Below are 55,797 nucleotides of genomic sequence, written 5' to 3' on the forward strand. Positions count from 1 at the left end.
CGTGCACGATGATGGCGTTGTGCTCGTTGCGCTGGACCATGCCGATGTCGAAGAATCCGGCATATTCGCCGTTCATGATGTAGTGCATCAGCGACAGGTCGCCGTCGCGATGCTCCTGCGGCGCCTGCACCAGGCCGACGCGCGGATCGGCGAAGGCCGGCACCAGGTCCTTCAGCCAGTCCGGATGCACGACATAGTCGGCGTCGATGATGCCGATGATCTCGGCGTCGGCCGCGGTGCGTTCCATGGCGATGCGCAGCGCGCCGGCCTTGAAACCCTTCACCTTCTCGGCGTTGATGAACTTGAAGCGTTCGCCGAGCGTGCGGCAGTGATCCTGGATCGGCCGCCAGAATTCCGGGTCGGGTGTGTTGTTGATGATGCAGACGCACTCGAAATTCGGATAGTCGAGCCGCGATACCGCATCCAGCGTCTGCTTCAGCATCTCGACCGGTTCGAAGTACGCCGGAATGTGGATCGAGACCTTCGGGAAAGCGATGTTCTCGCCGATCGTCGCAGGAGCCAGTGCCGCGCTCTTGGCGATCAGCCGGCGCGGGCCGCGGCCGAAGGCGATCGCCGCGATCTCGTCGATCCGCGCCATCGCGATCAGGATCAGCGGAACCAGCAGGATCAGGCCGAGCGTCAGCGCAAACGCCGAGCCGAACACGAAATAATGTCCCATCCAGTAGGCGAACACGGTGGCGGTCCAGGCGCCGACGCCGTTGGCCGCCGCTGACAATACCAGCGCCTGCATGATGGTCGGACGTTCGATCCGCAGGATCGGCAGCGACATCAGGATGCCGACCAGCAGCGCGATCGCGGCCAGCTTCCAGTAGTTCTCGTTCACGATCGGGCCGGTCCAGGCGAATTTCGGCTCGCGGTCGGCGTTCAGAATGCCCCAGTAGGGGCCGACGCCGCCTTCGAAGAATTTCCAGGGCTGATCGATGGCCTCGACGATGTTGTATTCCATGCCGATGGCTTCGGCGCGGGTGACGAAATTGCGCAGCACCGAGGCCTGCTCGAACGTGCCGGGCTCGGCGTTCCGCAGATTGTAGCCGGCGCTGGGCCAGCCGAATTCGGCGATGACGATGCGCTTGCCGGGGAATTTTTCGCGCAGCAGGCCGTAGAGATAGACCGCCTGGTCGACCGCCTGCTTGTCGGTGAAGTTTTCCCAGTAGGGCAGCACGTGGGCGGCGATGAAATCGACTGACGATGCGAGCTCCGGATTGTCGCGCCAGATGTTCCAGATTTCGCCTGTCGTGACGGGAACGTTGACCGACTTCTTCACCCGCTTGATCAGCTCGATCAGGTCTTCGACCTTCTGCTCGCCGCGGTAGATGGTTTCGTTGCCGACGACGATGCCGTTGACGTTGCTGTTGCGCTTGGCGAGCGTGATCGCCGCGTCGATTTCGCGTTCGTTGCGGTCGGAGTTCTTGTCGATCCAGGCGCCGACGGTGACCTTGAGGCCGAACTCGGCGGCGATCGGCGGCACCAGTTCGACGCCGCCCGTCGATGAATAGAGACGAATCGCGCGCGTGATCGTCGACAGCTTCTTCAGGTCGGCGCGGATCTTCTCGATCTGCGGAACATTGTCGACGTCGGGATGGGCGCTGCCTTCGAACGGCGCATAGGAGACGCTCGGCAGGATGCCGCGGAAGTCGGGGGCCGGCTGCTTGTCCTGTAACAGGCCCCACAGCCCGGCGTGAGCTGCGGTCACAAACAGCAGAACGGCTACGATGGCACGCATCGGAGACTAAACCATACGGGGCTGCGATTTATGGGAAGCGAACCTGTCCCCTAGGCTCGACCGGCACGGCGGCGTAATCAAGGATAGTCCTGCCCTGCGTTTTCACAACTGGTATCACGCCGTGACTTTTTTAAGGACGGCGTTGCAAGGACGGCGTTGCAAGGCGCGGTCGATCCAAACGCAGGGATCAATAGGATCGTTCCTGTGAACGTATCCTGAATGGCGGATGCGGCTATTTCGCCGGCGGCGCGGGTGCGGCGCTGGGGGCCGGCGCGGGCGAAGCTGACGGAGCCGGCGTCGCGTTGCCGGCGGTCGCGGGTGCGGCCGGCGCCGGGTTGGCTGCCGCGGCGGCCTGGGGCTGGGCGCCCGGATTGATCCAGCAGGCGTGGATGCGGCTGGAGAGGGTCTCCGCCACCTTGGGGTCGATCTGGCCGCCGAATCGGGTCAGGCAGCGGAAGGCGGCCTGGACATGGCCGCCGGGGCAGCCGAACCGGTCATAGAGGTCGAGATGCCGGAACGCGGTATCGAGGTCGTCCCGCCACATCAGGCTGACCACGCGGCGGCCGAGCCAGACGCATTCGGGGTTGCCGGCGGGGCCGTTGACGGCCTGCTGCGCCTCGACGAACTCGTCGGCCTTGCGCTGGTTGTCCTTGTTGACGTCACCGGGACTGGCGGCCGGCGCCTTGCCTTGCTGATCCTGCGGGGCGGGGGTGCCGCTCTGGGCCAACGCGCCAGCCGATCCGATCAGGAGGACGAGGCCTATAGCGGCAAAATGCCTCAAAATCGCAACTTTAGGATCAAGCACGGCTCGACGCATACATTCCTCGATCAAAGTTTCCGGCCGTTCCAGCGGCCGGGTGGTGGTTCGGCTTGTTGCCGCCCAATTTGGTCCCCATTGCGGCGGAGACTTCAGCCGATTCAAATGCCGGGTATTTCGGATTTTGTCCAGCAAAGTCACAACTTTATCGATGCGTTGGTAAAACTGCCGCGGGAGATGGGGCGGGATAGGGCGGTCCCGCACCTTGGCAGAACGCCAATGAAAAGGTAATCGACGGGCTCCGCCCGGAGGATGGAACCGATTTCTCTTCGTACGCCGCTGGCGCTTCTCCTGTCATCGTTAGCCATGATCGCCGCCCTGTGGTGGTGGCTTGCCACGCCGATCACGCTCGCGCGCGCGCCGATCGACCCGGCCGCGAAGCTGCAATGCGTTTCCTACGCCCCGTTCCGCGGCGCCCAGTCGCCGCTGGTCCCGTCCACGCAGATCTCGCCGGAACAGATCGAGCAGGACCTGGCGCAGCTCGCGAAGATCACCGAGTGCGTGCGGACCTATTCGATCGAGAACGGGCTCGACCAGGTTCCGGCGCTGGCCGGCAAGGTCGGGCTGAAGGTGCTGCAGGGTATCTGGCTGTCGAGCAACCGCACCAAGAACCTCGCCCAGATCGCGGTCGCGATCGAGCTCGTCAAGGAAAACCCCGATGTCATCACCGCGCTCGTGGTCGGCAACGAGGTGCTGCTGCGCGGCGAAATGACGACGTCGGATCTCGCCGCCCATATCCGCTCGGTGAAGTCGCGCGTCACCGTGCCCGTGACCTATGCCGATGTCTGGGAATTCTGGCTGCGCAACCGCGAGATCTATGACGCCGTCGACTTCGTCACGATCCACATCCTGCCCTACTGGGAAGACATGCCGGTGCGTGCGAAAAATGCCGCCGGCCATGTCGACGATATCCGCAGGCGGATGGCGGTCGCGTTTCCGAACAAGGAAATCCTGATCGGCGAAACCGGCTGGCCGAGCGCGGGCCGGATGCGCGAAGGCGCGCTGCCCTCGCGCGCCAACCAGGCGCGCGTCGTCTCCGAAATCCTCGACCTGGCCACGCGCGAGAAATTCCGCGTCAACCTGATCGAGGCCTACGACCAGCCGTGGAAGCGCCAGCTCGAAGGCACCGTCGGCGGCTATTGGGGCATGATCGACGACGCGCATCGGCGGGTGAAATATCCGCCGGGAGAGCCGATCAGCAATTATCCGTTCTGGAAGATCCAGATGGCATGCGGCATGGCGCTCAGCGCCTTCGTGTTCCTGGCGGGCTGGCTGACGCTGCGGCGGCGGCCGTGGAAGCCGGGGGTCGCGGCATGGATCGCGGTCGGCACGTCGGCGACGACAGCCGGCATGCTGCTCGGCATCGCCGCCGACAAAATGTATTACGAGAGCTACGGCTTTGGCGGCTGGCTGCAATGGGGCGCGCTGCTCGCGGCCGCCATCGCCTCGCCGATGCTGTGCGCGAATGCGGCGATGTCGGGACGGTCGCTGCCGACCTTCCTCGAACTGATCGGGCCGCGCGACTTCCGCGCCAAGGGGGTGCTGGGCGCGCTGCTCGGCCTCGTGGTGGTCGTCACCACGCTGGTCGCGGCGGCAACCGCGCTGGGCTTTGCCTTCGATCCGCGCTACCGCGATTTTCCGTTCGCGTCGCTGACGATGGCGGTGGTGCCGTTCACGGCGCTGATGCTGCTCAACCGGCCGAAGGACGGCGTGCGCCCGATCGCCGAATCCGCCTTTGCCGGCCTGCTGCTCGCTTGCGCGCTGTTCATGGGCTTCAACGAGGGCAGCCAGAACTGGCAGTCGATGTGGACCTGCGCGGTCTATCTGTTGCTGGCGTTCACGCTGTGGCGGGCGCGGGCCTTGCAAACCCGAGGATGAGCAGCCCGATCGCAATTCCCGACAGCTGGATATTGTAGAGCACGATCCCCAATCCCGCGGCGATCAGCCCGCCGGTCAGCAGCACGATCGAGGGACGCATGACGTGAAGCACCGCGATCACCAGCGCAGCGATGCCGAACACCGAATTCTTGAACAGATAGGTGGCGAGCGACCGCGACTTGCAGAGCATCGATTGCAGGCCGGCATCGCAGGCGAGCGCGACGGTCGACAGCTCGACCGCGAGATAGCGCAGATAGAGCGCGTAGCCGACGGTGACGAAGCCGACCACCAGCAGGAATTGCACTTGATACGGCGTCAGCCGGAACGGGGCCTTTTTCATGCGCGCAATATGTTCTGGATTGGCTGCAAGTACAACTGCAAGAACAGCCGTTAATGGGCGCTGGAATGCAGGTCAGGACTGCCCCGTAACGCCATACAGGCAAAGGCTTATTGCTGGTTCTTCCGGCTGAAGATCGACGACAGGGTCGACTGCGGCGCCGCGGGCGGAGCGTCAGGCTTGGTCTGGGCCTCCTCGACGACCACAGCCGTTGTCGCTCGCTTGGTGAGGCTGCGCCGGCGCTGCGTCGGCTTGGCTGCCGCCGGCGGGTCGTCCGATTGCACCGACAGCCGCTGGCCGTCGAAAACCGTGGTGTCGCAGTGCCGGTTGTTCTCGGTCAGCACGGCGCAGATTTTGGCGGCGGCGCCGGCGTCATTGATCGGGCCGGCGACCAGGCGAAGCTGCATGCCGAGCCCGTTGGTGCCTTCCTTGATCACGATGATCGGACGCAGCGACGCCAGCGGCGCATTCGATCGCGATTTGAGCAGTCCTCGCCACAGCGCGCGCAGCCCGTTGACCGAATTGGCGGTGCCGAGATCGACCCCGAATTCGGTCCGCTGCAGCGAGACCTTCGGCGCGGCGTCGTCCGTATCAGGCTCGCTCGACGTCGATGCGACGACATCGGGAATCGGGCTCGCGATGACGGCGCCCAGCGCCTTGCTAGGCTCGACCAGCCTGCCCGCGGCCGGATCGGGCGGCGCCATCATCGAGCGGGAAGCCATCAGCGGCGTGGCCGGCGAAGGCTTCGCTGCCTTCGGCTTGGCAAGGTCGCCCTTGGCCGCCGCTTCCGGCTCGGCGTTTTCGGCTTTTGCTGTTTCGGACTTCACAGCCTCCTTTGCGGCGGCGGCGACGGTCGCCGGGTTGGGCTCGCCGGTGGGGGCGCCGCTCGTGGATTTGTCGGCGACGGGGGCAGCGGGCGCGGCCGGGGCGGTCGCGACCGGCGCAACCGGTGGCGCGCTTGGGGCTGTCTGCGGCTCCGCGCGGGGAACAGGCGGTGAGCTTGCGCCGGAACCCTGCTTGGCGATGGCGCCGGTCACGGAATCGAGCCCCTGTTCCAGGCTGGTGACGCGGGAATACAGCCGGTCGCGGTCCATATTGAGCGTTTCGATCGCCGCCGCCAGCCGGCGCGCCTCGTTGTGGGTGTCCTTGGCGACGGTCTGGATCTGCTGTGCCTGCCGCGTCAGGTCGGCGGCGGCGATCTGGTCGCGCCGCACGCCGAGCGAGGACTGGTTGGCCATGACAGCCAGGACGACGGCGCCGGTCGCGCCGACGCCCCAGGACGCCAGCCGCCATAGCGCGCGGCGGTCGAGTTCATTCTCCTCGGCCAGCAAACCGTTCAGCACCCCGCCGGCGTCGTCAGCCTCGAGGTCTGGAAGATGGTTGGATTTCTTGGCCAAGCGCCCCTGGCCCTCCTCACGGCCTGCCGAATCACAACCGAAACATTAACAGGAAAAGCGACCGCCACTTGAATACCGACGTTTTCAGGGCAGCGAATCGGTTTGATCTCCGGGGGAAAACAATTAAGACGGCTGGCACCCCGTTCGCCGAACCAGACAAGGACCAGAATGAGCGTTCGATCCAGCCTGACTGTCGTGCTTGCCGCCGGTGAGGGCACGCGCATGCGGTCCGCGCAGCCCAAGGTGCTGCACAAGGTGGCTGGCCAGTCGCTGCTGGCGCATGTGCTGGACGCTGCCCCGCACGGAACAGGCGCGGCGCTCGCGGTCGTGATCGGGCCGAACCATCAGGCGGTCGCCGACGAGGCGCGGCGCGTGCGCGCCGATGCCGTTTCCTTCGTCCAGGCCGAGCGCCTCGGCACCGCGCATGCCGTGCTGGCCGCGCGCGAGGCGATCGCGCGCGGCGCCGATGATCTGCTGGTGGCGTTCGGCGACACGCCGCTGATCTCGGCGGAAACCTTTGCGCGGCTGCGCGCGCCGCTGGCCGAGGGCGCGGCGCTCGCCGTGCTCGGCTTTCGTGCCGCCGATCCGGCGGGTTACGGCCGGCTGCTGCTCGAGAACGGCCGCCTGATGGCGATCCGCGAACATGCCGACGCGACGGCAGAGGAGCGCAAGGTCACGCTGTGCAATGCCGGCGTGATGGCGCTTGACGGCCGCCGCGCGCTGGAAATCCTCGACCGCATCGGCAACGCCAACAGCAAGGGCGAATATTATCTGGTCGATGCCGTCGAGATCGTCAGGGACATGGGACTGGAGGCCGTCGTGATCGAAACCAGCGAGGACGAAGTGCGCGGCATCAACAACAAGGCGCAACTCGCCGAGGCGGAAGCGGTGATGCAGGCCCGCCTGCGCAAGGCAGCCCTCGATGCCGGCGTGACCTTGGTTGCCCCGGAGACGGTTTATCTCGCCGCCGACACCCAATTCGGCAGCGACGTCACCATCGAGCCGTTCGTGGTGATCGGCCCCGGCGTCACCATCGACGACGGCGCGGTGATCCAGTCGTTCTCGCATATCGTGCAGAGCGAGATCGGCAAGAAGGCCTCCGTCGGTCCCTTCTCGCGGATGCGCCCGGGCTCGTCGCTCGGCGAGGGCGCCAAGATCGGCAACTTCGTCGAGACCAAGGCCGCCACGCTGGAAGCCGGCGTCAAGGTCAATCACCTGGCCTATGTCGGCGACGCCCATGTCGGCGCCAAATCCAACCTCGGCGCCGGCACCATCGTCTGCAACTATGACGGCTTCTTCAAGCACAAGACCACGATCGGCGAGGGCGCCTTCGTCGGCACCAACTCCTCGCTGGTAGCCCCGCTGAAGATCGGCAAGGGCGCCTATATCGGCTCGGGCTCGGTCATTACCAAGGACGTGCCTGATGATGCAATGGCGGTGGAACGGGGCCAGCAGAGCAACCGCGAGGGTGGGGCGGCGAGGTATCGCGAGATGAAGCTGCAGGCGAAGGCGGAGAAGAAGGGGTGATGGCGAAAGGCAAGCCGCATCGTCATTGCGAGGAGTTCGCGCCAAAATTGCAAGGCAACTTTGTGCTGAAGCGACGAAGCAATCCATTCCTGGTTGTTTGGCGAAGTGGCATGCGTGCGGTTCTGATGCAGATTCGGAATGGTCGTGACCATGCGCTCAACTGCACTTCGCGAGCGGCAAGTTGAGCGCACGCCATCTCAATCACGTAATTCCAATTCTGTCCGTCATTCCGAATGACGCGTTTCAGGTTAGTGCAACTGCACGTCGAAGCTGCCGCGATCGAAAGCTGCACCGACATCATGAAACTCGCCCCGCCATATCACCGAGTTTCCGTTGTAGGTGCCGAGAGGCAACCCCGAGGGAACCTTGTAATTAAAACTGAAACTGTGGTCCGAGTTTGCGGAGAAGAATGTGCGATCCGATGAGAACTCCGGCCAACGTTTGTCTCGCCCGGCCCAGGCCAGGTCGGTGCCGAAGAAATTGCCGAGGCCGAAAAAGATTGTCGCATAGACCGGGAAATATCCACTGGGATCGGGATTCCGGACATACACCGTATAGTTGGCAGGACTCCCGGGGGTCGTGCCGCTTGTCCAGCTTTGAGCAAAAATGAAGGGAGAGTTCGAACTCTCGCCCTTCACCTTCTTCGTCAACTGGTCATCATCCAACGACGAGAAGGCTCGGCCCAACTCCCGGGCCCGCTCCTTCAGCACATCAATCTGCTGCTTGAGGTGCGCAACTTCCTGTTTGACCGCTTCGGCGCTCTTCTTGTCCTGAGCCATAACAAACCTCCCCGGTTCAGGGGTGGCCAGGGGGCCTCCCCTGCATTCGTCACAATATACCTGTGGGTTGCTTTTGTACACTATGAAACCTCAGGAGGCGCGCGCTCAAGGCAGATCGCGGAAATGATCTGCGTCAATTTCGAGGAGGGTCGGAACTCTTCCAATTGCACTGACCGTGCACCTTACCTTCGTCACGGAACTTGCTCGCGTCGCGCGTGCCCAACCTGCTGCATGATTTCATGCAACGACGACTCTCAGCACAGTGCCGATTTCGTGATGCCATCCCTGTCGGAGTGTAAGCCAACTCATACACTTCTGGTTGAATGAATCGCAATCTTCGTGGCCCAACCCTCAAACCCTTTGGAGGTCGAGATGGCTACGAATCAAACCCAGGCGAACGCTGACCGCCAATCCCATCCTCTCCTCGATCAGTTCCGCGAAATGCATGCTGCGGCCGCGGACCGCGGCTTGTTTACGTACAGCGTAAAGATCGTGTGCGGCAAACAGACCGGAGGAGACTGTTGTTGTGTTGCAGGTACCCGGCCGGGCCTGTACGCGACCGAGGTCAACATTCAGAATTTCAATCTGGTGCAGGCGCCGGTTCTGAAGTTCGTCCAAACGTTGATCCACGGTGTCGTTGTGGCGCGCGAGCCCGACGTCACGAACCCTGCTGCGCTTCCCAAACGCCAGGTCGAGACCATCGTGCTTCCCCCGCTGGCGGCGACGATGGACGATTGTTGCCGTATCGCGGATATGCTGCCGGCCCCGAGCGGCGAGACCCCGCTCACCATCGCCATCCTGTCGATCGCGAGCCCACAGGAGTTGTCCGTTTCAGCGGTCTACACGGCGAACCCGCTCAACGGAGACGGTGTCAGCATCGATGTCGAGTATATTCCGTCACGACGACTGGCGATCGGCGCCACGGGTTAGCTCTACTGCGGGGATAGCCGCCCATACCATCATCCCGCCCGTCCTTGCGAGCCAGCGGGGCGGCGCTTGCGCCGCACCGTTGGCTCGCAACGACGAGGAAAAAGCCAGCTTGACGCTTCCCCTCATCGCGGATGCAGCGCGCGTCCGGAATTCCCGGCTCCCTCTCTTCCAGGGAGATCCAAGGCTAAAACTCGGGCAGATCGTGCCGCGAGATCGCGCATTCGTGTTTCCGGCGCCTTCCAATGCAACAAGTTAATGACCAGGCGCTCTGTTAAGCTTTACCCTTAAGTCTGTCTCAATATGCAATAATTATTGAGTACCTGTTGGACTGTGAATTTCGTTAAGAGAGTCGCGGCTGCGACGTATTTCGTTGATTGGGGTTTGAACCGCATGTGCGGCATTGTCGGCATTCTTGGGAAAGCTCCGGTCGCGGAGCAACTGGTGGATTCACTCAAGCGGCTCGAATATCGCGGTTATGATTCCGCCGGTGTCGCCACGCTGGAAGGCGATCACCTCGAACGCCGCCGCGCCGAGGGCAAGCTGAAGAACCTCGAGAAGCGGCTCGGAGCCGAACCGCTCAAGGGACACATCGGTATCGGCCACACCCGCTGGGCGACCCACGGCAAGCCGACCGAGAACAACGCGCATCCGCATGCGACCGAGCGCGTCGCGGTGGTTCACAACGGCATCATCGAGAATTTCCGCGAGCTGCGCGAGATGCTCGAGAAGAAGGGCGCGATCTTCAGGACTGAAACCGACACCGAGATCGTGGTCCACCTCGTCGACAGTTTTCTGCAGAAGGGCGTCAAGCCGGTCGAGGCGGTGAGGGCGGCGCTCTCCGAACTGCGCGGCGCGTTCGCGCTCGGCTTCATCTTCGCCGGCAATGACGATCTGATGATCGGCGCGCGCAACGGCCCGCCGCTCGCGGTCGGCCATGGCGACGGCGAAATGTACCTGGGATCGGACGCCATCGCGCTCGGGCCGTTCACCGATACGATCAGCTATCTCGAAGACGGCGACTGGGTGGTGCTGACGCGCAAGGGCGCGACCGTCTACGACAAGAACAACGCGATCGTGCAGCGCGAGGCGGTCAAGCACAGCGCCTCAACCTCGCTGGTCGACAAGGCCAACTACCGCCACTTCATGGCCAAGGAGATCCACGAGCAGCCGGAAGTGGTCGGGCATACGCTTGCAAGATACGTCGACATGGCGAGCGAGCGGGTGATGCTGCCGGTCAAGCTGCCGTTCGACTTCAAGGATATCCAGCGCATCTCGATCACGGCCTGCGGCACCGCGAGCTATGCCGGCTACGTCGCCAAATACTGGTTCGAGCGGCTGGCGCGCGTGCCGGTCGAACTCGATGTCGCCTCCGAGTTCCGCTACCGCGAGGCGCCGCTGCGCAAGGGCGATCTGGCGATCTTCATCTCGCAGTCCGGCGAGACCGCCGACACGCTGGCCGCCCTGCGTTACGCCAAGGCGGAGGGCGCCCATACGCTGTCGGTCGTCAACGTGCCGACTTCGACCATTGCGCGCGAAAGCGAGACCGTGCTGCAGACGCTGGCCGGTCCCGAGATCGGCGTCGCCTCGACCAAGGCCTTCACCTGCCAGTTGATGGTGCTGGCCTCGCTCGCGGTCGCCGCCGGCAAGGCGCGCGGCGAATTGTCCGACGAGGACGAGACCAAGCTGGTGCACGGCCTCGTCGAGATTCCGCGCCTGATGACGGCGGCGCTGACCATCGAACCGCAGATCGAGAAGCTGGCGCGCGACATCTCGAAATCGAAGGACGTGCTCTATCTCGGCCGCGGCACCAGCTACCCGCTGGCGCTGGAGGGCGCGCTGAAGCTGAAGGAAATCTCCTACATTCACGCCGAGGGCTATGCCGCCGGCGAACTCAAGCACGGGCCGATCGCGCTGATCGACGAGAACATGCCTGTGGTGGTGATCGCGCCGCACGACCGGGTGTTCGAGAAGACCGTCTCCAACATGCAGGAAGTAGCCGCCCGCGGCGGCAACATTATCCTGATGACGGACGCCAGGGGCGCGGCGGAAGCCACCGTCGACAGCCTGGTCACCATCGTGCTGCCGGACATGGCGGCCGCCTTCACCCCGATGGTCTACGCCATCCCGGTGCAGTTGCTGGCCTATCATACCGCCGTGGTGATGGGCACCGACGTGGATCAGCCGAGAAATCTCGCCAAATCGGTGACCGTGGAATAGTCAAGCCAATTGGCTGTCACGCCGGCTCTTCAAAAACCTGCTAGGATGGCTTAGCTGGCATAGGCCGGCTGCTCCGACCTGGAACCACGATGAACCGCGACGAACTGCCCCCGACTTCGCCTCTGGAGGAATCCCCGCCGCCGCCAGACCATCCTCCCGGGCTGATGGCTCGCTTCCGGAACTATTTTCTGACCGGACTGATTGTCGCAGGGCCGGTGGCGATCACCCTCTATCTGACCTGGTGGTTCGTGAACTGGGTGGACAACCTGGTCCGCCCGTTCGTGCCGACGGTCTATCGGCCCGAAACCTACCTGCCGTACGTTGTGCCCGGCTGGGGGCTGATCGTTGCTGTAATCGCACTGACGCTGCTCGGCTTCCTCGCGGCAAACCTGATCGGACGGACCCTGGTGGATCTCGGCGAGCGGCTGCTCGGCCGCATGCCGGTGGTGCGCGCGATCTATCGCGGCCTCAAGCAGGTGTTCGAGACGCTGTTCTCCGGCAAGGGATCGAGCTTTCGCCGGGTCGGCCTGGTCGAGTTTCCCTCGCCCGGCATGTGGTCAATCGTCCTGATCTCGCAGGCGCCGAGCGCGAATGTCGCGAGCCAGCTTCCCGGCCAGGAAGAACATATCTCGGTGTTCCTGCCCTGCGCGCCGAACCCGACCACGGGGTTCTTCTTCTACGTTCCGAGAAGCAAGATCATCGAAGTCGACATGACGACCGAGGATGCCGCGACGCTGATCATGTCCGCCGGCGTGGTGCAGCCCGGCTCCGATCCGCAGAAGCGCAACGCCGCGCTATCAGGCATGGCGAACGCCGCGCGCGTCGCGAATTCCACAACCGCGCTGCAGCCGGCGCCTGCCAAGGTGAAGGTGGATTGATCGAGATCATCCCGCGCCGATCAGCGGCACGGCCTCGTCGCGCTCGTATAAATAAAGCAGGCAGCGCAGCGCCTCGCCGCGCTCGCCCTTGAGCTTGGGATTGTCCTTCATGATCCGCAGCGCCTCGTCGCGCGCCTGCGTGATCAACTGGGCGTGCACGTCGGAGCGCGCGATGCGGTAGCCGGGCAGGCCGCTCTGGCGGATGCCGAGCACGTCGCCCTCGCCACGCAGCTTGAGGTCCTCCTCGGCGATCCGAAAACCGTCGGTGGTCTCGCGAATCACCTTCAGCCGCGCCTTCGACATCTCGCCGAGCGGCTCCTTGTAGAGCAGGAGGCAGGTCGACGCCTCCGAGCCGCGCCCGATCCGGCCCCGCAACTGGTGCAATTGCGCGAGCCCGAACCGTTCGGCATTCTCGATCACCATGATGGTTGCGGCCGGCACGTCGACGCCAACCTCGACCACGGTTGTCGCCACCAGCAGTTGGATTTCGTGCGCGGCGAATTGCGCCATCACGCGGTCCTTGTCGGTGCCCTTCATCTGGCCGTGGACCAGACCAACCTTGTCGCCGAAGCGCTGCTTGAGCTTCTCGAACCGCTCCGTCGCGTTGGTGAGATGCCCGGTCCCTTCGGCTTCCGATTCCTCCACCAGCGGGCAGATCCAGTAGACCAGCTTGCCGGCCTTGAGCGCGCGGCCGACGGCGTCGACGACTTCGTCGAGCCGGCTGGCCGGAACCGTGCGGGTCTCGATCGGCTGGCGGCCGGCCGGCTTCTCGCGCAGCTCCGAGACATCCATGTCACCGAAATAAGTCAGCACCAGCGTGCGCGGGATCGGCGTTGCGCTCAGCACCAGCACGTCGACAGCTTCGCCCTTGTTGGTCAGCGCGAGCCGTTCGCGGACGCCAAAGCGATGCTGCTCGTCGACCATAGCCAGCGCCAGCGATTTGAAGATCACGTCGTCCTGGATCAAGGCGTGGGTGCCGACCAGGAAATCGATCTCGCCGGCTTCGAGCTGCGCCAGAATCTCGCGGCGCTCCTTGCCTTTTTCGCGGCCGGTCAAGATCGCAACGCGAAGCCCGGCGCGTTCGGCCAGTGGCGCGATGGTCTTGATATGCTGTCGGGCGAGGATTTCGGTCGGCGCCATCAACGCGGCCTGCTTGCCGGCCTCGGTGACAGCCGCAGCGGCGAGCAGCGCCACCACGGTCTTGCCGGAGCCGACATCGCCCTGCAGCAGCCGCAGCATGCGCACCGGCTGGCGCAGATCCTCGGTGATCGCGGCCACCGCCTCGCGCTGCGAGGCTGTCAGCGCGTAGGGAAGGGCGTCGATGATCCTGTGCCGCAGATGGCCGTCGCCGGCGTTGCGGTCGCCGGCCGGACGCCGCAGTTGCGCGCGCACCAGCGCCAGCGCCAGTTGACCGGCGAGCAGTTCGTCGAAGGCGAGCCTTGACCAGAACGGGCCATCGGGCAGGATGTCCGTGAGTTCGACCGGCATATGCACCCGGTTCAGCGCTTCCCGGATCGGCGGAAAGCCGCAGCGGCGCATCACGTCCGGGCTGATCCATTCGGGCAGATCGGGCAGCTTCAGCAGCGCCTGCGCGATCGCGCGCCGAAGCGATCCGAGCGCGAGGCCTTCGGTCAGCGGATACACCGGATCGATGCCGGAAAGCTTCGAGAACGCCGCCTCGTCCACGACGCGGTCGGGATGCACGATCTGCGGAATGCCATCGTACATCTGCAGTGTGCCTGAAACGTAGCGTTTCTCGCCGACCGGCAGCAGTTTCTCGACATAACCCGGCTTGGCGCGGAAGAACGTCAGCACCACGTCGCCGGTATCGTCGGACGCATAGACGAGGTAGGGCGCGCGGGAATTGCGCGGCGGGGGCGGCCGATGGCGGTCGACGGTGACTTCCAGCGTCACCACGGTTCCCTGCGCCGCCTCGCGGATCTTCGGCCTCGCGCGGCGATCGATCACGCTCGCCGGCAGATGCAGCAGCAGATCGACCAGTCGCGGGGTCTCATCGCGCGAGAGCAGATAGCGCAGCAGCCTGTCCTGCTTCGGCCCGACACCGGGAAGGCTCGTAACCGGCGCAAACAGGGGATTGAGCAGGGTGGGGCGCATGAGGAAACCTAAGACCGTTCCACCGCCACGAAGTCAAGACGCGCACTTATGCCGAGACAAGGGCTGACATCCTGCCGATCCGTCGCTATATCAACCCCCGCCCGGCACGTCCGGGCTTTTGGCGTTCGAATGGATGGGACAATGACGGGTACGACACGATCGAGTGGTGGCCTCGACGACCGCCGCAAGCGGCTTCTGTTTCGCTGCTGGCATCGCGGTACCCGCGAGATGGATCTCATCCTGGGCCGCTTTGCGGATGCTGAGATAGCCACCCTGCGCGATGACGAACTGGCCGAGCTCGAGCGCCTGATCGAGGTGCCCGATCCCGATCTCTATGCCGCGCTGACCGGCGACCGGCCGCTGGCGCCCGACTATGCCGGAGCGCTGTTCGACCGGATCAAGGCGTTTCGCGCCGTGGACCACGACGCATGAAGGCGCCGGTCAAATCACCCGCTGCGCTGCTGGCGCCCGGCCGCGCGCTGACCTTCGCCAATGTCGCCGAGGGCGCCGAGGGGCTCGTCATTTCGGACCTGGCGCGCGCGGTGGCGGCGAAGCCGAAACCGCCGGCCGTGAGCCTTGCAGTAGTTTGCCGCGATGGCCCGAGGATGCAGCAATTGGCACGGGCGCTGGAATTCTTCGCGCCCGACCTGCCGGTGATGCAGTTTCCGGCGTGGGACTGCCAACCCTATGACCGGGTGTCGCCGCATGGCGGCATCCTGGCCCAGCGCCTGACCACGCTGGCGCGGCTGTCGCGCCTTAAGGGCAGCGACAAGCCGCTGATCGTGCTCACCACCGTCAACGCCATCGTGCAGCGCGTGCCGGCGCGCGAAGTGGTGGCGGCGCAGGCGCTGTCGGTCGCGCCGGGCCACGTCGTGCCGATGGACTCCATCGTCGCCTGGCTTGAGCACAATGGCTACAACCGCTCCTCGACCGTGCGCGAGCCCGGCGAATACGCCGTGCGCGGCGGTATCCTCGACCTGTTTCCGGCCGGGCTGGAGCAGCCGGTGCGGTTCGACTTCTTCGGCGATAGCCTGGAATCGATCCGCACCTTCGATGCCGAGACCCAGCGCACGCTGCTCGACATGCGCGCGCTCGATCTGGTGCCGGTCTCCGAGTTCCAGCTCGTCACCGAGACCATCCGCCGCTTCCGCATGGGCTATGTCGCGGCCTTCGGCGCGCCGCAGCGCGACGATCCGCTCTATGAGGCCGTCAGCGAGGGCCGGCGCCATCCCGGCATGGAGCACTGGCTGCCGCTGTTCCAGGAGCGGATGGACACGCTGTTCGACTATCTCGACGGCGCGCCGGTCGCGATCGAGCCGCAGAGCGAGGATGCAGCGCGCGAGCGCTTCAAGCAGATCGCGGATTATTACGAGGCGCGGCGCGAGGCGCTGGAGCATCCGGGTTCCGGCGCGATCTACAAGCCGCTGCCCCCGGATCGCCTCTATCTGGCGGAAGCCGAGTGGACCACGCGGCTGGGCGAGGCCGCCGTGGCGCGGCTGACGCCGTTTGCGGTGCCCGATGGCGAGGCCGACGTCTTCGACGCCGGCGCGCGGCAGGGCCGCAACTTCACGCCCGAGCGTGCTGATACCTCGGTCAACGTGTTCGAAGCCGTGGTGGCCCATGTGCTGGCATCGCAAGCGAAGCGCAAGAAGGTCGTGATCACGCTGTGGAGCGAAGGCTCGCGCGACCGCATGGCGAGCATGCTGCGGGATCACAAGCTTGCCAACGTCACCAGCGTCAACACCTGGCGCACGGTGCAGGCGACGCCGCGCAACGAGGCCATGCTCGCGGTGGTCGGCATGGAGAGCGGGTTCGAGACCGACGAATTCGCCGTGATCACCGAGCAGGACGTTCTCGGCGACCGTCTGGTGCGGCCGCGCAAGGCAAGCCGCAAGCTCGACAACTTCATCTCGGAAGTGACGAGCCTTGCGACCGGCGATCTCGTCGTCCATGTCGAGCACGGCATCGGGCGCTTCGTCGGCCTGCAGACGATCGAGGTCGGCGGCGCGCCGCACGACTGTCTCGAACTGCATTATGCCGCCGAAACAAAGCTGTTTCTGCCTGTCGAGAACATCGAGCTGCTATCGCGCTACGGGTCCGAGGGCACCACTGTCGAGCTCGACCGTCTCGGCGGCAGCGGCTGGCAGGCGCGCAAGGCCAAGCTCAAGAACCGCATCCGCGAGATCGCCGGCGAACTGATCAAGATCGCGGCCGAGCGGCATCTGCACGAAGCGCCGAAGATGCCGGTGCAGCCGCATGTCTATGACGAGTTCTGCGCGCGCTTCCCCTATGAGGAAACCGAGGACCAGTTGGGGGCCATCACCTCGACATTGAAGGACCTCGAAAGCGGCCGTCCGATGGACCGGCTGATCTGCGGCGATGTCGGCTTCGGCAAGACCGAGGTGGCGCTGCGCGCGGCGTTCGCCGTCGCCCTCGAAGGCAAGCAGGTAGCGGTCGTGGTTCCGACGACGCTGCTGGCGCGGCAGCACAGCAAGAATTTTTCCGAACGGTTCCGCGGCTTCCCGGTCAATGTCGCGCAGGCCTCCCGCCTGATCCCGGCCAAGGAACTGACGCAGGTCAAGAAGGGGCTGACCGAGGGCAATGTCGATATCGTGGTCGGCACCCACGCGCTGCTCGGCAAGGCGATCAAGTTCAAGGATCTCGGTCTCCTGATCGTCGACGAAGAGCAGCACTTCGGCGTCAGCCACAAGGAGCGACTGAAGCAGTTGCGGGCGCAGGTGCACGTGCTGACGCTGAGCGCGACGCCAATTCCACGCACGCTGCAGCTTGCGCTGACCGGCGTGCGCGACCTCTCGATCATCGCTTCGCCCCCGGTCGACCGGCTGGCGGTGCGCACGTTCGTGGCGCCGCATGATCCGCTGATGATCCGCGAGGCGCTGCTCCGCGAACGCTACCGCGGCGGACAGTCGTTCTATGTGGTGCCGCGGATCGAGGACCTCGCCGGCGTCAAGGATTTTCTCGACAAGAACGTGCCGGAGATGAAGGTCGCGGTCGCGCACGGCCAGATGCCGCCGACCGTGATCGAGGACATCATGTCGGCGTTCTACGACGGCAAGTACGACATCCTGCTCTCGACCACCATCATCGAGTCCGGCCTCGACATCCCGAACGCCAATACGCTGATCGTGCACCGCGCCGACATGTTCGGCCTGGCGCAGCTCTATCAGTTGCGCGGACGGGTGGGCCGATCGAAGCTGCGGGCCTATGCGCTGTTCGCGCTGCCGGCGCAGCAGAAGATCACCGCGCAGGCCGAGCGGCGGCTCAAGGTGCTGCAGTCGCTGGAAACGCTGGGCGCGGGCTTCCAGCTTGCTTCCCACGACCTCGATATCCGCGGCGCCGGCAACCTGCTCGGCGAGGAGCAGTCCGGCCATATCAAGGAAGTCGGCTTCGAGCTCTATCAATCCATGCTGGAGGAGGCGATCCTCAACCTCAAGGCCGGCGTGGCGGAGCCCGTCGCCGACCGCTGGTCGCCGCAGATCACGATCGGCATGCCGGTTCTGATCCCGGAGGATTACGTCAACGACCTCGCGGTGCGGCTGTCGCTGTATAGGCGGCTCGCCGATCTCGAGACCGACGAGGAGATCGACAATTTCGCCGCCGAGATGCGCGACCGGTTCGGCGTGCTGCCCGACGAAGTCCGCTACCTCTTCAAGGTCGCGGCGATCAAGGCCTATTGCAGAAGGGCCAATGTCGAGAAGATCGATGCCGGCCCGAAGGGCGCCGTGATCTCGTTCCGCGACAACAGCTTCGCCCAGCCGGACCGCCTCGTCGCCTTCATCCGCCAGCACGGCCAGGCCGCCAAGGTGCGGCCCGACATGAAGGTGGTGTTCCTGCAGACCTGGAAGACGCCGGAAGAGCGGCTCTTGGGCACGACGGAGATCATGCGGCAGCTTGCCAACCTCGCGGAGAGCAAGAAGGCGGCGTAGTTGGTCTTGCGTCCCGGACGCGGCGCAGCGCGTAGCGCTGCTCCGCAGAGCCGGGACCCATTCGGACATAACCGATGGCCCCCGGATCAGCAGCGCACCGCTGCGCGCTGCGCAGCATCCGGGGAACGTCGCGGCTGGGCCGGGCTACGACGCCGCGCGCTGCGCGTCGTCCTGCAGGCGCGAGCGCAGCGACTTTGCTGAATCATTCGGCAGCAGCGTGGCGACCGAAATCGTCGGCTCCGACCGCGCATCGCGCTTGCCGTGGCTGGTATGGCGCATCACGCTCGATAGCCGCCGCGCGATGGTGTGGGCCGTCTTCAGGTCGGCTTCGGCAAACACCACGACGACCGAGCCGTCTTCCTCGGCCGCGCCGAAATCCATCCGCCGCATCAGGCGGCTGATGATCCGCGCGCCGTCGAACTGTGCGCGGGGATGTTCGGAATCGAACGCAAAACGGGCAACCGACAATCCGCCGCCGCGCTGCTGCGTCTGGTAGATGGCGCTGGCAAAGTCGCGCTCGAAGGCCGCCGGTGTGAGCAGGCCGGTGCGGGCGTCGACCAGGCCTTCGGCGTCGATCGCCTTCAAGGTGCGGCTCAGCTGCGCTTCGAAGGCGTGCTGGCGGAGCAGTGGCAGCACCGTCGCCACCACCAGGGCGGCGTCGCCGGACACCATCTCGAGGTTCGGCAGATCGTAGGCCGGCGCCAGGTCGCCCGCCGTCACCACGACGGGAAGATTGCGGAAGCGGGCATCCTCCGCCAGCACCGTGAGAAAGGCGTCGATCACGCGCGGGCTGAACCCTTCGCCGAGCACCATGCCATCGATGTCGCGGCTGTTGAGATGTTTGGCGGCCGCCTCGATCGACAGCGCGCCGACCAGGCCAGAACGTTCGCCGAGCGCGACCGAGAGTGTTGGATAGGCGCCACCACGGCCGACCAGCAGCACGGTCGCATCGCGTGCGGGATCGATATGCGACAGCGTCATCGGCGTTGCCGGCACCAGCCGGCGCATCACGGTCGCATGCAGCGAGCGTACGCGCAGCGCGGCGCGGAGGCGGGCCGCCAGCCGGTCGGCGCCGCTTGGCGTCTGCAAGATTTGACCCCGGAAGAACGGAATGACGTTGTCCGGAAGCGGAATCGTCGGATCGACCGCGATCACGGGCAGATAGGGCTGGCGCGCCGTGACCCGCGTTGCGAGTTCGGCCAGTCTGGATTGATCGTTTGCGGAAGTTGCTACCAGAACAGCAGCAGGCTGCACCTGCTCGACGGCGCGCGCGGCGTCCGCCCATTCGGTCTCGATTACCGGAAACAGTCTCGCAACGTCGAGCGTGGCGCCGAAGGATGGCCGGCGCGCGCTCGCTACGAGGAGGATCGGACCTTGCTGGGACATCTGCAACTCGGATCAGGCACGGATATGAAACCGCGATCCTAGTTTGCGGCGCTTAATGCGCCGTCAACATCGGTTACCGAAGACTCCTCAAGCGGCGCTGCTCTTGTCCCGAAAGGCTTCGATCATCAATGGGTTAAGGCCTAGTTCTGTCAGCGCGTCGCGGGCGCGCGCGTTGTCGAGCGCGCGGCCGGCGAGCCGATGGCCGCTGAGGCGGTCAGGCAACGCGGTCAACAGCGCCCCCTGGCCGAGCCGCCGCGCCCATTCCTGCAGGTCCTGGGCGAGGAAGCGGTAGCCGCCGACAGCCATGACGCCGGACGGCGGTGCGGTGATGTTGATCGCGCCGGTCACGCGGTCGAGCCGTGCCGCATAATCCGTATCGACGTAGTCGCGCGGCGGGGTCGCAATCATGGAGTCGCTCGGCGGTGGAGGCGGCGCATAGGCGACGACGGGCACCATCGGCCCGCGAAGGCCCAGCGTTCCGCGCGAGGTCAGCAGGATTTCGCCCGCGATCGACGACCCCGGCAGTTCGCGCGGCGCCCCGTGGGGACCGGGCTTGATCAGGGCCGGCGAGCCATCTTCCGCGATGCGCCGCGCGCCGAACAGGCCGGCCTCGCCGAACAGGTAGACGTCCGTCATCGACGCGCTCTTCGCCGACCAGCCCGCGCTGGAGCTGACCTGCTCCGGCGTGCGCCACAGGCCAATGACATTGCGCAGGCTCGGCATCCGCCCGACAAGGTCCATTTCGTCCAGCCGCAGCGCCAGTTGACCCGGCGCAATCAACGTGTCGCAGCCCTGTTCGTTGATCTGCTGTTCCAGCACGTCGTCGTCGAACGGATGGTGCAGGACAAGCGTGCCGCCCGACAGTAGCCAGACCGCCAGCGACGAGGCGAGGCCGGCAAACGACATCGGCGAGAAGGCCGACAGCACCTTCGCGCCCTGCGGAATGTCGCTTTCGAGCGACATGGCGAGCCCACCGGCGATCAGGCCGAGATGAGCGCGCGGTATTGGACGAAAGCCGTCAGCGGTGACGTCGAAGGAAATCAGCGCCGCCTTGCGGCCGTCCTGAATCACGGCGCGCGCGGTCGGGGATTCCCGGAAGATCGCGTTGTCGAGCGAGGCCATGCCCTCGGGCAAGTCGCTGCCGAAGCCGCAGACATGGCGGATCGAGAACGCCTCGGCGGCGGCGTTCATGGCGAGATCCGAGTAGATCACGCCGTCGACCTTGTTCATGGTCACGATCGCGCGTGCCGCGGTGCGGTTGAGCGCCATCGTCAGTTCCGACTGCCGCCAGAGCAGCGGCAGTACCGCAACGACGAGACCGGCGCGGAAGGCGGCAAGCACGGTGATCGCGAATTCGATGGTGTTCGGCAACTGGACCGCGATCACCGAATTGGATGGCAAGCCTGATTCGATGAAGTGCGCCGCGAGCGACGAGATCATCCGGTCGGCCTGCGCGAAGGTGAGACGCTTCGGCGGCTGTCCGGTCACGCGCAGCTTGTTGAGCGGATCGACCAGCGCCAGCGCGTCCGGCTGCCGAGCCAGGTTCCGTTGGAACAACGTATCGAGCGTTGGCGACGCGGTGGGCTGGGTCACGGGGTTACTTCAGCTCTATCACGAGGGTTGCACCACTTGGCGAATTCACTCGGTACATTCACTTCGCTTGCGGCTTCTGCCACCAGGTTTCCGGAAGGTAGCCCGTTAACGCGGTCGCTTCAGGAGTTTCTATCCGATTCCAGCGCGCAATCCATTGCTCCTGCACGTTAAACACAGGGATCGCGTAGAAACCGGATATCAGGACGCGATCGAGCGCCCGTACGGCGGAGACAAAGGACGGCCGCTCGCGCGCTTCCAGCAGCGCCGCGATCATCGCGTCGATGGCGGGGTCCTTTGCGCCCATGTAATTGCGGGTGCCGGGAATGTCGGCGGCCTGGCTGCCCCAGTAGAAGGATTGCTCATTGCCGGGGGACAGCGACTGATCCCAGCGGTTCTGCAGCATGTCGAACTCGTAGCCGAGCCGGCGCTGGTCGAACTGCACGGGATCGACCGCGCGAACGCTGGCCTCGATGCCGGCGCGCTTGAGATCGCGCTGATAGGCCAGCGCGATGCGCTCCTGGTCTCGCGTCGTCACCAGGATTTCGAAGCTCAGCGGTGTCCTTGTCGATCGCTGCCGCAGCACGGTGCCGTCGAGTTCGTACCCGGCCTCCGACAACAGGCCCAGCGCCTGCCTTAACGTCGTGCGATCGCGGCCTGACCCGTCGGTGACGGGCAGGCGATAGCTGCCGTCGAGAATGTCGGGCCGGATGCGGGCGGCAAACGGATTCAAGAGTTCGCGCTCGCGGTCGTCGGCAGGGCGGCCATAGGCGGAGAGTTCGGACCCTGCGAAGAAACCGGCCGCGCGCGCATAGAGGCCGAAGAAATAGTTGCGGTTGATCCACTCGAAATCGAACAGCAGCGTCAGCGCCTGCCGAACGCGGATATCCGAGAACATCGGACGCCGGGTGTTGAACACCAGAAATTCCGATGGCTGTGGCATTCCGGTCTTGATGGTGTCGCGGATCACCTCGCCGCTCCTGGCCGCCGGAAAATCATAGCCGTCGTGCCAGCGCAGCGGCTCGTTCTCGACGCGAAAATCGTAGAGACCGCGCTTGAACGCCTCGAACTGGCCGTTGGCCTCGCGATAGAAGTCGAGCCTGATCTCGTCAAAGTTCCACAGACCCTGATTGGCAGGTAGATCGCGGCCCCAATAGTCGGGATTGCGGGTCAGGGTGACACTGGCCCCCGGCTTGACCGCAGTAACGCGATAGGGGCCTGATCCCACCGGTCCGGTCATCGTGGTCTGTTCGAACGTTGCGGGATCAACCACATGCCGCGGCAGCACCGGCATCAGGCCGAGGATCAGCGGCAGTTCACGGTCGTTGGTCCCGCCGAAATCGAACCGCACCGTGAGCGGGTCCAGCGCCTCGGCCTTTGCGACTTTGGAATAATACTGCCGGTGATTGGGGCGGCCCTTGTCGCGCAGCAACGCCCAGGAGAACAGCACATCCTCGGCCGTAACGGGTTTGCCGTCGGCGAAGCGCGCCTTGGGGTCCAGGTGGAAAGAAACGAAGCTGCGCGCATCGTCGGTCTCGACGCTCCTGGCCAGCAGGCCATAGAGGGTGAAAGCCTCGTCATTGCCGCGGGCCATCAGGCTCTCGACCACGTAGCCCCTGACCTGCTGCACGGCGATGCCGCGGACGATGAAGGGATTGAGGCTGTCGAAGGTTCCAAGGACACCCCAGACCAGCCGGCCGCCCTTCGGCGCGTCGGGATTGGCGTAGGGCATATGCGTAAAATCGGCGGTAAGGGCGGGCTCGCCGTGCATCGCCAGCGCATGGCTTTCGGCCGCCATGGCGGGGTGCATGGGCTCGATCTGCATTGCACCCAGCGCGAGGGTAACCACAGTCAGCACACGCAAAAAGATATGCACCAAGGGGGGCAGAGGCGAGAGGTAACCTGATTCGAAAATGCGCACCGGAAAGCTTTACCATGGCTTGCGCCCCAACCTTCGAGGAACGCCAAAGACGCCTGTCGGCATTGATCTTTTCGCTCGCCGCTGTATTGAAGGCGGGCAATTGATCAGGGTGGGAACGCCGGTCACGTATCCGCCTCAATTGCCAACGAGATAGCCGCCTCAGCGCGGGTAGGGTGTCGGCGTCTGTAGCGGTTTCGGGCGCTCCGGTTCAGAAAGGGTTTTCCGCAATGAATTTCCGTATCTTGGCCGGGTCGATCCGGCCGCGTGGGCAGATTCTGGCCCTGTTGGCGGCCTCGGCGCTCTCGGCAACGTTGATCGCATCCACCGCGCAGGCCCAGGCGCCCGCGCCGGCTGCCCCGAAGGCGGCGCCGAAGGCGGCTCCCAAGGCTCCCGCGCCCGCCCCGCAGGCCCCTGCGGCGGGCGCCCCCGCGGCTGGCGCGCCCCAGCAGCAGCAGGAGCAGCAGGTCCAGCTGATCTACGCGCCCTGGACCAAGTTCTGCCTGAAGGGACAGGAGGCCGGCGCCAAGCAGGTCTGCTTTACCGGCAAGGACGGCCGCATCGAGTCCGGCCAGCCCGTCATCGCCGCCGTCATCATCGAGCCGGAAGGCGAGCCGAAGAAGCTGCTGCGCGTTACCCTTCCGCTCGGCATGCAGCTCGTGCACGGCACCCGGATCATCGTCGACAGCAACCCGCCGCAGCAGAGCCCCTACGTCATCTGCTTCCAGAACGGCTGCATGTCCGACTACGAAGCAACTCCCGAGCTGATCGCCAGCCTGAAGAAGGGCCAGAACCTCGTCGTCCAGGCGATCAATTCGAACGGCGCGCCGCTGACGCTGCCGCTGCCGCTGGCCGGCGAATTCGCCAAGGCCTATGACGGTCCGCCGACCGACCCGAAGCAGTTCGAGGAAAACCAGAAGAAGCTGCAGGAAGAGCTGCAGAAGCGTGCCGAAGAGCAGCGCAAGAAGCTCGAAGCCGCGCCTGCCAACCCGGCAACGAAGTAACCGCTCTCCGCAGTGTTCGACACAACACAAAAGGCGCCCGAGGGGGCGCCTTTTTCGTTGCAGCCGAAACTGGCTAATTAAGCGAAGGGTTGCGAGGGCGGTAGCCGCCCGATTTGTCTTTCACGAAGATCTCGGCGACCTGCGAATGCCGGATCGGCTCACCGGAATCGTCAGGCAGCAGGTTCTGCTCGGAGACATAGGCGACGTATTCCGATTCCGAATTTTCCGCGAGCAGATGATAGAACGGCTGATCCTTGTGAGGGCGAACTTCCTCGGGGATCGACAACCACCACTCCTCGGTATTGTTGAATTCCGGATCGATGTCGAAAATCACGCCCCGGAACGAGAACACCCGGTGGCGGACGATCTGCCCGATCTGAAATTTGGCGGTGCGCGCTTTGATCATATCTCGTCGAATAGACCATGATTGTGGCCGATGCTAGAGGCATCAGGACGAATTAACCTTTACCCGGGGTAACCAGTTCTGCCCGCATACCCCCGAAATTACTGACGAAAAGACGCTTTCGCGATGGCCGATATCCTCAACCTTGCGCTTCCCTATTTCGGCCTGATCTTCATCGGCTTCGCCTGCGGCAAGACAAGGGGGCTGCCGGAATCGGGCCTCGCCTGGATGAATTTCTTCCTGCTCTACGTCTCGCTGCCGGCCTTGCTGTTTCGCATCATGTCGGAGACGCCGTTCTCCGAGCTGAACAACCCGCCCTTCCTGATCGCAACCACGCTCGCCACCGTGAGCGCCTTTCTGGTTGCCATGGTGGCGGGGCGCATCCTCGGCGACCTGTCGCTGCGCAAGGCCACCATGGCGGGTCTGGCCGGCGCCTACGGCAATATCGGCTATATGGGGCCGGGGCTCGCACTGGCCGTGCTCGGCGCCAAGGCGGCGGCACCGACCGCGTTGATTTTCTGCTGCGACAGTATCTTTCTGTTCACCATCGTTCCGCTGCTGATGGCGCTGACCGATCGCGAGCATCCGTCCTTTCTGCATGCCGTCGGCGTGGCCGCGCGACAGATCGTGCTCAATCCACTGATCATGTCGGCCGTTCTCGGAGCTCTGGTCGCAGCGCTCCACATTCCGCTGCCGACCGCGCTCGATCGGACGCTGCTGTTCCTGCAAAACGCGGCGGCGCCGACCGCGCTGTTCGTGCTTGGTGTCACCGTGGCGCTGCGGCCGTTCGACCGCGTGCCCTGGGAAGTGCCGGGCGTGATCGCAACCAAGCTCCTGATCCACCCGCTCATCGTGTTCGGACTGATGCTGCTGTTCGGGCCGTTCGCGCAGCCCTGGGCGGCGACCGCGGTGCTGATGGCCGCGCTGCCGCCGGCGCTGAACGTGTTCGTGATGGCCCGGCAGAACAACACCTGGATCGAACCGGCGTCGGTCGCCGTGCTGATCGGGACCTTCGCCTCCGTGGTCACGCTGACCAGCGTGATGTGGTTCCTCCAGAGCGGACGGCTGGCGTTTCCATAGGCGCGATACGCCGACACAAAATCGCGAAAACAACCCCATGCAAAGTAGAGTTGGGCCGGTTCGCGGCGAGCTAAATCACGCGCTTCCAGGTCGGCGCCAGTCCCTCGCGCATGGCGAGCCGTCGCAGCGGGCCGAACGAGCCGAGCAGGTGCATGCCCGCCGCGCGCAGCGATTGCAGGCCCAGGAAATCGCTGAGCAGCGAACGGTTCGCGACATCGATGGCGATCAACCGGCTCGCAACGTCGGCGCGGCGGGCGCGGAAGATGCGCTTGGGGGGGGGACTGGTAGCGCGCCAGCACCGCCGATGATCCCGGATCTTCGCCGCGCGAAAGCGCATCGCCGGCGATGTCGGCGATGTCGGCCGCATCGCGCAGTCCCATGTTGAGCCCCTGCGCACCGATCGGCGGCACCACATGGGCTGACTCCCCGACCAGCGCGACGCGATGGCTGGCGAACTGCTCGGGACGCTCGATCGTCAGCGGAAACAGGTTGCGCCCGGCCTCCACCTGGATACGGCCGAGAATGGAATGCGATTGCCGTTCGGCGGCCTCCGACAATTCCTCGTCGCTGAGCGACATCAGCCGCTCGGCTTCCCGGGTAGTGGCAACCCACACCACGCTGCAGCGGTTGCCGGGCAGGGGAACGAAAACGCAGGGACCTTGCGCGGTGTGAAACTCGGTCGAGATGCCCTGATGCGGCCGCGAATGGCTGATGTTGAAGGTCAGCGCCGACTGATGCAGGTCGCGGCGGCTCACGCCGATTCCGGCTGCCTTGCGGGAGGGCGATTGCCGGCCGTCGGCACCGATCACCAGGCGTGCGGCAAGCGGCTCGCCCTTGCCGGTACTGACCGTGACAAGCTCATCCCGCGGATCGATCGCGGCGGCCTCGCCATCAAATCGGGTGAGGTTGGGGAGTTCGGCGGCGCGTTCTTCGAGGGCGACCATCAGCGAGCGATTGTCGATGTTGTAGCCGAACTGTTCGAGGCCGATCTCGTCGGAGGTGAAACGCACCTCGGGCGCGCGGATCAGCCGGCCGGTGTCGTCAACGAGGCGCATGGTACGCAGGGCCGCAGCCTTGTCGCGGCATCGGGGCCAGACGTCCAGGCGTTCGAGCAGGTCGGTCGAAGCGCCCAACAGCGCCGTCGTGCGGTTGTCGGCGTAGGGGACACGGCGCGCGAGCAGGGCGGTCTTCGCACCTGCGGCGGCCAACGCGATCGCCGCGGTCAATCCGGCCGGCCCGCCGCCGATCACGGCGGTGTCATAAACCTGCGATGCATCCTTCATATCAGGACAATTGACGGTTTGAGCCGACATTTTCAAGCCATCAACCGGCCGAATTGCTTCCACCCAATCGCGCGGCGGAACGCCGCAAGCGCCGATATGCAAATCGGGGCGATTCCTGATAGCACTGCCCGAGCTATGGACCAGAGCACAGAGCCAGATTCCCTCCCGGTGGGCGGCCGAATGCGGACCGCCGCCTTCTCGATCCATGTCCTGACGGCGTTGGGGGCGGGCATCGCGTTGCTTGCGATGCTGGAAGCGGTACGCGAGCATTGGGCCAACATGTTCGGCTGGCTCGGCGTCGCCCTGATCGTCGACGCGATCGACGGCCCATTGGCGCGAAGGCTGGATGTCGTGCGGCTGCAGCCGAACTGGTCGGGCGAGGTGCTCGATCTCGTGGTCGATTTCGTGACCTATGTGTTCGTTCCGGCCTATGCCATCACCGCGAGCGGGATGCTGCTGCCGCTCGCCGCGCCACTGCTCGGCATCGGCATCGTGGTGTCGAGTGCGCTCTATTTCGCCGACAGGCGCATGAAGGCCTCCGACAATCACTTCCGTGGCTTTCCGGCGCTGTGGAACGCGGCGGCATTTTATTTGTTCTTGCTGCACCTGCCGCCGGTCCTGTCCACGCTCGGAATCGCAATCCTGATTGCGTTGACCTTCGCCCCGTTTCACGTCCTGCATCCGCTCCGCGTGGTGCGCCTGCGCTGGTTGACGTTGTGGCTCGTCGCCGTCGGTGCCGCGCTTGCGATGTATACGATCGCCCGCGACTTCAACGTGGGCCCGCCGATCGTCTTCGGGCTTTGCGCCATTGCGCTCTACATTGTCGGGAGCGATGCGGTGATCCGGAAAATAAGGTCGTTCAGGGCATGATAGAATTACTGGCGAGCCCGGAAGCCTGGCTGGCGCTGGCGACCTTGACGGCGCTGGAAATCGTGCTCGGCATCGACAACGTCATCTTCATTTCGGTGATCGTCTCGCGCATCCCGCCGGCGCAGGCCAGGCGCGCGCGCCAGATCGGACTCCTGCTGGCGCTGGTGTTTCGCATCATCCTGCTCAGCCTGCTGGTGTGGCTGATCGGCCTCACCGAGCCCATCGTGACCGTGAGAAGCGTCGAATTGTCCTGGCGCGACGTCATCCTGATCGCCGGCGGCGCGTTCCTGATCGCGAAAGCAACCCATGAAATCCACGCCGAGGTCGAAGCAAGCCACGGCGAGTCCGACACCGAGCCGAAGGCCGGCGTGTTCTTGATGGCGATCATCCAGATCATCATCATCGACATCGTGTTCTCGCTGGACTCGATCATCACCGCGATCGGCATGGCGCAGGATATCGAGATCATGATCGCGGCCGTCGTGATCGCCTGTGCGGTGATGTACATCTCCTCCGGCCCGGTGGCGAAATTCGTGGCCGATCATCCGACCACCAAGATGCTGGCGCTGGCGTTCCTGGTGCTGATCGGCGTGGCGCTGGTGGCGGACGGTTTCAAATTCCACATCCCGCGCGGCTACATCTACTTTGCGATCACGTTCTCGGCCGCCGTCGAGATGTTCAACGTGCTGGCCAGGCGCAACCGCCGGAAGACCCCCAGGCACCCGGCGAGTTGACAAGGGACCGGCGATGGCCTTCGTTGCGCTCAGGTAGGGCGCTTGAGCCGATACCGAAGGAGAGACTGCAATGACCAAGGCCGTGCGCGTGCACAAGGTGGGGGGTCCGGAAGCCCTGGTGTACGAAGACGTCGAGGTATCGGCGCCTGGGCCGGGCGAGGTCCGCATCCGTCAGCACGCCGTCGGCCTGAACTTCATCGACGTCTATTACCGCACCGGCCTCTACAAGGCGCCGGGGCTGCCGTTCATCGCCGGCAACGAAGCCGCCGGCGAGGTGACTGCTGTCGGTCCCGGCGTTACCAATTTCCATCCCGGCGATCGTGTCGCCTATTATTTCAACCTTGGCGGCTATGCCAGCGAGCGGGTGATCCCGGCGGACAAGCTGGTCAAGCTGCCCGACCACATCACCTACGAACAGGGCGCCGTCCTGATGCTGAAGGGCCTGACGGTCTGGTATCTCCTGCACAAGACCTTCAAGGTCGAGCCCGGCCATCGCGTGCTGATCCACGCCGCCGCCGGCGGCATCGGCCTGCTGGCCTGCCAGTGGGCGAGGGCGCTCGGCGCGCATGTCATCGGCACCGTCGGCTCCAAGGCGAAGGCCGATCTCGCGCTGTCCAACGGTTGCGATCACGTCATCCTCTATAACGAGGAGGATTTCGTGGCGCGGGTCAAGCAGATCAGCCGCAACGAACTTTGCGACGTCGTCTATGACGGCGTCGGCAAGACCACGTTCCCGGGCTCGTTGTCATGCCTGCGCCCGCGCGGCCTGTTCGTCAGCTTCGGCAACGCCTCCGGCCCGGTGCCGCCGTTCGCGCTCGCCGAACTCAACAATCACGGCTCGCTGTTTGCGACGCGGCCGAAGCTCAACGACTATGTCTCCACCCGCAAGGAACTGCTCGAAGGCGCCGACACGCTGTTCGCCGCCGTGATCAACGGCAAGCTGCACGTGCCGATCAACCACGCCTACGCGCTGAAGGACGCCGCCAAGGCGCATATCGAACTGGAGAGCCGGGCGACGACGGGCGCTGCGATTTTCCGGCCGTAGCTTCACCGGAGCCAGCTGGTTTATACGCTGGATTGGCTGATGATTGCGGCGGGCTAGGCCCAAGGAATTTCACCATCAGGATGTCGTCGTAGTAACGCCCGCCGTGCTTCAGCGCGTTGATCTGATGGCCGTACTCGATAAAGCCTGCCTTGGCATAAAGCCGACGCGCTGCCTCGTTCTCGGTGACGACGGCGAGCTGAAGCTGCTCGACATGGCTGGACGCGTAGGCCACGGCCGCCTCGATAAGGCGTTCGCCGATGCCGTGCTGGCGGGCTTCACGTCGTACATACATGCCCCAGATCATGGCCTTGTGGCGCTGCTTGGCATCGGCATGCGAGCGCAGCCCGACCACGCCGACCAGCCCCTGCGGAAGGAATACGCCGAAGACCCGCGACTGCGTGATCAGTTCCTTGAACCAGTCCAGCGGCCTGTCTCGCTCATCCTCGAACGTCGAGGCGAATGCTTCCGGATGCTGGCATAGCCCCTCGAGGCGGATGTCCCTGTAAGCCAGGGCATCGAGGCAAGTGAGTAGTCTGGTCTCCGGATCAGCTCTGGTCACGTCTATCCCCCGAGTTACGTATTCGGGAGCCGCGCGCGCAATGCTGCGCGGCTCCCGTCGCGACTTATGCCACTCGCCGCGCCGCGCCCGCCTTGACCAAAATCGCATCGAGGCAATCGATCACCAGCGATATCTCCTCGCGCGTGACGTTGAGCGCCGGCATGAAGCGCAGCGCATCGGGCTGCGGCGAGTTAATCAGCACGCCGTCGGCAAGCGCCTCGGCCACGATCGCGGCGCCGATCGGCAGCTTGAGGTCGAGCGCGAGCAACAGTCCGCGTCCCCGTACCTCGCCCAGACCATGCCGTGCCGACAGCTTTTGCAACTCGCTCTCCAGGTACAGGCCCGCCTCCACCGCAGCCTTCAGGAATTGCGGCTTCGAGACTTCCTCGAGCACGGCCAGTCCTGCGGCGCACATCAGCGGATTGCCGTTGAAGGTGCCGCCCTGGTCGCCGTGCTCGAAGCACGAGGCTTCCCTGGTCGCGAGCAGGGCGGCCAGCGGAACGCCGCCGCCGATGCCCTTGCCGAGCGTCATGATGTCGGGCTCGATGCCGGCATGCTCGTAGTGGAATAGCTTGCCGGTCCGGCCCATGCCGGTCTGGATCTCGTCGACGATCAGCAGCAGGCCGTGCGCTTTGGTCAGCGCGCGCAACTCCTGCAGAAATTGATCTGATGCCGGCCAGACACCGGCTTCGCCCTGGATCGGCTCCAGCATCACGGCGACCGTGTTGTCCGAGATCAGCGCCTTCACTGAATCGAGGTCGTTCAGCCGCGCTTTGCGGAAGCCCGAGACTTTCGGCTCGAACAGCGGCTCGAACGCCTTCTTGCCCGAGGCCGACATGGTGGCGAGCGTGCGGCCGTGAAAGCCACCCTCGAAGGTGATGATTTCGAACGCGCCGTTCTTGTGTTTGGCGCCGTATTTCCGCGCGAGCTTGATGGCGCCTTCATTGGCCTCCGCCCCGGAGTTGGCGAAGAAGACCTGGTCGAAACAGCTCTTCTCGACCAGCGCCTGCGCCAGTTTCAGGCTGGGACCGTTGTAGAAGGCGGGGCTTGGCGTCAGCAACAGCTTGGCCTGCGCCGCGAGGGCTTCGGCGACGACAACAGGCGAATGGCCGAGGCAGTTGACGGCCCATCCCTGCATGAAATCGAGATAGCGCTTGCCGGCATCGTCCCAGAGATAGGCGCCTTCGCCGCGGACGAACACGGCCTGCGGGCGGGCCGTGATGTTCATCAGCGCGTCGAAGGCAAGGGCAGCGTGGGTCATGTCGATCTCCTCTGGGGTTTTGTGGAAGGGGCGGGCCGAAACGCAAGAAGGCCGCACTTTTGAGGGTGCGGCCTTCTCGAAAACGTGGCTGAAAATCTAGCTAGTCAGCGTTGTCGTCGGACATGGCGCGCCCCATCATCGTCGCGGGAGCGACGACGCAGGCAGGCGCGGCGGGTGGTCCGGTTCAGCTTCATGGCGATGGCCCATACAGCCTGATGGCCGGCCGTGTCAAGCGAGCAAGGATCCGAGCGGGGATGATCAGAACCCCGCGACGCTGCCGTGCAGATCGTACTGGTCGGACCGCTCGATCTTCGCGGTGACGATCTCGCCGACCTTCAGCGGGCGGCGGCTCGACAGATAGACCGCGCCGTCGATCTGCGGCGCGTCGGCCTTTGAACGACCCTTTGCGACGGTCGGTCCGACTTCGTCGATGATGACCTGCTGCCTCGTGCCGACCTTGCGCTTGAGGCGGCGGGCAGAGATTTTCTGCTGCCGCGCCATCAGCGCGTTCCAGCGCTCCTGCTTGATCTCGTCGGGGACGACGCTTCCGATCGTGTTGGAGGCGGCACCGGCCACCGGCTCGTATTTGAAGCAGCCGAGCCGGTCGATCTCGGCTTCTTCGAGCCAGTCGAGCAGATAGGCGAAATCGGAATCGGTCTCGCCGGGGAAGCCGACGATGAAGGTCGAGCGCAGCGTCAGGTCAGGACATTCCTCGCGCCACTTCTTGATCCGCGCCAGCGTCTTTTCCTGCGCGGCCGGACGCTTCATCGCCTTCAGAACTTCGGGGCTGGCGTGCTGGAAGGGAATATCGAGATAGGGAAGGACCTTGCCTTCGGTCATCAGGCCGATGACCTCGTCGACATGCGGGTAGGGGTAGACGTATTGCAGCCGCACCCAGGCGCCGAGTTCGCCGAGCTCCTTGGCGAGGTCGAAGAATTTGGCGCGGACCTGGCGATCCTTCCATGGACTTTCGGCATATTTCACATCGACGCCATAGGCCGACGTGTCCTGCGAAATGACCAGCAATTCCTTGACGCCGGCACTGACCAGTTTCTCCGCCTCGCGCAGCACGTCGTTGGCCGGGCGCGACACCAGATCACCGCGCAGTTTCGGGATGATGCAGAAGCTGCAGCGGTTGTTGCAGCCTTCGGAAATCTTCAGGTACGCGTAGTGCCGCGGCGTCAGCTTGACGCCCTGCGGCGGCACCAGATCGAGATGCGGATTGTGCATCGGCGGCAGGGCGCGGTGCACCGCCTCCAGCACGCTCTCATATTGCTGCGGGCCCGTGATCGACAGCACGCCGGGATACGCCGCCTCGATCTGTTCGGGCTCGGCGCCCATGCAGCCGGTGACGATGACCTTGCCGTTCTCCGCCATGGCGTCACCGATGGCGCCGAGCGACTCCTGCTTGGCGCTGTCGAGGAAGCCGCAGGTGTTGACGATGACGATGTCGGCGCCATCGTGCTTGCGAGCGAGTTCATAGCCCTCGGCGCGTAGCCGGGTGATGATGCGCTCTGAATCGACCAGTGCCTTGGGACACCCAAGCGAAACAAAGCTGATCTTGGGCGCGGCGGCCTGTTGCATATCCAAATCTGCCTGATTGATGAGCACGAACTAGTCCCAATTGCCCACAATTACAAGACTTTGCGGGGCGGTCTTCCGTGCTAAGGAAGCCCTGCCGGGTTAAAGAGTTGATCGATGAGCGCTGAGTCGTCGCCGAAAATCGTCATTGTCGACGAAAGCCCGATCCGGGCCGCAATCCTGGAGGAGGGATTGCGGGAGGCCGGTTTTACCGGCGTCGTGCATATCAGCGAGATGCAGAGCCTGTTGGCGCGGATCTATGCGCTGGACCCCGACGTTATCCTGATCGACCTGGAAAACCCCAGCCGCGACGTGCTGGAACAGATGTTCCAGGTCAGCCGCGCCGTGCGGCGGCCGATCGCCATGTTCGTCGACCAGAGCGACGCCGCCTCGATCCAGGCCTCCGTCGATGCCGGCGTTTCCGCCTATATCGTCGACGGCCTGAAGAAGGAGCGGATCAAGCCGATCCTCGACCTCTGCATCTCCCGCTTCAACGCCTTCTCGAGGCTGCAGGACGAACTCGACCGCACCAAATCCGCGCTCGAGGAGCGCAAGGTTATCGACCGCGCCAAGGGCATCCTGATGAAGGTGAAGGGCCTCACCGAGGAGGAGGCCTATGTGCTGATGCGCTCCACCGCGATGCGCGAGAAAAAGAAGATCGGCGAGATCGCGCAGTCGATCCTGACCGCGTCGGAGTTGCTGAAATGACCACACCGCTGCATGTCGGATTCATTCCGCTGGTCGACGCCTCCGCGCTGATCATCGCCGTCGACAAGGGCTTTGCCGCCGCCGAGGGGCTCGATGTCACGCTGGTGCGGGAAGTGTCGTGGTCGAACGTCCGCGACAAGCTCAATATCGGCCTGTTCGACGCCGCGCATCTGCTGGCGCCGGTGGCGATCGCGTCCAGCCTCGGGCTCGGCCACGTCAAGGTGCCGATCGTGGCGCCGTTCAACCTCGGCCTCAACGGCAATGCGATCACGGTGTCGCCGGCGCTGCATGCCGCCATCATGGGCGAGATCGACGGCGATGCGCTCGATCCGATGGCGACCGCGCTGGCGCTCGCCCGGGTGGTCGCGAAGCGGCGCAAGAGCGGGGCGGATCCGCTGACCTTCGGCATGACGTTTCCGTTCTCGACGCATAACTACCAGCTCCGGTTCTGGATGGCGGCGGGCGGGGTCGACCCGGACGAGGATGTGCGGCTGGTGGTGCTGCCGCCGCCCTACATGGTGGACAGCCTCGCCAACGGCCAGGTCGATGCCTTCTGCGTCGGCGCGCCCTGGAATTCGATCGCGGTCGATCTCGGCATCGGCCACATCCTGCATTTCGTATCCGACATCCTGGTGCGCGCCGCCGAGAAGGTGCTCGCGGTACGGCAGAACTGGTCGGAGAAGAATCCGCAAGTGCTGGCGGCGCTGGTGCGTGCTGCCGCGAAGGCCGCCGATTTCATCGAGCGCCCCGAAAACCGTGCCGAGGCCGCACAGATCCTGGCCCGGCCCGAGCGGATCGGCGTCGATGCCGAGGTGGTCCAGCGCACCCTCGACGGCCGGCTGAAGGTGTCGCCCGACGGCAGCAGGCGCGAGAGCAGCCGCTATCTGCTGGTGGGCCGGGAAGGGGCTGGCAGGCCCGACCCGGCGCAGGCGGCCTGGCTCTATGCCCAGATGGTGCGCTGGGGCCAGACCGAGATGCGGCCGGATGCGCTGCTGACAGCGATGGGTGTGTTCAGGCCGGAGCTCTATGATGCCGCCATGGGACGTTCAAAAGGCGTCTCCGAGGCCCCCAGTGCCATCGGCGCCTTTGCCGGCCCGGCATTCGATCCGGCCGATATCGCGGGACATCTGGCGGCGTTCAAGATCGGCCGCTGGAAGGCTTGATCGCTACGGTCGACTGGTCTTGAAAACACCGGTTCCAGCGGGACGTTGACCAATCAAGGTTCCAACTGGCTCAAATCCGCTCGAATAAAAATACCGCTTCGGGCGGGAGACGGGGAATTTTCCCCTCAAATCAACCGGGGTCAGAGCGGCGGCATCGCTATTTCGGCCGATGCCTTGCATCCCGAACCGATCGATATTCCATATGCAGTCCATGCTGCGTTGGAGATCGACCATGCGCGAACTATCGGCGGAAGCCCGCCTGCACCTTTACGCACGTTCGTTGTCCCGCCGTTCCGGCACCGGCTTTCACACCGCGGCGCTCTACAGCGCGTTGGCGCTGATCGCCGCGATCGTGTTCGGCACGCTGTCGGTTCATCCGTTCTAGGATCAGATCTTCGTCTTGAAGGGCGCAACCGTAATCCCGGCATCCTTCAGCGCCTGACGCACGCTGCGTCCGATCTCGACCGCGCCCGGCGTATCGCCGTGAATGCAGACGGTGTCGGTGCGCATCTTGATCACCTTGCCGGTGACCGAAACCACCGCGCCGTCCTGCACCATCCGCACCACGCGGTCGGCGATCTCCTTCGCATCGTGCAGCACGGCGCCCGGCTTCTTGCGCGACACCAGCGAGCCATTGTCCTCATAGGCGCGGTCCGCGAACACCTCGTGCACCATCGGCAGGTTGGCGGCTTCGCCCGCCTGGACCAGTTTTGAATTGGCGAGCACCACGAAAATCAGGTTGGGATCGACCGCCTTGATGCCGTTGGCGATCGCCTTCGCGGTCATGTCGTCCTCGCAGGCGACGTTGGAGATCGCACCGTGCGCCTTGACGTGGGTGACCTTGTAGCCGGCCGCGGTCGCAATCGCCTGCAACGCGCCGATCTGGTAGGCGATCAGGTTCTCGATCTCCGACGACTTCAAACCAGGCATCGGCCGCCGGCCAAAACCGTGCAGGTCGCGATATCCCGGGTGCGCGCCGACGCTGACGCCGCGCGCTTTCGCAAGCTCGACCGTGTGACGCATAATGTCGGGATCGCCGGCATGAAAGCCGCAGGCGACGTTCACTGATGTCGCCAGTTCGATCATCGCGGCGTCATTGCCCATTTCCCACGCGCCGAATCCTTCGCCGAGATCGCAATTGAGGTCGATGCTTGTCATGCTGTTGGTCCCGCTTCTCGTGGGTGGTTTTTTGGCTGCTCAGTCCGGCCCCGCGATGTCGGCTGCGGCGTGCCAGGTTCCGGCGTCGATGGCGTTGACGGCGTGGCCGGCGACATTGGCATCGTGCAGCGCCTCGATATTGAGATCAACGCTTTCGATGGCGCGCAGCCGATCGGGCAGGGTGCGCAGCATACTAGCGAATTTGCGCGCCTCGGCCTGCGCTTCCGCCATGCTGACGGCGTGAAACCGAAAGCCGCGGCCGGCGGGGGTCTGCGCCAGCCGCCCAAGGTCGGCGGAAATCACGGTCGCGATCTTGGGATAGCCGCCGCTGGTACCGCGATCCGGCATCAGCACGATCGGCTGGCCCATGCCGGGCACCTGCAGGCTGCCGTTGACGGTGCCATCGGAAACGATGTTGTGGCCGTGCAGATGCTTGAGCACGGGGCCTTCGAGCCGGTAGCCCATGCGGTCGCTGGTCGCCGAAACCTTCCATTCGCTGTCGACGAACAGTTTTTTGGTCTCGTCGGAGAATTCGTCGTCCTGCGGCCCCCAGACCAAGCGGATCGGGGCGTCGGATACCGACGGCAGTTCGATCCGCCGTTCCGGCGCGCCGCTGGCGGCCTTCGTCTGCAGTTCGTCGCCCGCCTGCAGCGGACGCGGATAGGGACTGCCGAGGCCGGCGCGGGCGTTCACCGAGAGGCTGCCGAATATCGGTTCGCCGGCAATGCCGCCTTCGAGCGCGAGATAGCTGAACGCGCCGCCGCGAGCGAAGCCGAGCGTCAGCGTCTCGCCATCGGCGAGCGTGGCCGACGTATCCGGCGCCATCGCGCGCCCGGCGATATCGGCACTGCGCGGAGCCCCCGCCAGCGCGACGCGCACCGCGCTGCCGCGGGCGGTGAATTTGGCGCCGAACGGACCGACTTCGACGGCCGCGGCGAAGGGCGCGTTGCCGAGCAGCGTGTTCGCGGCCGCCAGCGCCAGCCGGTCCATCGCGCCGCTCGGCACCAGGCCATAGCGCTGCGAGCCCGGACGTCCGCCGTCCTGTATCGAACTTGCCGGGCCGATCGATGCGATGACGAGCTTGCTCATGGGGCGATCTGCTCGGCAATGAATTCGCCTGATGCGGCGGCACGGTCCTGCTCGGCGAACGTCTTGGCATCGACAGGCGTGAAGGTGACGTTGTCGCCGGGCTCGAGCAGGAAGATCGGATCGCGATGCAACTGGTAGGTGCGGACCGCCGTCCGCCCCAGGAGATGCCAGCCACTCGGGCCGGCCAGGCATTGCACGCCGGTCTGCACGCCGCCGATCGAGATGGTTCCGGCCGGCGTCAGCAGGCGCGGATTCTGCCGCCGCGGCATGTGCAGGGATTCCGCAAGCCCGCTCAGATAGGACCAGCCGGGCGTGAAGCCGATCATGGCCACCCGGTAATCGCCGGCGACATGCCGCGCCACGATGTCGTCGGGCGTCGTGTTAAGGCTCTTGGCGACGTCCTCCAGGTCGATGCCGTGCTCGCCGCCATAGACCACCGGAATGCGCCAGCGCCGGCTCCTGGTCGTCGCGGGCACCGGGCGCTGCGCGAGCGCGAGAAGCTTCTCGCCGAGATCTTCGAAATCGATCTGCACGGGATCGTAATGCACCAGCAGCGAGCGATAGGTCGGCACCGTCTCGGTGATCCCCTCGACGGGCTCGGCGGTCAGCACGCGGTCGAGAGCCAGTACCCGCCGGTTGGCGGCATCGTCGATGCTGCGGCTGAATTCCACCGTGATGGCGCTGTCGCCACTCGGCAAAAGGCGGGGCGGGGGGAGCGTGGCGGCCATGGCCTCTAAACTGTCATGCAGCGTCTGTGCGGCTCAACAGTAGCGCCTTTTGGGCCGGAGTGGAATTCGCTTCAAACGAAATCAGCAAGTAAGTTCAATAAATTAATCTGCATGCCCATGATAAGATGTTGTGATCGCAGCGCCGCTTGCGGGCCCTTGACGCGATGCCCGCGCCCCGCAAGATGCGCTACCTTTCATCCATCCTGTCCGGAGCCTGCTTTCCAGATGTCCCTGTCCCCCGAAGCCCTCGCAACCCTATCAGGCGTGTCCACCGCCACCATCACCACCGTTCTGCTCAAGAAGGGCCTGCGAAACGTCTGGATGCGCGGCACCAGGCCGCTGCGGCCCGGACAGCCACGGCTGGTCGGCCCGGCCTTTACGCTGCGCTTCGTGCCCGCGCGCGAGGATCTCGCCACGCCAGAGTCGTGGTCGTCGCCGATCTCGACCCGCACCGCGATTGAGGCCATGCCGAAGGGTTGCATCGCCGTGGTCGACGCCATGGGCGTCACCGACGCCGGCATCTTCGGCGACATCCTCTGCGCGCGCATGGTCAAGCGCGGCGTGGCCGCGCTGATCACCGATGGCGTGGTGCGCGACGTCGAAGGCGTGCTCGGCACCAATCTCCCGGTCTGGTGCGACGGCTTCGCCGCGCCGCCGTCGGTCGCGGGCCTGACCTTCGTCGGCTGGGGCGAACCGATCGGTTGCGGCGGGGTCGCCGTGTTTCCGAACGACATCGTCGTTGCCGACCAGGACGGTGCCGTGCTGATCCCGCAGGCGTCGCTCGATCACGTGCTGGCCGAAGGGCCGGAGCAGGAACGAATGGAAGCCTGGATCGTCAACGAGGTGAACAACGGCGCGGCGTTGCCCGGCCTCTATCCGATGAACGCCGAGACCAAGGCACGCTACGCGGCTTCGAAGAAGTAACAACAACGAGCAGAGGCAACCTCATGGAAATCTATCTCGCTGGCTCCCGGCCGACGCGCCGCGCGCCCTCGGATTATTTCACCGGCACGGTGCTGCAGGATCCGATCATCCAGACCGAGGCGCCGGCGCGGCTCGCGTCGACCCGCGTCTCGTTCGAACCGGGCGCGCGCACGGCCTGGCACACGCATCCCCTGGGGCAGACGCTGTACGTCATATCAGGCGTTGGCCGGGTGCAGACCAAGGGCGGACCGATCCAGGAAATCCGGCCTGGCGACGTCGTCTGGATTCCGCCGGGCGAGAAGCACTGGCACGGCGCGTCGCCGACCAACGCCATGACCCACATCGCGATGCAGGAATCGCTCGACGGCAGTCACATTACCTGGATGGAGCATGTGACCGACGCGGAGTATTCGGCGAAGGTCGGCTGACCCCCCGCCTGTTCACACCCGCTGCGCGGTCCAGGTACCGGAGCACAGGGCGGCGCGCCATGTGCCCGAGCCTGACGTGCCGTTGAGAATGCCGGAGCCTGTCGCGCGCTTGATGCCGCTTGCGAGGGTGACGCGGATCGCCCCGGCATCGGCGACGCGGCCCGATGCTGTTACAGCGGCTGTGTTGGAGGCGACCTGACCGTTGCTGATCTCGATCGACACCGATGCGCTGCTGAATCGCGTGAGGCCGTTGACGCCGGTCAGTTGACGCGGGTCCAGGTCTGGCCGCCGCAGAACATGCCGCCGAAGGCGCAGCCCTGAACGCGCAGGGTGTCGCTGCCTTTCAGCGCGATGGTGGAGTCGTACGCGCTGCCGCTGTTCGGATCGAGAATCCGGCCGCTCCACTTGTCCTTGCCGGGCCTCATGTTGATCAAGACCTGCTCGCCGTTCTGGTTCGACTTCCTGTCGACGGCGTAGCCGCAGAGGTTGGGACCGCACTGCTCGATCCGCACCTTGCCTTCCTTCTCCTCCGTCAGCCACACGCCGAGCGGGGAGTTGGTGGCGACAGGCGTTGAAGTGGCAGGGGCAGCGGCCTGCTTCTGTTGCGGTGGCAATGGCGCTGGAGCGGGAGCAGGTGGTGCCGCCGGAGCGGCGGTTTGCGGAGCCTGAGGAACGGCTGGCGCAGCAGGCGGCGTCGGCGCGACGGCCTCAGCCGGTGTAGCGGCCGCGGTGGCGGTTGACGGCGGCGCTGTCGCAGCGGCCGGCGCGCCCGGAACTGGAGCGGCAGGTGGCGGCGGAGCCGCGGGCACGGCCGCCTGCTCAGCCGGCGCCGGCGCGGCGGGGGGCGCAGTGTCGGGTGCAGCCTGCGGCGGGGTTTTCGCATGTTGCGGGACCTTCCGGCTCGGACGATCGAGGTCGCCTTCCTCGCCGCGCACGCGCTTCTTCTTGCCGGTGTTGTCGTAGACCCCGGGAATGGACACGGTGCCGCGATCGGGATCGATCGTGATGGTGCGGCCGTTGTACTCAAAACTGTACTGCGCCTGCGCGGCGGTGACGGCGCTCGCCAGCAAAAGCGCGGCGATAGCGAGGCACTTCTTCATTATGACCCTCCTGAGCAGGGAACCCCATCCCGGAAGCTAGTAAGCAGCAATAGCTTCAACCAGCGTGATCCAGATCACTTTCAAACTATGAGTCGTGCGCTAGCGGCTTCGGTTCAAACGCGTGCCTGCAGATTAAATTGGCGTCCGCACGCGGTCAATTTCCCAACCAAACCAGCCTTTTCCGGGTGGACGCGCGTGCGGCTTCTCGACAAACGAAATGGATGACATCCTCACAGCGATGGCCGCGGATCCAGACCAGATCGCCACGCCGTGCCAGCCGGAGAAATGAGCCGTGACCATCTCGCTTCACGAGGCTTCCGTCGGCGTGTTCGTGCCGTATCTCGAAAATCTCGCCGGTCTGCTCGACAAGGCGGCAGCCGATGCGGAGGCCCGCAAGTTCGATCCGGCCGTGCTTCTGAACATGCGGCTTGCGCCCACGATGTACAATCTGAAGCAGCAGGTCGGAGAGGCCAACCGGCACGCCATCGTTGCCTGCGCCCTCCTGGCTGGACGTGTACCTCATATCTTTTCAGATGCCGAGCCTGACATCACCGAGCTCAAGGCGCGGATTTCGGCGACGATCGGGTTCGCCCAAGCTCTGCCGCGCGCCGAGATCGACGCCGCGGCCGACAAGGAAGTGGCGTTCACGTTCAAGAATGGCAGCCAGCGCAAATTCACCGGAAAATCACTGCTGCTGACGTTCAGCGTCCCGCAGTTCTTCTTTCATGTCACGACGGCCTACGACATCCTGCGTCACGCCGGCGTCGATCTTGCCAAGAAGGACTTTTTGGGACCGCCTGGATAGCATCCAGCGTTAGACCGTGTGTCCGGTCATTTCGCTCTTCAACTGCTCGAAGCGCCGGCGCGCGTCGCTTTCGCGGGCGTCGACCATCTGGATTGCGGCGTCTCTTGACATCGGGCCGGTCACCAGCGGCGTGGAATTCTCTCCGATGGTCTCGTCGACATAGTAGACGCCATTGTCAAGCCGGACGCTCCATTTGAAGCGGATGGCGGCCATCGGGCCCGGCCCGAACTTGGCGTAGCCATGAGCTTCGATCGGAAGAGGGGGCGCGGGAACGGGCGGAGGGGTCGCGGGCTTTGGCTCAGCGACCACGGTTTTGACGGGAGCGCGACGGGATTCCGCCCGGTCGAGAATGCTGGCGATGGTTGCCAAGGCATGGTCGGTTGGGTCGCTTTGCATCACGATTCAGCCTCCGGATCGAGCCGTCTGCGGAATCAGTGCCGCCCCCGGCTCTCACTTGCTTCCGAGGAAAGCGGCGCTTTGTCAATCCGTGGCTTTTTTGGGGCGGAATTAGGCGCTCACCGGCGGTATCTTGTTCCTCCAGGGCCGCTCCTGCTCGAGCTGGCCGGCCAGGCGGAACAAGGTAGCCTCATCGCCGAACCTGGCGGAGAACATCATGCCGAGCGGTAGTCCCGCTCTGTTCCACGCCAATGGCACCGACATCGCCGGCTGCCCGGACATGTTGAACATCGATGTGCCCGGCATATAGCGGCGCAGGATCGGGGCAATGTGGGAGAGGTCGTTCGACATGGTGTCGATCTCGCCGATGCGCAGCGGCGGCGCGCACAACGTCGGACACAGGAAGACATCGCAGCCCTCGAAGAAGTCTGCCAGCGTGCGCGAGATCTGGAACGCGGCAAGCTGTGCGGCGACGTAGTCGGTAGCTGGGGTCTTCCTGGCGTTGTGAGACTGTGCCAGCGTCAGGATCTCGAGATCCTTATCCGTCACCTCCCGACCAAGCCTCTGCTCGATCAAGCGCACCGTCAGCGCGGTGTTGGTGCCGACGATCGTCGTAATCGTCGCGGCGGGATCGGCGGGAAGCCCGGGCGCGCGTTCCTCGACGTGATGGCCAAGCCCCGCCAGCAGGCTTGCGGTCTCGCGCACCGCTGCCGCGATTTCCGGATCGATGGCGTCGCCATAGGGCGACTTGTCCGTGAAGGAGATGCGGAGCCGGCCGGGCTCGCGGCCAACCTCCTGCGAGAACGGCCGCTCCGGCGGTGGCGCGACGTAGGGGCTCGACGGTTCGGGGCCGTGGAGCGCATCCATCATGACCGCGCTGTCGCGCACGCTGATGCTGACGACGTGGCCGCAGGCAAATCCGCCCCAGCCTTCGCCGCGATCGGGACCGAGCGGGTTGCGCGCGCGGGTCGGCTTCAGGCCGAACACGCCGGATGCGGAAGCGGGAATCCGGATCGAGCCGCCGCCGTCGCTGGCGTGCGCGACGGGCAGGATGCGGGCGGCAACCGCGGCCGCCGCGCCCCCGGACGAGCCGCCGGAGGAATGCTCGAGATTCCAGGGGTTGCGGGTTGGCCCGAACAGCCGTGATTCCGTCGTCGGCATCAGGCCGAATTCGGGGCTGGAGGTCTTGCCGAAGATCGACACACCGGTATCGAGGAAACGCTGGGCCAGCGTGCCGGTGTGGTCGGCGACGAAATCCTTCAGCACCGTGGCGCCCGAGGTGGTGCGCGTGCCTTCGAGCAGATCGAGATCCTTCAGCAGGAACGGCACGCCGGTGAAGGGACCGTCGGGCAGGCCACGTTCGATCTGGCGCCCGGCATAGTCGTAGTGCTTGACGACGACGGCGTTGATCTGCGGATCGACCTTCGCGGTGCGGGCAATCGCCTCGTCGAGCAATTCCCTGGCCGAGACCTGTTTCCTGCGAACCAGTTCGGCCAGTCCGACCGCGTCGTAATCGCCGTATTCCTTGAAGGCCATGCACACACCTCGCTTGCCGGCCGGTCGCCAGACCGGCCGCGTCCACGCTCAGTGACGGACTGACTTAGCCGAGTACGTCCTGATTGATCACGTTCTGGCGCACGGGGTCGCCGTCGAGCACGCTCAGAATATTGCGGGCGGTCTGCTCGCTCATCCTGTCCACGGCTTCGACCGTGACGCCCGCGACGTGCGGCGCCATGATGACGTTCGGCAGCGCGAACAGCGCATGGCCGGCCGGCGGCGGCTCCTGCTCGAAAACGTCGAGACCTGCGCCGGCAAGCTTGCGCGACGTCAGCGCGGCATGCAGGGCGGCCTCGTCGACGATTCCGCCGCGCGCCGTGTTGATGAGAAAGGCCGTCGGCTTCACGCGCTTCAGCCGGTCAGCATTGAACATGCCGATGGTCTCCGGCGTCTTCGGACAGTGGATGCTGACGAAGTCGGCGCGGGGCAGGGCGGCATCGAGATCGGAAACCGGCTCGCAGCCGGCAGCCTTGATGTCGGCGGCGGGCTTGTAGGGGTCGTACACCAGGACATTCATTTCCATGGCGAGGCAGCGCTTGGCGGTGCGGCTGCCGATGCGGCCGAAGCCAACAATCACGATGGTCTTGCCGAAGAGGTCGTAGGGCAGCATGCCGAGCCGATCAGGCCATCTGTTGTCCCTGACCAGCGAATGCATCTCGGTCGCACGCTTGGCCAGCGTCAGCATCATGAACAGCGCGCATTCGGCGACCGAGGGCGAATTGGCCGTGCCGGCCACCATCAGCGGGACGTTGCGGCGGCTGAGGGCGGGGACGTCGACCGCGTCGAAGCCTACCCCGATCCGGGTCACCACCAACATGTCCCTGGAAGAATCGAGCTCAGGTTCGCCGAAGCGGGTGCCGCCGAGGGCGACGCCATGGACCGGCGCGTGCTCCTTCAGCTTGGCGTTGAAGTCCGCCTGCGAAATCATGTTGGGAAATTCGACGAGCTCAATGTCGTCGCGCGCGTGCAGCAATTTTCTTCCCTGCTGCGACATCGATTCAGTGACGAAGATTTTCTTCTTGTTGGTAGCCATTTCCTGCCCTTGGATCTCGCTCATGCGCCGTCAAAGGACAACGCCGGTCACCTCGTTTAGCAGGTGCATATTGTTGAGGTCCACAGCCAATCGGAGCGGGCCGCCATCCTGCGCGCCGGCATTGGGATTGACCCGGCCGCAGACCTGGGCACCTTCCAGCGTAAAGTAGATCAGCGTCTCCATTCCCATCGGCTCGGTGACATCGAGCACGGTTTCGAAGCTCTCCACGCCGGGTTCGGGGTGCACCTTGGCCTCGGTGACGTGCTCGGGCCGCAGCCCCAGCAGCAATTTCTCCGTCCGCGGAATGCCCTGATACCGCGCAGCGCGGGCCGGCGGCAGCGGGAAGGCGATGCGGTCGGTCAGCCGCACGTGCAGCTTGCCGGCGACATCCTCCAGCCGGCACGGGATGAAATTCATCGCCGGCGAGCCGATGAAGCTGGCGACGAATTTTGTTGCCGGCTTGTGGTAAAGCTCGTTCGGCGTGCCGATCTGTTCGATCCGGCCATGGTTCATCACCACGACGCGGTCGGCCAGCGTCATCGCCTCCACCTGGTCGTGCGTGACGTAGACCGTGGTGGTGCGAACCTTCTGGTGAACCTTCTTGATCTCGATGCGCATCTGTACGCGCAGCTTGGCGTCGAGGTTGGAGAGCGGCTCGTCGAACAGGAACACTTTCGGATTGCGCACGATGGCGCGGCCCATCGCGACGCGCTGGCGCTGGCCGCCCGACAATTGCTTCGGCTTGCGATCGACGAGCTCGACGATGTCGAGCATGCGGGCGGCCTCGTCGATGCGGCTCTTGATCTCGGCCTTCGGGTAGCGCTTGAGGCGCAAGCCGAACGACATGTTCTCCGCAACCGTCATGTGGGGGTAGAGCGCGTAGTTCTGAAACACCATCGCGATATCGCGATCCTTCGGCGGCACATCGTTGACGACGTCGCCGCCGATCATGATGTCGCCGTCGGAGATATCCTCCAGGCCGGCAATCATACGCAGCGTGGTCGATTTGCCGCAGCCCGACGGTCCCACCAGCACGACAAACTCATGGTCGGCGATGTCGAGATCGATGCCGCGCACCGCCTCGACCTCGTCATAGCGCTTAACGACCTTGCGCAACGTCACGTCAGCCATGAGATCAACCCTTTGTCGCGCCGGCGGTCAGGCCGGCAATGTAATAGTCCATCAGGAAGGCGTAGATGATCAGGGGCGGCGCCGCGCCGAGCAGGGCGCCGGTCATGATCTGTCCCCAGTTGAACACGTCGCCCTTGATCAGCGTGGTGATGATGCCGACCGGCAGAACGAGTTGGTCGGTCGAGGTCGTGAACACCAGCGGATAGAGGAATTGCGCCCATGAAACCGTGAAGGCGAAGATGGTCGCGGCGATGATCCCCGGCAGCGCCACCGGAATGAAGATGCGCGTCAGCGTCTGGAACCAGGAGGCACCGTCGATGATGGCGGCTTCATCCAGCTCCTTCGGAATCGAGGCGAAGTAACCGATCATGATCCAGGTGCAGAACGGCACCGTCAGCGTCGGATAGATGAAGAGCAGGACGTACCAGCGATTGATCAGCTGGATGCCGGTCCAGTCGCCGAACTGGGCGAACACCTTGAACAACGGAATGAACAACAGGCTGTCGGGGATCAGGTAGGTCAGGAACACGCCGGTCGCCAGCGTCGCCGAGCCCCAGAACCGCATCCGTGCCAGCGCGAACGCCGCGGGAACGCTGATCAGCATGGTGATGGTGACCACGAAGATCGAGACCAGGGCGGAATTCCAGAAAAACCGGAGAAACTGGTTGGAGGTCAGCAGCCCGACGTAGTTGTCCAGCGTCGGGTGAAAGACCCACCAGGGATTTGTCGCCGCTGATATTTCCGCGCTGCTCTTGAGCGAGGTAATGAGCATGTAAAGCGGCGGCACCAGCGAGAAGATCGCAAACAGCGTGAGAAAGAAATACGACCATCGCAGCGCCCAGGTGCGGTCGCGGCTCATGCTGCCATACTTGACCTTGCGGGTCGGTGCGGCCTTGTCGATCGTGACTGTGCTCATCAGGATTCATTCCCGCGCTTGTTGACGTCCCGCAGGATGAAGATCGCCGCGACCGCCAGGATCGGCACCATGAACAGGGAGACGCTGGCGCCGAGCGGGATATCGCTGCCCTCGATGCCGACGCGGAAGGCCCAGGTGGCAAAGATATGGGTACGGTCGAGCGGGCCGCCCGCGGTCAGAATTCGCACGATGTCGAAATTCGCGAAGGTTACGATCAGCGAGAACAGCGTCGTGATCGCGATGATGTTGCGCATCATCGGCAAGGTCACGTACCAGATCCGCTGCCACCAGTTCGCGCCGTCGATCGCAGCCGCTTCGTAAAGCTGGTCAGGCACCGATTTGAGGGATGCGAGGTACATGATCATGAAGAACGGTGCGCCAACCCATATGTTGACCAGAATGACGGAGAAGCGCGCCCAACCGGCGTCACCCGTCCAGGGGATCGGTCCGATGCCGAAGAACGACAGCGTGTAGTTGAAGGCGCTGTAGGACGGGTCGAACAGCCACAGCCACGCGAGCGTGCTCATGGCCGGAGGAATGACCCACGGCACCAGCAGCATGCCGCGCCATTTGCGCTGTCCCTTGGCGGGGATGTTGTGAACGAAGTGCGCGACGATGAAGCCGATCAGCGCCTTGAAGATGACGGCCGAGATCGCGAAGATGCAGGACTGCTTGACGACCAGCCAGAAGGTGTCGCGCTTGAACAGGAATTCAAAATTGCCGAAGCCGATGAAGCGCTGCATCGACTTGTTGAGCGTGGCAAGATGAATTGAGTAGAAGGCGGGGTAGATCACCAGCAGCGCGATGAGCAGGATCAGCGGCAGTGTCATCAGGAATGCCGCGACCGATTTGCGCTTCAACGTCTTGTGCAGACTGGAACGCCTTCGTGCCGGCCGTACTGCGCCCGCACTTTCCGGCCGCAATGCCACATCAGCCATGATGCACCTTCCTCACGCAATTTATTGTCGGTTGAGGTGCGCCCAAGACCGACCTTTCGGCGGCTCTTGTTGCGCCTGGAAGAAACGGATTCGCCGCAACGCCATGTGCGTTGCGGCGATACGTCTCGTTCCTAGCTTCGCATGAAGCCTTCGCACTCGCCTTCGGCCCAGGCGAGCGTCTTTTCCATCGCTTCGCCCTGGTGGTAGCGCAGACACATCTTGGTCAGCGTCGCCTGCGCATAGATCTGCTGCGCGATCTTGGGCGGCGCCGGCGACGCGGCGATCGACAGCGTCTGGTGCTTGTAGGGGTTCGGATAGTGGTAGAGCGTGCCCTTCGGCGGCCCTTCCTCCTGCCAGACCTTCAATGTGGTCAGTTTCTCATAGGCCGGCAAATCATAGCCGCCGCTGGCGTTGACCATCTTCTCGATCGCGGCCGGCTTCGATAGCGCCACCAACAGTTTCTTCGCGGCCTCCTTGTTCTTGGAGAAATTCCAGATGCTCCAGAAATAGGGCAGGTAGGGCGCGAAGCGGCCTTTCGGACCGGCCGGGAAGCCATGGGTCCAGCATTGCTCGGCGACTTGCGGTGCGTCGCGCTTGGCAACGGCCCAGGCGCTCGGCGGGTTCATGATCATGGCGCCCTTGCCGGAGACCAGCCACTTGTTGTTGGACGCGTCGTCCCACGCCGCCACATCCGGCGGCAGGAAGGAGATCAGCTTCTTGTAATACTCGAGCGCCTGACGGACCGCGTCGGTCTTGACGGTAAGGTTGCCCTTGGCGTCGACCAGTTGAGCGCCGAACGACAGGAAGATCGCGCCTGCGGTATCGACGTTATCAGTGGTTTCACCCAGGCCGATGCCGAAGGGAACACCAGCCTTGTGGCAGGCTTCAGCAGCTTTCAGGAACGTATCGAGCGTCCAGTTATCGGCTTTCGGTTCGGCGCCGGCCGGATACATGGCCTGCACGTCGATGCCGGCGTGCTTCTTCATCAGATCGATGCGCGAGCACGGCCCCTTGATCTGGCTGCCGACACAGGCGGGAACGCCGAGCCACTTGTCGCCCGAAGTGCCGAGATACTTGACCGTGCCGTTGACCTCGCCGTTCTCGGCGATGATCGGGCCCATCAGGTCCTTGACGTCTTCCAGTTGCTCGGCATTGGAATGGGCCCACCATGTCGGCATCGCGAAGATGTCATGGCCGGACTTGGCTTGCGCTTCGGCTGCGATGGTCAAGAGGTTCTTGTTGCCCTGGCTCGGGATGTAATCGATCGTAACCTCGACCTTCTCCTTCTCAGCCCATTCATTGACCAGATCGGTCGAGGCCTTGTTGGCGCCGGGAACCCAGTGGTCCCAGAAACCGATCGAGAGCTTGCCTGCGGCATGGGCGCCGCGCACATAAGGAGCAGTGATAAGGGCTGCGGATGTTAGCGCAGTCGCAGCAACAAATTGTCGGCGAGAAAGCTTCCTGCGGGACATGGGCGTTTCCTCTTTGCTGAGCCTGATTTTGCTCATTGTTTTTCGTCTCCATCCGGCGGGAGCCGCATCGAGGCGGTGGCCAGCAGAGATTTTGTAGTTGGATCAGACCAGAATTGTTTGCGTCTGTCGAGAATACACATCGCCGCTGTCATTGAACTAACGTTGCGTGCAAATTTTGGGCAGCGGGCGCGATGCTGTTGCGTCATAAGGGATCGTAAATAATCGGGTCGGCAATATTGCGCCGCACACTTATGCGGCGGTCTCGCTGGGGTGGGTGTGCGCTCGCGCCGCAGCCGGACTGTCCTGCGCAAACGCCTGCGCGCTTCGGGGTGAAAGTTGCCGGCCACGGAACCGAGGCGGCGCGATGGTGGACGAGTTTGGGAAGGAGACGATAGTTTAGCTCACAAAGGATTCTCGGCGAGCTAAGCAGATCGCGCGGCATATTTCTCGATGGATCACGGAGACCGGATAATGACTCGTCCTCAGCAAATTGCGCCGAACCCATCGCGATTGCTTGTTGCGCTCGCCGCGATCGTCATGCTGGCCGCGGGAGCACCGGCAAGCGCGCAGGGCCTGGTGCAGGGCGTGCAGCAGGGGGCACGCGAGGGCAACAAGGCTGCCGGTCCGGTCGGCGGCGTGCTGGGCGGTGCGATCGGCGGCGTCGTCGGCGTGGTCACCGGCGTTACCGGTGTCCTGACCGGGGGCAACAACAATAACAACGGCAGCAAGGGCGGGCAGGCGCCGGCGGCCAAGGAAGCCAAGCAGGGCGAGGCTCCCAAGCAGGCCGAGACATCCAAGCAAGGTGACACGTCCAGACAAGGCGAGGCAGCGAAGCCTTCGAAGGCAGGCAAAGCGACAAAGACCGCCAAGGCGCAACAGCCGCAGCCGGCCGTCCTCACCCAGGCCGGTGTGCCGCAACTGACGGCCGAGCAGATCGTGGCCAACAGCGACGCCAATATCGAGCGGATCAAGAAGGAGCTGAACCTGACGCCCGAGCAGGAAAAGCACTGGGCGGGCTTCAATAGTGCGATGCACTATCTCGGCAACAACGGCGCCGACCGCCTCAACCTCCGGGTTGCCCGCGCCAAGCGCGACCCTCCCGATGACATCATCGAGCAGATGCGAAATGAGGCACAATTCCTGAACGACCGGGCGGTCGATCAGCGCAATGTGGCGGATGCGGCCGAGCCGCTATTTTCCAGCCTCGACGACAAGCAGAGGGTGGTCTTCATCCAGGAGATGGTGAAGCTGAGCCACGAGCGCGGCCTCGACTAGGACCTGCCTTCGGTTCTGAATGCATCAGCACCGCCACGCTAGATCGTTGTTTTGGTAGATCTTCTTTACGGCGAACCAGCGACCGTTCCGTGTAATGGCTTAGCCAGCGGCCGGAGCGAATAGCCGGGTACGCATGCCCTGGGGTAGGTTGAAAGGCGAGGGCACCCGGCTACTCTGCCGCAGCGGCGCGGCTCCCCCAATCTCACTGCAATGATGGAGGAACCCTGACGGTCCAGCGCCGTAGTTGTGGCTGACTTGCGGCGTTGTCGGGAACTTGCCTTTTTGCACCCGCAGTGTTGCGGCACAACATCAGGTGGAGCACGGCGCATCAGGCCTTCGGGAAATTCAGTTCGACGCCGACGCCGTCGGGGTCATAGAGGAAAAACTGGGTATCGCCGGTCCGCGGCACGATGCTCTCGCGGAATTTGATGCCCTTTGACTGCAGGCGCTTGCGCATGCCCTCGACGTCGCTTGCCGCGAAGGCGATGTGGTCGAACCTGCCGGTATCCTCGTACTTCCGCTCGGTGCCGCGCACCACGATGCCCTCGCGCGGTTTGCGCGTGCCCATCAGGTGCACCGTGGCGGTGCCGCCGGAATAGAGCCAGTAACCGGGGAAATCGAGCGGCGGCCGGTCGCCGTTCTCCAGCCCGAGCACATCGCAGTAGAAATCTTTGGAGGCCTCGAGATCGGCGGGTTCGATGGTGAAGTGCTGCAGTCCGGCAAGTCCCATGGTCGTTCTCTCCTAGACGAAGCTGAGGTCGGTCTCGACGCCCATCATCCAGGCGCCAACGGTTTCGAAATGCCTGATCTGACCCTGCAGCTGCTGCGTCACGGTATGAATGTCGCGGAAGCGGCGCTCCAGCGGATGATCCTCGAAGATCGCGGTAGCGCCGGCGGCATTGTAGGCGAAGTCGACCGCTTCACGGGCCTTGTGAATGGCGTTGGTCGAGGCCATGCGGATGTTCATGCGCTGCGCCACCGTGATCGTTGCGCCGGCCTTGAGGTCTTTCCAGGTATCGGCCATCGACTGCAGCACGTAGCCGCGGGCGGCGCGGAGATTGACCTCGGCCTGGGCGAGGTTGCTCTGAACCACGGCGTTGTCCCGCAACGACACCCTTGCGCCGCGCGGCACCTTGTTGCGCATCGTCTCGACGAAATTATCGAGCGCCGTGCGGGCGATGCCGCAGGCAACGCCGGCAAAGCCCATCTGGTAGCAGGTGTGGTTGCTCATCCGGTAGAGCGGGCCGCGCTCGCGGCATTCCCGGTCGAACTCGCGGGTGATGGAATGGTCCTCGCGCACGAAGAGATCGTTGAGCGCGAACTGGTCGCTGGCGGTGCCGCGCAGGCCAACGGTGTTCCAGATATCGGTCCACTCGACGTCTTCGGCGCGGACCAGCATGGTGCGCTCGAGCGGGACGCCGTTGACGTCCGATTTGGGCGATCCGTCAGCCGCGTAGATCGGGCAGTGTGCGCCGAGCCAGGTCGCATGCCGGCCGCCTGACGCAAATGACCAGACGCCCGTCACCCGGTAGCCACCCTCGCATTCAACCGCTCGGACCCTCGGGCCGGGCCCCCAGGCCAGCACCGCGCGCGGGTCGCCAAAAATGGCCCTCGCTACCGGCAGGCCCAGATAGGCCGCCGACATCGCGCAACCGCCGGCCTGGCTGAGGCACCAGGCCGTGGAAGCATCAGCCTTGGCAATGGTTTCGATGACGTGGAAGAATGTGATGGGGTCGGCTTCGATGCCGCCGGTCGCGCGGGGCAGCAGCAGACGGAATAACTGCGCGTCGTGCAGCTTGTCGAGCAGTGCGGGCGGCAGCCGGCGCGCGGTCTCGATGTCGTCGGAAGCTGCCGCGACATCAGCGTGGATGGCCTCGGCGCGGGCAATCACGGCCAGGTCGCCCGCGAGATCGGCAGAGTTTGCGATCGCTGTGTTCAAGGCCATGTCTGCCGGTCCGTCACATCCAGTGTGCCGCTGATTGGCGGAAAAACTATCGTGCCATCGCCGCGATCGGCAAGTGCTCGGCGACGCGGAGCACGTCTGCGCCATCGCGACTTCGTGCCGCTATGCACAATGGCGCCGGAGCCTGCTTCGGATTTCTGGTGGGGACGTTGCGGTGCACGCGCCCACTTCGTTAGGATTTTGCGATAGCTTGCGAGTTCAGGGGATCGATCCGGGACAGGACGCGCAGGATGCAAGAGAAGCGAAAATATCCGCGAACGGAGGTCGAGGAAGCAGCCTATGTTTCGTCGCAAGGTTCCGTGATGCCGTGCGTGGTGCGGAACATCTCGCGCGAGGGAGCCGCGATCGACGTGGAGAATCCGGCGTTCGTCCCGCAGCAATTTCGCCTGGTGATGGCAAAGGATTCTTCGATTGTTCATCAGTGCAGGATCGCCTGGATCCAGAAGAACCGTGTCGGGCTGACCTTCGTGAAGACAGACGAGATCGCCGAAGCGCCGGCAAGCCCCGGTCGCTGAGCCGCTATTCGATCCGCAGCTTGGCGTCGCGCACGACCTTGCCCCACTTGTCCATCTCCAGCTTGATCCGCGCACCAAACTCATCCGGTGTGTTCGCAACCGCCCTGAATCCAAGCGTCGTGAGACGTTCCTTGACATCAGGCTGGGCCACGATGGCCGCAATCTCGCGATAAAGCAGATCGACGATAGCCTTTGGCGTTCCGGCCGGCGCAACAATCCCGGTGAGCGTGTCGGCCTCCTGATCTTTTATCCGCTGTTCGGCAAAGGTTGGCACGTCGGGCATGCCTGCGACACGCTCGCTCGATGCCACGCCGAGCGCTCGCAATTGCCCGCTCTGCACCGCTGATAGTGCAGGCGGCAGCGCCGTGAAGGCGATCGGCGTGTGGCCGCCCACCGTCGCCTGGATCGCCGGGGCAGCGCCGGTGAAGGGCACGTGCACGAGATCCAGCTTGAAGGCGAGGCGAAACAACTCGCCGCCGAGATGCGGCGTCGATCCGACGCCGGGACCTGCGAAGCTGTATTTGCCGGGATTGTCGCGAATGAGCTGCACCAGTTCGGGCAACGTCTTGGCGGGCACCTGCGGATTGACCACCACGACATTCGGCGAGACCGCCACCAGTGTCACCGGCGTAAAATCCTTGACCGGATCGTACGGCACCTTGGCATAGAGGCTGGGATTGACGACGAAGCCGGTGCTGATGACCATGATGGTGTAGCCGTCCGGCGTTACGCGGGCGACCTGGCCGGCTGCCGTGTTGCCGCCGGCGCCGCCGACGTTTTCCACGAAGAACTGGTGGCCGAATTTATCCGATAGATTTTGTGCCACGATGCGGGCGATGGCGTCGGTCGGTCCGCCGGCGGGGAAGCCGACCACGACGCGCACCGGCCTGCTCGGATAGTCTTGCGCCCATAGTGCCGCTACTCCGGACAGCAGCCATGCCGCTGCCAATACTACGCGTAAAGCTGCGGCCATGGCGTTCTCCCCTATGTGTTTGTTGGGACCATCATCGACGAGACCGAGACGTCCGACAAGAGGGGGAGTGCGAAGGCGCGGGGCGCCTATTTGAGGAGCGGCTTGATCCGTTCTTCCAGTTCCTCGTAGGTCATCGAGCCCTGAAGCCGGAAGCCGTTGACGAAAAACGTCGGCGTTGCCGCGATCTTCAATTCGCGGACGGCGTATTGCTGGTCGGCGTTCAGTTTATTGAATTGCGCCTGGTCTTCCTCGCAGGTCTTGACGTCCTGCTCGCTCATGCCGTGCTGCTTTCCGACATAGAGCAACGTGTTCTTGGTGTACATCATCAGCTGCTCCTGCAGCTTGAATATCATCTCGACGGCGCCGAGGTATTTTTCGGAATCGCCGTTGCCGATGCAGCGCGCCAGGATCGACGCTGCGGCAGCCTTGATGTCGAGCGGAAACTCGCGGAACACGAAGCGGACCTTGCCGGTATCGATATAGTTCGACCGCAGCATCGGGAACACGTTCTGGCCAAAGGCTGCGCAATGCGGGCAGCTCATCGACGAATATTCGGTGATGGTAACCGGCGCCGTCGGCGATCCGATTGCAATATCCGGCAGTGAAACCGGTTTCGCCACCGCTTCGGCAAGCGCGCTTTGGGCGCGGGCGGTGCCTGCAACGACCGACGATGCGACCGCGAGGAGCAGGGCAAGAGCGATGGATCGGCGAACGTTCAACGGATACTCCGAAGGGATTGCGGACATGCGAGCCAAGGCTGCCGGCTATCGGTCGTTCTAACGGTTTCCGGCAGCAAAAGCCACCTGACCTGACGACTGCCGCAGTTGACCCCGTTTGCTCTGCGATCCAATCATGGACGACAGAAACAAGAACGCCGTTTGAAAAGCGAACAAGAGAACATCATGACCCAGCACACGATGCCGTCGAGCGAAACACGGTCAGCCGATGCCATGTTGCGTGCCAGAGCCCGGCTGGTCGTTCCCGGCGGCATGTGGGGACATCTCAACGCCGCGCGGCTTCCGGACGGCTATCCGCAGTTCTTCGCCTCGGCGGAGGGTTGCCGCGTGCGCGACGTCGACGGGCGCGAATACATCGACTTCATGTGCAGCTGGGGTCCCATCCTGCTCGGCCATCGTCATCCCGAGGTGCAGGCCGCGGCCGATGCGCAGGCGGCCAAGGGAGACTGCCTCAACGGCCCCGGCGAGGTGATGGTAGATCTCGCCGAGGAGCTCGTGGCCATGCTGCCGCATGCCGATTGGGCGATGTTTCAGAAGAACGGCGGCGACGCCACCACGAGCTGCGTGACGATCGCGCGTGCCGGCACCGGACGGCGCAAGGTGCTGGTCGCGCGCGGCAGCTATCATGGCGCGCTGCCCTGGTGCTCGCCGAGCGTTGCCGGCGTGACGGCCGAGGACCGCGCGCATCTGCTGCACTTCGAGTACAATGATGTGCAGAGCCTGCAGGCGGCTGTCGAGGAAGCGGGCGGCGATCTCGCTGCGATCCTGGTGACGGCCTTCCGCCACGACATGGGGCGCGATCTCGAGGTGCCGACAAGGCCATTCGCCGAGGCCGCACGCGCCGCATGTGATGCTAACGACGCCGCTCTCATCATCGATGAAGTCCGCGCCGGACTGCGCCTCGATATCAGGGGAAGCTGGGAAGTGCTCGGCGTGCGCCCGGACCTGTGCGCCTGGAGCAAGGCGATCGCCAACGGCTACGCGCTGGCTGCCATCACCGGCAACGATCGTTTCCGCGAAGCTGCGGCCAGGATATTCGTCACCGGATCGTTCTGGTGCGGCACGGTCGCCATGGCCGCGGCGCAAGCGACGTTGCGGATCGCGCGCGAGACTGACGTGACGAGTCATGTCCGCGCGATGGGTGAGCGGTTGCGCGATGGATTGGCTGTTCTTGCCAACCAGCATGGCATCGCAGTTCGCCAGAGCGGTCCGCCGCAGATGCCCTTGATGCTGTTCGAGTCGGACACGGAGGTGCGAAAGGGACGCGCGTTCTGTTCGGCTGCACTACGCCACGGGGCGTTCTTTCATCCCCAGCACAACATGTTCCTGTCCGCCGCCCACCGCCCAGCCGATATCGACGAAGCCCTGCAGGCGGCCTCGCACGGCTTCAAGGCGGTCCTCGAACTGGACCCCTGAGAACTTTCGCGGCCAATAAAAATGCCCCGCAACGCGGTCATCGACCGTGTCGGCGGGGCAGTCTTAGGAGAAAACGGCGAGATCGCCGAATG

At 64.5% G+C, this 55,797-nt stretch carries 50 protein-coding genes and 1 pseudogene; 21 read left to right on the forward strand and 30 right to left on the reverse strand.

The window, feature by feature from the left end; translation table 11 throughout:
- Both V7E26_RS06045 and V7E26_RS06050 read right to left on the reverse strand, forming a co-directional pair.
- On the reverse strand, positions 1-1,744 hold a 1,744-nt coding region (locus tag V7E26_RS06045; RefSeq protein WP_324414527.1), incomplete at its 3' end, for a glycosyltransferase.
- Positions 1,745-1,976: 232 nt separating this feature from the next.
- A complete protein-coding gene (locus V7E26_RS06050) occupies positions 1,977-2,561 on the reverse strand; it encodes a beta-1-3, beta-1-6-glucan biosynthesis protein (protein ID WP_324414528.1) in 585 nt (194 codons plus the stop codon).
- A 252-nt stretch (positions 2,562-2,813) separates the two neighbouring features.
- Between V7E26_RS06050 and V7E26_RS06055 the strand changes: the two genes are divergently transcribed.
- Positions 2,814-4,439, forward strand: a complete 1,626-nt coding sequence (locus V7E26_RS06055; protein ID WP_324414529.1) for a glycoside hydrolase family 17 protein — start codon at positions 2,814-2,816, stop codon at positions 4,437-4,439.
- Here V7E26_RS06055 and V7E26_RS06060 read toward each other — a convergent pair.
- Positions 4,399-4,779 carry a hypothetical protein gene (locus V7E26_RS06060; RefSeq protein ID WP_324414530.1) on the reverse strand — a complete coding sequence of 127 codons (381 nt, stop codon included), beginning with the start codon at positions 4,777-4,779 and terminating at the stop codon, positions 4,399-4,401. The two genes, V7E26_RS06055 and V7E26_RS06060, sit on opposite strands and share 41 nt — an antisense overlap.
- A gap of 107 nt (positions 4,780-4,886) precedes the next feature.
- On the reverse strand, positions 4,887-6,173 hold the full coding sequence (locus tag V7E26_RS06065) for a hypothetical protein (RefSeq protein ID WP_324414531.1): 1,287 nt from the start codon (positions 6,171-6,173) through the stop codon (positions 4,887-4,889).
- 168 nt (positions 6,174-6,341) lie between these two features.
- On the opposite strand from V7E26_RS06065, the gene glmU reads away from it, so the two are divergent.
- Complete coding sequence (gene glmU, locus V7E26_RS06070; RefSeq protein WP_324414532.1) at positions 6,342-7,700, forward strand: bifunctional UDP-N-acetylglucosamine diphosphorylase/glucosamine-1-phosphate N-acetyltransferase GlmU; 1,359 nt, start codon at positions 6,342-6,344, stop codon at positions 7,698-7,700.
- Positions 7,701-7,948: 248 nt separating this feature from the next.
- Here glmU and V7E26_RS06075 read toward each other — a convergent pair whose 3' ends face one another.
- On the reverse strand, positions 7,949-8,479 hold the full coding sequence (locus V7E26_RS06075) for a hypothetical protein (protein ID WP_324414533.1): 531 nt from the start codon (positions 8,477-8,479) through the stop codon (positions 7,949-7,951).
- A gap of 372 nt (positions 8,480-8,851) precedes the next feature.
- Between V7E26_RS06075 and V7E26_RS06080 the strand changes: the two genes are divergently transcribed.
- The 3 genes from V7E26_RS06080 to V7E26_RS06090 all read left to right on the forward strand — a co-directional run bounded on the left by V7E26_RS06080 (position 8,852) and on the right by V7E26_RS06090 (position 12,504).
- Positions 8,852-9,409, forward strand: coding sequence for a hypothetical protein (locus V7E26_RS06080; RefSeq protein ID WP_324414534.1), 558 nt, complete (start codon positions 8,852-8,854; stop codon positions 9,407-9,409).
- Positions 9,410-9,799: 390 nt separating this feature from the next.
- Positions 9,800-11,626, forward strand: a complete 1,827-nt coding sequence (gene glmS, locus V7E26_RS06085; protein WP_324414535.1) for a glutamine--fructose-6-phosphate transaminase (isomerizing) — start codon at positions 9,800-9,802, stop codon at positions 11,624-11,626.
- A gap of 89 nt (positions 11,627-11,715) precedes the next feature.
- The gene (locus V7E26_RS06090) at positions 11,716-12,504 is read left to right on the forward strand and encodes a DUF502 domain-containing protein (protein ID WP_324414536.1); all 789 of its coding nucleotides are present in this window, start codon (positions 11,716-11,718) and stop codon (positions 12,502-12,504) included.
- Positions 12,505-12,510: 6 nt separating this feature from the next.
- Here the strand turns inward: V7E26_RS06090 and recG are convergent, their stop codons facing one another.
- Positions 12,511-14,619 carry an ATP-dependent DNA helicase RecG gene (gene recG / locus V7E26_RS06095; RefSeq protein ID WP_324414537.1) on the reverse strand — a complete coding sequence of 703 codons (2,109 nt, stop codon included), beginning with the start codon at positions 14,617-14,619 and terminating at the stop codon, positions 12,511-12,513.
- Between the two features lie 141 nt (positions 14,620-14,760).
- On the opposite strand from recG, the gene V7E26_RS06100 reads away from it, so the two are divergent.
- Together V7E26_RS06100 and mfd are read left to right on the forward strand one after the other, a co-directional pair.
- The gene (locus V7E26_RS06100) at positions 14,761-15,051 is read left to right on the forward strand and encodes a succinate dehydrogenase assembly factor 2 (protein ID WP_324414538.1); all 291 of its coding nucleotides are present in this window, start codon (positions 14,761-14,763) and stop codon (positions 15,049-15,051) included.
- Complete coding sequence (gene mfd, locus V7E26_RS06105; RefSeq protein ID WP_324414539.1) at positions 15,048-18,566, forward strand: transcription-repair coupling factor; 3,519 nt, start codon at positions 15,048-15,050, stop codon at positions 18,564-18,566. The genes V7E26_RS06100 and mfd overlap by 4 nt, the downstream gene beginning before the upstream one ends.
- 144 nt (positions 18,567-18,710) lie before the next feature.
- Here the strand turns inward: mfd and V7E26_RS06110 are convergent, their stop codons facing one another.
- From V7E26_RS06110 to V7E26_RS06120, 3 genes are all read right to left on the reverse strand, one after another.
- Complete coding sequence (locus V7E26_RS06110; RefSeq protein WP_324414540.1) at positions 18,711-19,952, reverse strand: GGDEF domain-containing protein; 1,242 nt, start codon at positions 19,950-19,952, stop codon at positions 18,711-18,713.
- Between the two features lie 87 nt (positions 19,953-20,039).
- Positions 20,040-21,545 carry an AMP-binding protein gene (locus tag V7E26_RS06115; protein ID WP_324414541.1) on the reverse strand — a complete coding sequence of 502 codons (1,506 nt, stop codon included), beginning with the start codon at positions 21,543-21,545 and terminating at the stop codon, positions 20,040-20,042.
- Between the two features lie 58 nt (positions 21,546-21,603).
- The gene (locus tag V7E26_RS06120) at positions 21,604-23,367 is read right to left on the reverse strand and encodes an extracellular solute-binding protein (protein WP_324414542.1); all 1,764 of its coding nucleotides are present in this window, start codon (positions 23,365-23,367) and stop codon (positions 21,604-21,606) included.
- Between the two features lie 323 nt (positions 23,368-23,690).
- On the opposite strand from V7E26_RS06120, the gene V7E26_RS06125 reads away from it, so the two are divergent.
- Entirely contained in the window at positions 23,691-24,464 is a 774-nt protein-coding gene (locus V7E26_RS06125) for an invasion associated locus B family protein (RefSeq protein ID WP_324414543.1), read from the forward strand.
- Between the two features lie 73 nt (positions 24,465-24,537).
- On the opposite strand, the gene hspQ is transcribed toward V7E26_RS06125, so the two are convergent.
- Entirely contained in the window at positions 24,538-24,870 is a 333-nt protein-coding gene (gene hspQ / locus V7E26_RS06130; RefSeq protein ID WP_027537766.1) for a heat shock protein HspQ, read from the reverse strand.
- A 123-nt stretch (positions 24,871-24,993) separates the two neighbouring features.
- Here hspQ and V7E26_RS06135 point away from each other — a divergent pair, with 123 nt between their 5' ends.
- Complete coding sequence (locus V7E26_RS06135) at positions 24,994-25,947, forward strand: AEC family transporter (RefSeq protein ID WP_324414544.1); 954 nt, start codon at positions 24,994-24,996, stop codon at positions 25,945-25,947.
- 70 nt (positions 25,948-26,017) lie between these two features.
- On the opposite strand, the pseudogene V7E26_RS06140 reads toward V7E26_RS06135, so the two are convergent.
- Positions 26,018-27,230, reverse strand: a pseudogene (locus V7E26_RS06140) (UbiH/UbiF family hydroxylase).
- A 135-nt stretch (positions 27,231-27,365) separates the two neighbouring features.
- On the opposite strand from V7E26_RS06140, the gene pcsA reads away from it, so the two are divergent.
- The 3 genes from pcsA (at position 27,366) to V7E26_RS06155 (ending at position 29,879) form a co-directional block, all read left to right on the forward strand.
- Positions 27,366-28,100, forward strand: coding sequence for a phosphatidylcholine synthase (gene pcsA / locus V7E26_RS06145; RefSeq protein WP_324414545.1), 735 nt, complete (start codon positions 27,366-27,368; stop codon positions 28,098-28,100).
- Positions 28,097-28,834, forward strand: a complete 738-nt coding sequence (locus tag V7E26_RS06150) for a TerC family protein (RefSeq protein ID WP_324414546.1) — start codon at positions 28,097-28,099, stop codon at positions 28,832-28,834. Before pcsA ends, V7E26_RS06150 begins: the two co-directional genes overlap by 4 nt.
- A gap of 70 nt (positions 28,835-28,904) precedes the next feature.
- The gene (locus V7E26_RS06155; RefSeq protein ID WP_324414547.1) at positions 28,905-29,879 is read left to right on the forward strand and encodes a quinone oxidoreductase family protein; all 975 of its coding nucleotides are present in this window, start codon (positions 28,905-28,907) and stop codon (positions 29,877-29,879) included.
- On the opposite strand, the gene V7E26_RS06160 is transcribed toward V7E26_RS06155, so the two are convergent.
- From V7E26_RS06160 to rimO, 3 genes are all read right to left on the reverse strand, one after another.
- On the reverse strand, positions 29,788-30,438 hold the full coding sequence (locus V7E26_RS06160) for a GNAT family N-acetyltransferase (protein WP_324414548.1): 651 nt from the start codon (positions 30,436-30,438) through the stop codon (positions 29,788-29,790). The two genes, V7E26_RS06155 and V7E26_RS06160, sit on opposite strands and share 92 nt — an antisense overlap.
- A 64-nt stretch (positions 30,439-30,502) precedes the next feature.
- The gene (locus tag V7E26_RS06165) at positions 30,503-31,699 is read right to left on the reverse strand and encodes an acetylornithine transaminase (RefSeq protein ID WP_324414549.1); all 1,197 of its coding nucleotides are present in this window, start codon (positions 31,697-31,699) and stop codon (positions 30,503-30,505) included.
- Positions 31,700-31,957: 258 nt separating this feature from the next.
- Positions 31,958-33,283, reverse strand: a complete 1,326-nt coding sequence (rimO, locus tag V7E26_RS06170) for a 30S ribosomal protein S12 methylthiotransferase RimO (protein ID WP_324414550.1) — start codon at positions 33,281-33,283, stop codon at positions 31,958-31,960.
- 114 nt (positions 33,284-33,397) lie between these two features.
- Between rimO and V7E26_RS06175 the strand changes: the two genes are divergently transcribed.
- From V7E26_RS06175 to V7E26_RS06185, 3 genes are all read left to right on the forward strand, one after another.
- Entirely contained in the window at positions 33,398-33,988 is a 591-nt protein-coding gene (locus tag V7E26_RS06175; protein WP_324414551.1) for an ANTAR domain-containing response regulator, read from the forward strand.
- Positions 33,985-35,151, forward strand: a complete 1,167-nt coding sequence (locus tag V7E26_RS06180) for a CmpA/NrtA family ABC transporter substrate-binding protein (protein WP_324414552.1) — start codon at positions 33,985-33,987, stop codon at positions 35,149-35,151. Before V7E26_RS06175 ends, V7E26_RS06180 begins: the two co-directional genes overlap by 4 nt.
- Before the next feature lie 232 nt (positions 35,152-35,383).
- A complete protein-coding gene (locus V7E26_RS06185; protein ID WP_324414553.1) occupies positions 35,384-35,536 on the forward strand; it encodes a hypothetical protein in 153 nt (50 codons plus the stop codon).
- Between the two features lie 2 nt (positions 35,537-35,538).
- Here V7E26_RS06185 and V7E26_RS06190 read toward each other — a convergent pair whose 3' ends face one another.
- From V7E26_RS06190 to pxpB, 3 genes are read right to left on the reverse strand one after another with little or no spacing between them, the layout of a single operon-like run.
- Complete coding sequence (locus V7E26_RS06190; RefSeq protein ID WP_324414554.1) at positions 35,539-36,309, reverse strand: LamB/YcsF family protein; 771 nt, start codon at positions 36,307-36,309, stop codon at positions 35,539-35,541.
- A gap of 39 nt (positions 36,310-36,348) precedes the next feature.
- Positions 36,349-37,398, reverse strand: a complete 1,050-nt coding sequence (locus tag V7E26_RS06195; RefSeq protein ID WP_324414555.1) for a biotin-dependent carboxyltransferase family protein — start codon at positions 37,396-37,398, stop codon at positions 36,349-36,351.
- The gene (gene pxpB, locus V7E26_RS06200) at positions 37,395-38,126 is read right to left on the reverse strand and encodes a 5-oxoprolinase subunit PxpB (protein ID WP_324414556.1); all 732 of its coding nucleotides are present in this window, start codon (positions 38,124-38,126) and stop codon (positions 37,395-37,397) included. The genes V7E26_RS06195 and pxpB overlap by 4 nt, the downstream gene beginning before the upstream one ends.
- 225 nt (positions 38,127-38,351) lie before the next feature.
- Here pxpB and V7E26_RS06205 point away from each other — a divergent pair, with 225 nt between their 5' ends.
- Positions 38,352-39,050: a ribonuclease activity regulator RraA gene (locus tag V7E26_RS06205; RefSeq protein WP_324414557.1), complete on the forward strand. Its 699-nt coding sequence runs from the start codon at positions 38,352-38,354 to the stop codon at positions 39,048-39,050.
- A 23-nt stretch (positions 39,051-39,073) separates the two neighbouring features.
- The gene (locus tag V7E26_RS06210; RefSeq protein WP_324414558.1) at positions 39,074-39,478 is read left to right on the forward strand and encodes a (R)-mandelonitrile lyase; all 405 of its coding nucleotides are present in this window, start codon (positions 39,074-39,076) and stop codon (positions 39,476-39,478) included.
- 12 nt (positions 39,479-39,490) lie between these two features.
- Here the strand turns inward: V7E26_RS06210 and V7E26_RS06215 are convergent, their stop codons facing one another.
- The gene (locus V7E26_RS06215) at positions 39,491-39,700 is read right to left on the reverse strand and encodes a hypothetical protein (protein ID WP_324414559.1); all 210 of its coding nucleotides are present in this window, start codon (positions 39,698-39,700) and stop codon (positions 39,491-39,493) included.
- 38 nt (positions 39,701-39,738) lie between these two features.
- Positions 39,739-40,578, reverse strand: a complete 840-nt coding sequence (locus tag V7E26_RS06220; protein ID WP_324414560.1) for a DUF2147 domain-containing protein — start codon at positions 40,576-40,578, stop codon at positions 39,739-39,741.
- Between the two features lie 292 nt (positions 40,579-40,870).
- Here V7E26_RS06220 and V7E26_RS06225 point away from each other — a divergent pair, with 292 nt between their 5' ends.
- Complete coding sequence (locus V7E26_RS06225; RefSeq protein ID WP_324414561.1) at positions 40,871-41,383, forward strand: DUF1993 domain-containing protein; 513 nt, start codon at positions 40,871-40,873, stop codon at positions 41,381-41,383.
- A gap of 9 nt (positions 41,384-41,392) precedes the next feature.
- On the opposite strand, the gene V7E26_RS06230 is transcribed toward V7E26_RS06225, so the two are convergent.
- The 7 genes from V7E26_RS06230 to V7E26_RS06260 form a co-directional block, all read right to left on the reverse strand.
- A complete protein-coding gene (locus V7E26_RS06230) occupies positions 41,393-41,779 on the reverse strand; it encodes a hypothetical protein (RefSeq protein WP_324414562.1) in 387 nt (128 codons plus the stop codon).
- 111 nt (positions 41,780-41,890) lie between these two features.
- The gene (locus V7E26_RS06235) at positions 41,891-43,315 is read right to left on the reverse strand and encodes an amidase (RefSeq protein ID WP_324414563.1); all 1,425 of its coding nucleotides are present in this window, start codon (positions 43,313-43,315) and stop codon (positions 41,891-41,893) included.
- 64 nt (positions 43,316-43,379) lie between these two features.
- Positions 43,380-44,369: a hydroxyacid dehydrogenase gene (locus tag V7E26_RS06240; RefSeq protein WP_324414612.1), complete on the reverse strand. Its 990-nt coding sequence runs from the start codon at positions 44,367-44,369 to the stop codon at positions 43,380-43,382.
- Positions 44,370-44,399: 30 nt separating this feature from the next.
- Positions 44,400-45,500 (reverse strand): ABC transporter ATP-binding protein, encoded by a 1,101-nt coding sequence (locus V7E26_RS06245; protein ID WP_324414564.1) that lies wholly within the window; start codon positions 45,498-45,500, stop codon positions 44,400-44,402.
- A gap of 4 nt (positions 45,501-45,504) precedes the next feature.
- A complete protein-coding gene (locus tag V7E26_RS06250) occupies positions 45,505-46,416 on the reverse strand; it encodes a carbohydrate ABC transporter permease (RefSeq protein WP_324414565.1) in 912 nt (303 codons plus the stop codon).
- Complete coding sequence (locus V7E26_RS06255) at positions 46,416-47,354, reverse strand: carbohydrate ABC transporter permease (RefSeq protein ID WP_324414566.1); 939 nt, start codon at positions 47,352-47,354, stop codon at positions 46,416-46,418. Before V7E26_RS06255 ends, V7E26_RS06250 begins: the two co-directional genes overlap by 1 nt.
- A gap of 131 nt (positions 47,355-47,485) precedes the next feature.
- Positions 47,486-48,826 carry an ABC transporter substrate-binding protein gene (locus tag V7E26_RS06260; RefSeq protein WP_324414567.1) on the reverse strand — a complete coding sequence of 447 codons (1,341 nt, stop codon included), beginning with the start codon at positions 48,824-48,826 and terminating at the stop codon, positions 47,486-47,488.
- A gap of 471 nt (positions 48,827-49,297) precedes the next feature.
- Between V7E26_RS06260 and V7E26_RS06265 the strand changes: the two genes are divergently transcribed.
- Entirely contained in the window at positions 49,298-50,101 is an 804-nt protein-coding gene (locus V7E26_RS06265) for a Spy/CpxP family protein refolding chaperone (protein WP_324414568.1), read from the forward strand.
- A gap of 328 nt (positions 50,102-50,429) precedes the next feature.
- On the opposite strand, the gene V7E26_RS06270 is transcribed toward V7E26_RS06265, so the two are convergent.
- Both V7E26_RS06270 and V7E26_RS06275 read right to left on the reverse strand, forming a co-directional pair.
- Positions 50,430-50,831 (reverse strand): VOC family protein, encoded by a 402-nt coding sequence (locus tag V7E26_RS06270; protein WP_324414569.1) that lies wholly within the window; start codon positions 50,829-50,831, stop codon positions 50,430-50,432.
- Between the two features lie 12 nt (positions 50,832-50,843).
- The gene (locus V7E26_RS06275; protein WP_324414570.1) at positions 50,844-52,046 is read right to left on the reverse strand and encodes an acyl-CoA dehydrogenase family protein; all 1,203 of its coding nucleotides are present in this window, start codon (positions 52,044-52,046) and stop codon (positions 50,844-50,846) included.
- Between the two features lie 248 nt (positions 52,047-52,294).
- Here V7E26_RS06275 and V7E26_RS06280 point away from each other — a divergent pair, with 248 nt between their 5' ends.
- Positions 52,295-52,579 (forward strand): PilZ domain-containing protein, encoded by a 285-nt coding sequence (locus V7E26_RS06280; protein ID WP_324414571.1) that lies wholly within the window; start codon positions 52,295-52,297, stop codon positions 52,577-52,579.
- 4 nt (positions 52,580-52,583) lie between these two features.
- On the opposite strand, the gene V7E26_RS06285 is transcribed toward V7E26_RS06280, so the two are convergent.
- Together V7E26_RS06285 and V7E26_RS06290 are read right to left on the reverse strand one after the other, a co-directional pair.
- Positions 52,584-53,552, reverse strand: coding sequence for a Bug family tripartite tricarboxylate transporter substrate binding protein (locus V7E26_RS06285; protein WP_324414572.1), 969 nt, complete (start codon positions 53,550-53,552; stop codon positions 52,584-52,586).
- A gap of 86 nt (positions 53,553-53,638) precedes the next feature.
- Positions 53,639-54,298: a DsbA family protein gene (locus V7E26_RS06290; RefSeq protein ID WP_442893358.1), complete on the reverse strand. Its 660-nt coding sequence runs from the start codon at positions 54,296-54,298 to the stop codon at positions 53,639-53,641.
- A 156-nt stretch (positions 54,299-54,454) separates the two neighbouring features.
- On the opposite strand from V7E26_RS06290, the gene V7E26_RS06295 reads away from it, so the two are divergent.
- Complete coding sequence (locus V7E26_RS06295) at positions 54,455-55,705, forward strand: aminotransferase class III-fold pyridoxal phosphate-dependent enzyme (RefSeq protein WP_324414574.1); 1,251 nt, start codon at positions 54,455-54,457, stop codon at positions 55,703-55,705.
- Positions 55,706-55,797 lie beyond the last annotated feature (92 nt).

It is taken from the genome of Bradyrhizobium sp. (assembly GCF_036735945.1).
Classification (GTDB): domain Bacteria; phylum Pseudomonadota; class Alphaproteobacteria; order Rhizobiales; family Xanthobacteraceae; genus Bradyrhizobium.

Coding starts and splice junctions, on each gene's coding strand:
- V7E26_RS06280 (WP_324414571.1), top strand. CDS start 52,295: ATGCAAGAGAAGCGAAAATATCCGCGAACGGAGGTCGAGGAAGCAGCC.
- V7E26_RS06255 (WP_324414566.1), bottom strand. CDS start 47,354: ATGGCTGATGTGGCATTGCGGCCGGAAAGTGCGGGCGCAGTACGGCCG.
- V7E26_RS06290 (WP_442893358.1), bottom strand. CDS start 54,298: ATGTCCGCAATCCCTTCGGAGTATCCGTTGAACGTTCGCCGATCCATC.
- V7E26_RS06180 (WP_324414552.1), top strand. CDS start 33,985: ATGACCACACCGCTGCATGTCGGATTCATTCCGCTGGTCGACGCCTCC.
- V7E26_RS06060 (WP_324414530.1), bottom strand. CDS start 4,779: ATGAAAAAGGCCCCGTTCCGGCTGACGCCGTATCAAGTGCAATTCCTG.
- V7E26_RS06090 (WP_324414536.1), top strand. CDS start 11,716: ATGAACCGCGACGAACTGCCCCCGACTTCGCCTCTGGAGGAATCCCCG.
- V7E26_RS06155 (WP_324414547.1), top strand. CDS start 28,905: ATGACCAAGGCCGTGCGCGTGCACAAGGTGGGGGGTCCGGAAGCCCTG.
- V7E26_RS06240 (WP_324414612.1), bottom strand. CDS start 44,369: ATGGCTACCAACAAGAAGAAAATCTTCGTCACTGAATCGATGTCGCAG.
- V7E26_RS06080 (WP_324414534.1), top strand. CDS start 8,852: ATGGCTACGAATCAAACCCAGGCGAACGCTGACCGCCAATCCCATCCT.
- V7E26_RS06275 (WP_324414570.1), bottom strand. CDS start 52,046: ATGGCCTTGAACACAGCGATCGCAAACTCTGCCGATCTCGCGGGCGAC.
- V7E26_RS06185 (WP_324414553.1), top strand. CDS start 35,384: ATGCGCGAACTATCGGCGGAAGCCCGCCTGCACCTTTACGCACGTTCG.
- V7E26_RS06195 (WP_324414555.1), bottom strand. CDS start 37,398: ATGAGCAAGCTCGTCATCGCATCGATCGGCCCGGCAAGTTCGATACAG.
- V7E26_RS06245 (WP_324414564.1), bottom strand. CDS start 45,500: ATGGCTGACGTGACGTTGCGCAAGGTCGTTAAGCGCTATGACGAGGTC.
- V7E26_RS06285 (WP_324414572.1), bottom strand. CDS start 53,552: ATGGCCGCAGCTTTACGCGTAGTATTGGCAGCGGCATGGCTGCTGTCC.
- V7E26_RS06175 (WP_324414551.1), top strand. CDS start 33,398: ATGAGCGCTGAGTCGTCGCCGAAAATCGTCATTGTCGACGAAAGCCCG.
- V7E26_RS06050 (WP_324414528.1), bottom strand. CDS start 2,561: ATGCGTCGAGCCGTGCTTGATCCTAAAGTTGCGATTTTGAGGCATTTT.
- V7E26_RS06190 (WP_324414554.1), bottom strand. CDS start 36,309: ATGACAAGCATCGACCTCAATTGCGATCTCGGCGAAGGATTCGGCGCG.
- hspQ (WP_027537766.1), bottom strand. CDS start 24,870: ATGATCAAAGCGCGCACCGCCAAATTTCAGATCGGGCAGATCGTCCGC.
- V7E26_RS06100 (WP_324414538.1), top strand. CDS start 14,761: ATGACGGGTACGACACGATCGAGTGGTGGCCTCGACGACCGCCGCAAG.
- mfd (WP_324414539.1), top strand. CDS start 15,048: ATGAAGGCGCCGGTCAAATCACCCGCTGCGCTGCTGGCGCCCGGCCGC.
- V7E26_RS06110 (WP_324414540.1), bottom strand. CDS start 19,952: ATGTCCCAGCAAGGTCCGATCCTCCTCGTAGCGAGCGCGCGCCGGCCA.
- V7E26_RS06165 (WP_324414549.1), bottom strand. CDS start 31,699: ATGACCCACGCTGCCCTTGCCTTCGACGCGCTGATGAACATCACGGCC.
- glmU (WP_324414532.1), top strand. CDS start 6,342: ATGAGCGTTCGATCCAGCCTGACTGTCGTGCTTGCCGCCGGTGAGGGC.
- V7E26_RS06055 (WP_324414529.1), top strand. CDS start 2,814: ATGGAACCGATTTCTCTTCGTACGCCGCTGGCGCTTCTCCTGTCATCG.
- V7E26_RS06220 (WP_324414560.1), bottom strand. CDS start 40,578: ATGAAGAAGTGCCTCGCTATCGCCGCGCTTTTGCTGGCGAGCGCCGTC.
- V7E26_RS06235 (WP_324414563.1), bottom strand. CDS start 43,315: ATGGCCTTCAAGGAATACGGCGATTACGACGCGGTCGGACTGGCCGAA.
- V7E26_RS06135 (WP_324414544.1), top strand. CDS start 24,994: ATGGCCGATATCCTCAACCTTGCGCTTCCCTATTTCGGCCTGATCTTC.
- rimO (WP_324414550.1), bottom strand. CDS start 33,283: ATGCAACAGGCCGCCGCGCCCAAGATCAGCTTTGTTTCGCTTGGGTGT.
- pcsA (WP_324414545.1), top strand. CDS start 27,366: ATGGACCAGAGCACAGAGCCAGATTCCCTCCCGGTGGGCGGCCGAATG.
- glmS (WP_324414535.1), top strand. CDS start 9,800: ATGTGCGGCATTGTCGGCATTCTTGGGAAAGCTCCGGTCGCGGAGCAA.
- pxpB (WP_324414556.1), bottom strand. CDS start 38,126: ATGGCCGCCACGCTCCCCCCGCCCCGCCTTTTGCCGAGTGGCGACAGC.
- V7E26_RS06265 (WP_324414568.1), top strand. CDS start 49,298: ATGACTCGTCCTCAGCAAATTGCGCCGAACCCATCGCGATTGCTTGTT.
- V7E26_RS06205 (WP_324414557.1), top strand. CDS start 38,352: ATGTCCCTGTCCCCCGAAGCCCTCGCAACCCTATCAGGCGTGTCCACC.
- V7E26_RS06075 (WP_324414533.1), bottom strand. CDS start 8,479: ATGGCTCAGGACAAGAAGAGCGCCGAAGCGGTCAAACAGGAAGTTGCG.
- V7E26_RS06125 (WP_324414543.1), top strand. CDS start 23,691: ATGAATTTCCGTATCTTGGCCGGGTCGATCCGGCCGCGTGGGCAGATT.
- V7E26_RS06260 (WP_324414567.1), bottom strand. CDS start 48,826: ATGTCCCGCAGGAAGCTTTCTCGCCGACAATTTGTTGCTGCGACTGCG.
- recG (WP_324414537.1), bottom strand. CDS start 14,619: ATGCGCCCCACCCTGCTCAATCCCCTGTTTGCGCCGGTTACGAGCCTT.
- V7E26_RS06210 (WP_324414558.1), top strand. CDS start 39,074: ATGGAAATCTATCTCGCTGGCTCCCGGCCGACGCGCCGCGCGCCCTCG.
- V7E26_RS06270 (WP_324414569.1), bottom strand. CDS start 50,831: ATGGGACTTGCCGGACTGCAGCACTTCACCATCGAACCCGCCGATCTC.
- V7E26_RS06230 (WP_324414562.1), bottom strand. CDS start 41,779: ATGCAAAGCGACCCAACCGACCATGCCTTGGCAACCATCGCCAGCATT.
- V7E26_RS06120 (WP_324414542.1), bottom strand. CDS start 23,367: ATGCAGATCGAGCCCATGCACCCCGCCATGGCGGCCGAAAGCCATGCG.
- V7E26_RS06150 (WP_324414546.1), top strand. CDS start 28,097: ATGATAGAATTACTGGCGAGCCCGGAAGCCTGGCTGGCGCTGGCGACC.
- V7E26_RS06295 (WP_324414574.1), top strand. CDS start 54,455: ATGACCCAGCACACGATGCCGTCGAGCGAAACACGGTCAGCCGATGCC.
- V7E26_RS06250 (WP_324414565.1), bottom strand. CDS start 46,416: ATGAGCACAGTCACGATCGACAAGGCCGCACCGACCCGCAAGGTCAAG.